Genomic DNA, 57,671 nt, shown 5'->3' with positions numbered 1-57,671 from the left:
CTCGTCGCTATATATGCTTTTCTGATATTTATTATCACTTAACAATCTTTCATCACCTCATTCGCTTACGTCAGGATATTGCAGCGCAAACGATCCGGCGTACAGGTATGACGACGTATCCGGGTCGCCACTTTTTAGACCAAGGAACGCCCATGGAACAACGCCGAATTGAAGGCAAAAGCCACTGGTATCATGAGACACAGTCCAGTACATATCCGCAAGATGTTCTACCGTTGGTGCCAGAAGCCGCACACGTCGAGGACCGATTTTTGCTGGATCTGACGATACCTGCCGTTGCGCTTTTACCCTTTCAGTCCTGGTTAGAACCTGCCCGTAAACTTGCTCACCTTCTCTTCCCAGTGCATGTTGCTCTGGACTCAATGCACACGTTCAGCGCCTATGAGCGTATGAGTACCGCCTTAACCGTCGCACAGGTTTGTGGCGTACAGCGTTTATGTAATCATTATGCTGCACGTCTGACCCCCCTTCCGGGCCCTAATTCATCCCGGGAAAGCAACCGCCGACTGGCGCAAATCACCCAATATGCTCGCCAGCTCGCCAGCTCTCCGGCCGTCATCGGCTCACGCGATCGCCAGCATCTGGAGGCGGTTGGCCTCACGACCAGCGACAGTGTTCTGATGAATCAAATCGTTGGCTTTGTCGGCTTTCAGGCCCGCGTCGTTGCGTTGATTCAGGCCTGGTTTGGCCATCCTGTGCGACGCATTCCAGGCCTTGATATTCAGCAATTTGCCGAGGCAGCCCACTTTAGTGCAGAAGAAGCACAGTGGCACACCGCCGACCTGCCGATTGAAAAACATCTTGCCCGCGCAGAAGCACATGCCAGCGATGCTCCCATTGTATTGCAAACGCTGAGGCCATTACTGCAACACTCACCTGAAGAACTGGCGTTATTTGAAGCACTCTTTACCAGCACATTACACAGCGATGTGCAATCACGGACATTTTCTCTGGCCACGCTGCTCACATCGCGGATTAACGGTAGCGTGTCCTGTTTCAATGAGTACGCCCTCTCAGCCACAGAGCTCACTGAGATTATTACCGTACTTCGCCAGGATGAGCGCCAAATACAGCGCTGGGAGCAACGACATCCGGTTGAGCGCGTCACCCTGCAGGCGGTACAATGGTTAACCCGGGCGCCCGATCGCTTTAGCGCCGCACTGCTTACCCCGATGCTAGATCAGGGTATATCTTCAGAACAGGCAATTAACGTACTGGCCTGGAGCGGATTGTGCGGATGGTTAAATCGTTTGAAGATCGCGTTGGGCGAGACGTATTAACCGATCCACTTGCTGAAAGAGCGCTTGCTGCGACTGGCAGATTCGCGTAAAACTGTCAGCCGCTCTTCAGCCACGAAAATAGACAATTATGCTTCAGGACAACCCGCTGCTAGCGCAGCTTAAACAGCAACTACATTCCCAGACGCCACGTGCTGAAGGGGTGGTAAAAGCCACGGAAAAAGGCTTTGGCTTCCTGGAAGTCGATGCACAAAAAAGCTATTTCATTCCACCGCCGCAGATGAAAAAAGTGATGCATGGCGACCGCATTGTGGCGGTTATCCATACGGAAAAAGATCGCGAATCTGCCGAACCGGAAGAACTGATCGAGCCATTCCTGACGCGCTTCGTGGGCAAAGTTCAGGGTAAGAATGACCGCCTGTCCATTGTGCCGGATCATCCTCTCCTGAAAGATGCGATTCCCTGCCGCGCCGCGCGTGGCGTTGAACATGAATTTAAAGAAGGTGACTGGGCTGTTGCAGAAATGCGCCGCCACCCGTTAAAAGGCGACCGCACCTTCTACGCCGAATTAACCCAATTTATTACCTTCGCTGACGATCACTTCGTTCCGTGGTGGGTCACACTGGCTCGCCATAATCTGGAAAAAGAAGCGCCAGATGGCGTCGCTACTGAGATGCTGGATGAAGGCCTGGTGCGTGAGGACTTAACCGCACTGAACTTCGTCACCATCGACAGCGCCAGTACGCAGGACATGGATGACGCGCTTTACGCCGAAGAACAAACAGATGGTAAATTGCAATTAACCGTCGCGATTGCCGATCCTACCGCATGGATTGCTGAAGGCAGTAAGCTGGATAACATTGCAAAAATTCGTGCATTTACTAACTACCTGCCGGGGTTCAACATCCCAATGTTGCCGCGCGAGCTTTCTGACGATCTGTGTTCTCTGCGTGCTAACGAAATTCGCCCGGTTCTGGCCTGCCGCATGAGCATCACTGCTGACGGCACGATCGAAGACAATATCACCTTCTTCGCAGCAACGATTGAATCGAAAGCGAAGCTGGCCTACGACAACGTCTCTGACTGGCTTGAAGGCACCGGTGACTGGCAGCCGGAGAATGACGCAATTGCACAGCAGATCCGCCTGCTGCATCGTATTTGTTTGAGCCGTGGCGAGTGGCGCCATAATCATGCTCTGGTATTCAAAGACCGCCCGGATTACCGTTTCGTTCTCGGTGAAAAAGGTGAAGTACTGGATATCGTGGCGGAACCGCGCCGCATCGCGAACCGCATTGTGGAAGAGTCCATGATTGCGGCGAACATTTGTGCCGCCCGCGTACTGCGCGACAAGCTGGGCTTTGGTATTTATAACGTGCATATGGGATTCGATCCGGCTAACGCAGAAGCACTGGCTGCCCTACTGAAAACCCATGGTATGCACGTTGATGCTGAAGAGGTTCTGACGCTGGAAGGCTTCTGTAAACTGCGTCGTGAACTGGATGCGCAGCCTTCCGGTTTCCTCGACAGCCGCATCCGCCGATTCCAGTCTTACGCTGAGATTAGCACCGAGCCGGGTCCGCATTTTGGCCTGGGTCTGGAAGCTTATGCCACCTGGACCTCGCCGATCCGTAAGTATGGCGACATGATCAACCATCGCCTGCTTAAGGCCATCATCAAAGGTGAGACAATTTCCCGCCCGCAGGATGATACGACTTTGCAGATGGCTGAACGTCGCCGCCTGAACCGTATGGCTGAACGTGATGTGGGTGACTGGCTGTATGCACGTTTTCTGAATGACAAAGCCGGTACCGACACCCGCTTTGCGGCCGAGATTATTGATGTCAGCCGTGGTGGTATGCGTGTACGTTTAATTGATAACGGCGCGGTAGCCTTTATTCCAGCCCCCTTCCTGCACGCAGTTCGTGATGAACTGGTGTGTAGCCAGGAAAGTGGTACGGTCCAGATCAAAGGTGAGGTGGTTTACAAAGTTACTGATGTCATTGACGTCACCATCGCCGAAGTGCGGATGGAAACCCGTAGCGTCATCGCGCGCCCTGCCATATAATACGCATTAACTCAACGACCTTTCTCTTTTGTGAAAGGTCGTTTTCTTTTTTCCCGACCAATTGCCTGCCACGCACTACACTTCTTTCATCCAGTCAGATTTATTTTTTACTATTTTCCGTTCGCCAGCTTTGCTTTTTCCTGAATCTGGATTACACATAAATATATAAATAAAACAATATGTTCAGCCATCATCACCCTTTGACTTATGGCTACCCTTACTTTTGAGGCTCTATGCGCTTTAAACGGGATAGTACACATCATGAAAGACGTTCGGGAGCTGGCTACGTTGTATAGCTATGTGGGCACCCATAACCCCTACTGGCGTTTGTCAGAGGATTGCAACATCCTGCACTTCTCTATTGACGAAGCGGCAGAAACGAACCTGAACATCGAATTATCACCTGAGCAAGCCGACCGCATTCGGGAGATGACGGTCATCACGTCAAGCCTGTTAATGACACTGTCGCTTGAAGACGACGATATCCCTGTTCACCTGGTTGGGCGGAAAATAAATAAACGCGAATGAGCCGGAAGTGCATCCGCCTGGGATGATACCCCTCCGGTTGCCCGCGATTTGGCACAAGGACTTTCTTTTGCCGAACAGGTGGTCTCTGAAGCCAACTCCGTTATTGTCATCCTTGACCGCATGGGCAACATTCAGCGTTTCAATCGCCTGTGTGAAGAATATACCGGCCTCAAAGAACGCGAAGTGATTGGTCAAAGTGTCTTCACGCTGTTTATGAGTCGACGCGAAGCCGCAGCCTCCAGACGCAACATCGATGTTTTCTTTCGCGAAGGCAACTCATATGAAGTCGAACGTTGGGTAAAGACCTGTAAAGGTCAGCGACTGTTTCTGTTTCGCAATAAATTTGTGCACAACGGTAGCGGTAAGAACGAAATATTTCTGATCTGCTCAGGTACCGATATCACCGAAGAACGGCGTGCTCAGGAACGCCTGAGAGTTCTGGCAAATACCGACTCCATTACCGGATTACCTAATCGGAATGCGATTCATGAACTGATCACTGAAGCCATTGAGAATGCAGGAGATACCCAGGTTGGTATTGTGTACCTCGATCTGGATAATTTCAAAAAAGTAAACGATGCCTACGGACATATGTTCGGCGATCAACTGCTGCAAAGCGTGTCGCTGGCAATTCTCAGCTGTCTTGATGATAACCAATTACTGGCCCGTTTTGGTGGCGATGAGTTTATTGTCCTCGCGACTCAAACATCTCAAGTGGCGCTGGAAGCCACAGCATCACGTATTTTGACCCGTTTGCGCCAGCCCTTCCGAATTGGCCTGATTGAGGTTTATACCGGTTGTTCGATTGGAATTTCCCTTGCTCCACAGCATGGACACGACTGCGAAAGCGTTATTCGCAATGCCGATACCGCCATGTATACCGCAAAGGAAGGCGGACGTGGACAATTCTGCGTTTTCTCTCCGGAAATGAACCAGCGAGTATTTGAGTATCTTTGGCTGGATACCAATTTGCGTAAGGCGCTGGAAAACGATCAACTGTTGATTCATTACCAGCCGAAAATAACATGGCGTGGTGAAGTACGTAGTCTGGAGGCGCTGGTGCGCTGGCAGTCCCCTGAACGTGGTCTCATTCCTCCGCTGGAGTTTATCTCCTACGCTGAAGAATCAGGCTTGATTGTGCCGCTGGGGCGCTGGGTTATTCTCGACGTTGTTCGTCAGGTCGCAAAGTGGCGCGATAAAGGGATTAATCTGCGAGTGGCCGTGAACGTTTCTGCTCGCCAGCTTGCCGATCAGACACTGTTTACCGACCTGAAACAGGTGCTTCACGACCTCAATTTTGAATATTGCCCTATCGATGTCGAATTGACCGAGAGCAGTTTAATTGAAAACGAACACCTGGCACTGTCCGTTATTCAGCAATTTAGCCAGCTTGGGGCACAGATCCATTTAGATGATTTTGGGACGGGTTATTCATCGTTGTCTCAACTGGCCCGCTTCCCACTTGATGCCATTAAGCTGGATCAGGCGTTCGTCAGGGATATTCATAAGCAACCCATTTCACAGTCGCTGGTGCGTGCCATTGTCGCGGTGGCGCAGGCGCTTAACCTACAGGTGATAGCTGAAGGCGTTGAAAGTACGAAAGAGGATGCTTTTTTGACCAAAAATGGCGTTAATGAACGTCAGGGTTTTTTGTTCGCCAAGCCAATGCCAGCCGCTGCGTTTGAACGTTGGTATAAACGTCATCTGAATAAAAAATTGCGCTAACGCAACAAGAAAAGTGGAAGGGATACACGTGAAAAATAGCCAAAAATGGACACTACGTGATGATCATATCTGTATGTAATCACAGAATATATAATATTCTTCAATCATTCATGTTAATACTATTTTTCCCTTCTCTTTTGGTATGAATTTCTGCATCATGAAATTCAAACCTTTTTGACATTAGGATGATGACCATGTCTGATATAGACGCACAACGTCTGGCCGAGCGCATTGATACCGTGCTGGATATTCTCGTTGCAGGCGATTACCACTCAGCTATCCACAATCTCGAAATTCTCAAGGCTGAACTGTTAGATACGGTCAAAGAAGATACAGCGTCTTTGTCAAAAAAACCGAAGGCCCCGTGGGAGATCTGATGACCTCACTCACGTTATGTCGCTGTAGCCATCAGATTTCAGATAACGCAGCTACCGTTTAATTTCCGATACGATATCGCTATAAAATTAATACTATGAATTCCCGACAACAATCTATTTTGCAGATGGTGATCGATAAAGGTCAGATGAGCGTGGCCGATCTGGCTAAAATCACCGGTGTCTCCGAAGTGACGATTCGACAGGATCTGAACACACTGGAAAAACAGAGCTACTTGCGCCGTGCGCACGGTTTTGCGGTGTCACTGAACAGTGATGATGTCGAAACGCGCATGATGACCAATTTCCCCCTTAAACGTGAACTGGCCGAATTTGCGGCGTCACTGGTTAATCCAGGTGAATCCGTCTTTATTGAAAATGGCAGCAGCAATGCGCTGCTGGCCAGAACGCTGGCGGAACAAAAAGATGTCACCATCATCACGGTCAGTAGCTACATCGCGCACCTTCTCAAAGAAACACCATGTGAAGTCATTCTCCTCGGTGGGATCTATCAGAAAAAAAGCGAGAGCATGGTCGGACCGTTGACTCGCCAATTTATTCAGCAGGTACATTTCAGTAAAGCCTTTATCGGTATTGATGGCTGGCAGGCCGACACCGGCTTCACCGGGCGTGATATGATGCGCTCTGATGTGGTTAATGCGGTTCTGGAAAAAGGCGCTGAGGTGATTGTACTCACCGATAGCTCTAAATTTGAGGCCATTCATCCCTACACGCTGGGCCCGTTGGACAGATTCAGTCGCGTAGTCACGGACTCCAGACTCAGCGCCAGTGTGCAAATGCAACTTGAACACTCGGGTTTAACCGTCAATATCATTGATGCTCACGCATAATACTTCAGCAGATGATTTGTCGGCGGGCAGATCATCTTCTCTCTGAGACTTATCCGACAGTCCAATTAAGACTTTTTACCTGTCGTTAACAGGATAAAGTCGTAGAATTAATGTTAGCGATATAACAGGAGCGAACAGTCACTTCAGGATTTGATTGTAATGCCCTGCGCTAAACGGTTTCGCGGAAATATCTTTAGTCGTCCTATTTTGGCGCTATCATTAAAGTGAACTGGATTCCGTGATTCAATAATTCAGGAGAAAGTATTATGTTAGTAACGAGCAAAAAAATGACCGCTGCCATTCTGGCGATTACACTAGCAATGTCTTTGAGTGCCTGCTCTAACTGGTCCAAACGTGACCGTAACACTGCGATAGGTGCTGGTGCTGGTGCGATAGGCGGTGCAGTCCTGACTGACGGCAGCACGCTGGGTACGCTGGGTGGTGCTGCAGTGGGTGGTATTATCGGCCACCAGGTGGGTAAATAATTTACGGTTGAACGGCTCGATATAATAATACGTTTACTTTTTCAGGTTTGTATTATTAGAAAAGCCACGGAGAGCATCCGTGGCTTTTTTATTAACCGCCAGCCAGCTTAACTTTCATTCCTTTGGCTTCCAGCAGCGATTTTATCAGGTCGCGTTTATCACCCTGAATTTCAATTACGCCGTCCTTCACTGCCCCACCACAACCACATTTTTTCTTCAGCTCTGCGGCCAATTTAACCAGTGTAGCGTCATCTTGATCAATACCGGTAATCAGGCAAACGCCCTTACCTTTACGACCGCTGGTCTGGCGCTGGATGCGAACAATGCCATCGCCCTTCGGACGCTCTGCTACCACTCTGGGTTCATCAATTCGCCCGGACTCAGTTGAATAAACCAGTCGAGAGTTTGAGTCGCTCATTTATGCACCTCGATTCAGAGAGGCGTTGATCATCTTCAGCGTTTGCGCCGGATCGTCCGACTGCGTGACTGGACGACCAATCACCATGTAATCCACGCCAGCAGCCAGCGCCTGCTGTGGCGTCATAATACGGCGCTGGTCACCCACCTCACTACCTTCAGGACGAATGCCTGGCGTCACCAGCTTAAATGTCTGTCCAAACGCCTGCTTGAACCTCACCGCTTCATGCGCCGAGCATACAACCCCGTCCAACCCACAATTCTGCGTCAAACGCGCCAACTTTTCAGCATGCTCCGCGGGTGACAACGTCACACCAAGATCGGCAAGGTCGCTGGCTTCCATACTGGTCAGGACCGTCACTGCAATTAACAGTGGCGCATCTTTACCAAAAGGCCGTAATGCCTCGCGGGCAGCGGTCATCATTCGTACCCCACCGGAAGCATGCACGTTTACCATCCAGACGCCAAGGTCAGCAGCTGCCGCGACGGCATGCGCCGTGGTGTTGGGAATATCATGAAATTTCAAATCCAGAAAGACGTCGAAGCCACGCTGTTGCAGATCCCGTACCAATTGAGGTCCAAAAAGCGTGAACATCTCTTTGCCCACTTTCAAACGACAATCTCGGGGATCAATTCTGTCGACAAACGCTAATGCCTTATCACGATTTGAGTAATCCAACGCGACAACGACGGGAGAATCAGTAGCAGCACGGAAAGAAGATGAAGCAGTAAACGTCATGACCAGACCTTCTTGATGATGGGCGCACGAGCGGCGCAAAATGGGTAAACGGCGTGCATTCTACCTGTGGTAATAGAAAATTAACAGGCGCGTTTACATTTCTGCGAAGCGATGTGGCACAGGAGCTTGAGGGCTGGTTGAAGAAAAATAAATAAGTATGTTGTAACTAAAGTGAATTTTTTTTAAAAATTAAAGCCCGTCCAGACCGCGAATTGGCTTAATGGTTGACCAGGAGCGGCACGATGGGCAGTGCCAGTACAGCGAATAAGCAGTAAACCCACACTTCTGGCAACGATAGCGCGGCTTGCTGCGCACCTGCTCACCAACCATATCACGCAGGACCATCAGACTCTCTTTTGCGCGCCCTTCTTCTGCTTCATTAAGGTGGTAATCCATCAGTTTATGGAACACACGCATCGTCGGATGACGTTGCAACTGACGGGTAATATAAACCTGTGCAGTATCAGTACCCTCGCGCGCCTCAAGAATATCAGCCAGCATCAACTCAGCGGCAGCACCGGTGTTTTCTTCGACCGCACGGCGTAAAAACTCCGCCCACTCATCGTTTTTACCCAGTTGTTGGTAGCAGCTCTGCAGCATTTCCAGCGTTTCACTGACCAACTCTTTATCCTGGGAGATCACGCGTTGCAGGCATTCAACGGCCTTCGCGTAATCACCCTTCAACATGTAAACGCGCCCCATCATAATCGAGACACGAGCACTGTTTTTGTCTGCAGCGGCTCCTTTTTTCAGCAATGCCATGGCGCGATCCATATCGTCGCTGCCCATTTGCTGCAAGGCCAGTTCACAGTAAAAATGCGCGATTTCAATACGCTGATTATCTTTGCCGAGTTTCACCAGACGTTCTGCAACATCAATGGCTTTTTGCCATTCACTGGTTGCCTGATAGATTTGCAACAGTTGTTGCAATGCCCCCACACGGAAATCCGTTTCATCAGTTAGCTGATTGAACATGTCTTCCGCACGGTCATACAACCCGGCAGCCATGTAGTCACGTCCCAACTGCTGCACAGCCAACAAACGTTGTTCATAAGTCAGCGAAGCACTTTCCATGAGGGTTTGGTGGATACGGATAGCGCGGTCGACTTCACCGCGTGAGCGGAACAGGTTTCCGAGGGTGAGATGAGCCTCAACGGTGCCTGTATCCTCTTTCAACATATCGAGGAACAGATCCACCGCTTTATCTTGTTGGTTGCTCAAGAGGAAGTTAACCCCGGCGACATAGTCGCGCGAAAGACGGTTAGCTTCATCCTGCTTTGTTTGTTGCGCACTTCTGCGACCCATATACCACCCATAGGCAGCGGCTACAGGTAAAAGCAGAAACAACAACTCCAACATAAATAATTATTCCTTCACAACCGACGAGTCGGCAGTTACCGCAACGTCGGTCGCAGGCGCAAGCTGGTTTTCCAGGCGTTTAATTTTACGTTCGGCCCGGGCAAGAGACACCCGAACCTTCAGCCAGAAGAGGCCGCAAATTAACCAACCAATCGCAAAACCTGCAGCAAACAATACAGCAAGCAGCGTGGAGATACGATACTCACCCTGAGCTAGCAGGTAATTAAACGTAACCTGTTGATCGTTTTGCGCACCCAATGTCACCGAAATAACAAAAATCGCCAACACCAGTAAGAAAATGAGTAAATATTTCACATTACTTCCCGTTATGTGGTTTGAGCGAATAAATCGTGTACAACTTACCGCATTAAGCCCTTTAAATTACCATTTTCACGACGAGTGCGAAACGGAAAAGCGCCTTACGCTGTATGATTTGAGGGCAAAATTTGAAAAATCAATCACGGTCTGCGTTATTGCTCACGCTGCGCTATTTCCTTTGTCTCCTGGGCGGGCGGTGTTAGAGGTCCACATACTCGCTGTGCAAGCCATGTTGCCAGCGTAATCAGCAACCACGAAATCAGCGTCGCAACAACCAAATCGCGCGGCCAGTGCATGCCCAGAAGCAAACGACTCCCCATTACGCCGGTCGCCCAGACCAGTAGGAACACAATCGTCAGCGTGCGTCTGCGTGGCCATAACAACCCGACCCCCAGTAACGCCCAACTGGCAGCAAACAGGGTATGCCCGGAAGGGAAAGCAAAACCGGTCTCTTTTTGCCAGTGCTTACGTAAAAAAGGTGGAATATCCTGCTGCCCGGACAACTGCTCTTTTACTAAGTGCCCGCGATCTTTACGTTTTAAAGTGTAGAACTCATCTACCGGAACATGGTGCGTTTTTTCCAGCCACAGAACAAATGGCCGGGGCTCCTGCACCCTCTCTTTAACCCAGGATTTCACACCCTGGCCAATTAAGATAGCCGCCGCCAGGATCGCAAATAGCATAACCGCAGCTTTCAGGCGAAATCGCAGGCACCACAAAAACCACGTACAGAGAACAACATGGGTGATAATCCCCCAGGGTTGCGTCACCGTTTCAGTTACCCAGTATAAGGATTTTAACCACCAGACATTCTGCCCAGGCTGCCAGCTCCAGCCAGATATCCATACGGAAACCGGCATAATCAGTAACAGTGCTGCGCCTACAGTGGTTCGCTTAGCAATAGACAGCATTGCGTCTCCTTTCGTCGATAAGTCCCACAATCATAACTGAAAAATCCGCACACCGGGAAAATTGACAATTTTGTGCCATTCGGAAATGAATGCGTTGCTGCAATTAGGTGAACACCCTTGCCTTATGGCAAAATAGTGCAATACAGAAGCCAACAGGCGACGGCACGCACAGTGCCAGCATAATCTGGAGAATTACATGCAGCTTAAACGTGTGGCAGAAGCCAAACTGCCAACCCCCTGGGGTGATTTCCTGATGGTGGGATTTGAAGAACTGGCAACCGGACACGATCATGTCGCACTGGTTTTTGGCGACATTTCAGGCCAGACGCCTGTCCTGGCACGTGTTCACTCCGAATGTCTGACCGGCGATGCGCTGTTCAGTCTGCGTTGTGATTGTGGCTTTCAGCTGGAAGCGGCGCTTACGCATATCGCTGAAGAAGGACGCGGTATTCTGCTCTACCATCGTCAGGAAGGACGTAACATCGGCCTGTTGAATAAGATCCGCGCCTATGCGTTGCAGGATCAGGGCTATGACACCGTCGAAGCCAACCATCAGTTAGGCTTTGCGGCGGACGAGCGTGACTTCACCTTGTGTGCGGATATGTTCAAATTATTGGGCGTGGATGAAGTCCGTCTGCTGACCAATAACCCGAAGAAAGTGGAAATTCTGACAGAAGCTGGGATCAATATTGTGGAGCGTGTGCCGCTAATTGTTGGCCGTAACCCGAAGAATGAACACTATCTGGATACCAAAGCCGCCAAGATGGGACATCTGTTAAGTGAGTGACATTCTCTCTTGCGGACGATACAAAAAGCCTGCTTCCGCAGGCTTTTTTATAATTTAATTCAACATGTTACGAATAACATAGTGCAAAATACCATCGTTTTGGTAATAGGTCAGCTCTGTCGCGGTATCAATACGACAGCGACACGAAATCACCTCTTTTCGCCCATCCGCGCGGACCATATTCACCGGGATAGTCGCTCCCGGTTTAATGTTTTGTAAGTCCGTAATATCAATGACCTCCTCCCCGGTTAACCCCAGGGTTTTACGTGTAACTCCCTGCGGAAATTCCAGAGGCAGGATCCCCATGCCAATCAGGTTAGAACGGTGGATTCGCTCAAAGGACTCGGCGATTACTACGCGAATACCCAACAAACGCGGGCCTTTCGCAGCCCAGTCCCGACTGGAACCCGACCCATACTCCTTACCGGCAACAATCGCCAGCGGGGCCTTCTCTTGCTGGTATTGCATGGCGGCGTCATAGATAGCCATCACTTCTGTACCCGGCAAATGACGCGTCATCCCCCCTTCCACACCCGGTACCATTTCGTTACGGATACGGATATTGGCAAACGTACCACGCATCATTACTTCGTGGTTTCCGCGACGAGAACCGTAGGAGTTAAAATCTTTACGCTCAACACCGCGGTTTTGCAAATAACGCCCGGCTGGGCTATCTGGCTTGATGCTCCCCGCAGGAGAAATATGATCGGTGGTGACGGAATCCCCCAGCATCGCCAGGATACGTGCACCATGGATATCCTGTACCGGGTCCGGCTTCGCCTGCATACCATCAAAGAACGGTGATAAACGGATGTAGGTTGAGTCCGACTGCCAGCCATAGGTATCTGCGCGATCAACATGAATCGACTTCCATTCCGGCGTGCCTTCGAACACTTCGGCATACTCTTTATGAAACATCTCGGTAGAGACCTGCTCCACGGCACGGGCAATTTCCTGCGCACTCGGCCAGATATCTTTCAGATAGATAGGATCGCCGTTTCTGTCATGACCCAGCGGATCTTTCGTCAGGTCAATATTCATATTCCCGGCCAGCGCATAAGCCACCACCAGCGGCGGAGAGGCCAGCCAGTTTGTCTTCACCAGCGGGTGGATACGCCCTTCAAAGTTACGGTTACCGGAAAGCACCGCCCCTACCGTCAGATCACCTTTTTTAATCGCCGTTTCTATAGGGTCGGGTAACGGGCCAGAGTTGCCGATACAGGTAGTACAGCCATAACCAACAAGGTTAAAACCCAACTCATCAAGGTACGGCGTCAGTTTTGCCTGCGCCAGGTAATCAGAAACGACTTTTGACCCAGGCGCCAGCGACGCTTTCACCCACGGCTGGCGCTTCAGACCAAGCGTGACCGCTTTTTTCGCCAGCAATCCAGCCGCCATCAGGACGCTGGGGTTGGAGGTGTTGGTACATGACGTAATCGCTGCAATCACCACAGCACCATCCGGTAGCTGATATTGATGACCGCTCATGACATAGTCGACCGGCTGACGATCTTTTTGCGAGCTATTCACTTCAAGTTCATTACTCGCGGCGAATGCTTTCGGCACATCACCCAATGCGACACGATCTTGTGGACGCTTTGGCCCAGCCAGGCTGGCTTCCACAGTGTCCATGTCCAACTCCAGTGAACTGGTAAACACAGGCTCATCACCTGGGTTACGCCACATCCCCTGTGCTTTAGCATAAGCACCGACTAATTCAACCTGCTCTTCACTACGCCCACTCAGACGCATGTACTCAAGAGTTACCCCGTCAATCGGGAAAAAACCGCAGGTTGCACCATATTCCGGCGACATGTTAGCAATGGTCGCCCGGTCAGCGAGCGGCAGGCTGTCCAACCCATCACCATAGAACTCAACAAATTTACCGACCACGCCGTGCTTACGCAGCATCTGGGTAACAGTCAGAACCAGATCGGTCGCGGTGATACCTTCCCGTAGTTTACCAACCAGTTTGAAGCCCACGACATCCGGAATCAGCATTGAAACCGGTTGCCCCAGCATGGCGGCCTCTGCTTCAATCCCTCCGACACCCCAGCCCAGCACACCGAGACCATTAATCATTGTCGTATGGGAATCGGTGCCAACCAGCGTATCGGGGTAAGCCACCCACTCACCGTCCTGTAATTCGCTCCAGACGGCTTTACCGAGGTATTCAAGGTTAACCTGGTGGCAAATCCCCGTCCCCGGCGGCACGACGCTAAAGCGACTAAATGCTTGTTGTCCCCATTTCAGGAACACATAACGCTCATGGTTACGCTCCATTTCCAGTCGCACGTTCTCTTCAAAAGCATCATCGTCACCAAAACGATCGACCGTAACGGAGTGATCAATAACCAGATCAACAGGTGAAAGCGGGTTCACTTTTGCTGTATCCCCGCCAAGGCGTTTAACCGCTTCGCGCATGGCAGCCAGATCGACCACTGCCGGCACGCCGGTAAAGTCCTGCATGAGAACGCGAGCGGGTCGGTAGGCAATTTCGCGATCGGCATGCGCCGTTTTCAGCCATTGCGCCAGAGCATGAATATCTTCTTCGGTAACAGAATCACCGTCCTGCCAGCGAAGCAGATTTTCCAGCAATACTTTTAGTGATTTAGGTAAACGGGTGATATCACCCAGTGATTTCGCGGCCAGCGGCAGACTGTAGTAGCGGTAGGTTTTATCTTTAACCTGCAATGTGTCCTTACTGGCTTCTCGTAGGGTAGACGACATAGCTCCTCCTTAAATGACAGGGTTGGATCCCCTGATTTTCCTCAGGGTTAGTATTAAAGATAACACAAACAAAATGTAACGCTTTGATAACAACTCAAATTGATAAACGAGGAGAACGACAAAAGGTAACAAACTATGCACGTGGCGGGGAATAAGATTGAAATACGGTAAATGAACGGACCCGATACATCGATGCAACCGACAATACGCTGTTTAGCTGGCGTACTACGATTGCGCTGTGATTATTCATACTGAATTCAATCAGCATGGTAATACTTATTATTATAAAAAACGTATTGCTTGTTATTCTTGCTTATCATCTTCAATAAACAGATCAATAAATGCCCGTTGCTCGGGTGAAAGATCCCACGAAGCGGGAATATCCTGCTTTTTGTCTACAACGGTTTCATTCTCTTGCTCATTATTATGATGAGCAGGTGTAACAGTGGACTTTTGTTCCTGTGTGGACATCAGTTACCCCCAGATTTTCCAGACCACCAGAGCAACCACGATCCAGAACACGGCGGAGCCCAGAAACACGGTGAACCATGCTGTACGTTTCATCGCGGGATCTCTGCGCGCAGGCTGGTTTCCAGAAGGCATTGCTAACCTCATACTATCGAAATCACTTATCATTTAGGCACCAAACAATCGGTACAATCAATCATCAGATAGGAGGAATCCTAATAAAAACGTCCTGAAAAAGCCAGATAATTTTCGAACCCAGCTTTATAAATAACTTAATTGTTTGATCGGTTATAAATATTTGAAAGAGATTTTGGCAGGGTTACTCATTTGAAACTACTTTGAAGAATGTTTTCCATAAATAATATAGGGATAATAGACAATTAAAAAATCATGAATACATTCAACGACCCCGCTGGTATGGCTGGAGAACCAGGATACCAACGAGGCAACTTCCGTTATTATTTCTCTGGCAATTTAATATCTTTGAACATAGCTTCAATGTCATCGTTGGAACGCAACGCCACCGCTGTATCCACCACATCGCGTGTCAGATGCGGTGCGAAACGCTGAATAAAATCATACATGTAGCTGCGTAAAAACGTGCTACGACGAAAACCAATTTTAGTGGTACTGTGACTGAAAATATCATGAGCATCAACACGCACCAGATCCGGATCAGAGATAGGATCCACTGCCATGCTGGCAATCACGCCCACGCCCAGCCCAAGTCGGACATAGGTTTTTATCACATCAGCATCGGTTGCGGTAAAAACAATACGCGGCTCAAGACCCGCGCGATTAAACGCAGTATCCAGTTCTGAGCGCCCCGTAAAACCAAAGGTGTAAGTCACCAACGGATATTGCGCCAGCTCTTCAATGGATACAGAGGCTTTGCCCGCCAACGGATGGTCTGGCGTAACAACAATCGAACGGTTCCAGTGATAGCATGGCAACATCACAAGATCATCGTACAAATGCAATGCTTCCGTCGCGATGGCAAAATCAGCATTCCCCTTCGAAACAGCCTCGGCAATTTGCGTCGGCGATCCCTGATGCATATGCAACGAAACGCGAGGATAACGCTCAATAAAACCTTTAATCACGTTGGGCAGCGCGTAACGCGCCTGGGTGTGCGTGGTGGCGATATACAACGAGCCTTTGTCGGGCCAGGTATGTTCACCAGCAACCGATTTAATGGCATCCACTTTAGACAAGACTTCGCGGGCAATACGAATAACTTCCTGCCCTGCCGGAGTCACCTGCGTCAGGTGCTTACCGCTACGGGCAAAAATCTGGATGCCAAGCTCATCTTCCAGCATACGAACTTGCTTACTGATCCCTGGCTGGGAGGTATAGAGTCCTTCGGCCGTTGAGGAGACATTAAGGTTGTGGTTTACCACCTCAACGATATAGCGAAGCTGCTGTAATTTCATGTTAAGCCATCCAGAATTGTGCCATCAGAACATCGTTTAAAAGCAGACTCACACGCGCTGCTAATACGATTTAATAATAAAAAGCCTGTCAACTATAACCACTATATCATTTATATGTTCGCTGTATAGGGATGACAAAAAATAATACGCCAGAAACAAAAAGGGCCGCTTACGCGGCCCTTTGAGGAGAAATTCAGCCAGAATGCTGTTATTTCTTCCCTTCCACCCATTTACCGTCAACGAAGAACGCGGACCAGCCGGTCGCCTTACCGTCTTTCTCAGCGGCAACGTACTGCTGCTTGGTTTTACGGCTGAAGCGAACCATGGACTTGTTGCCGTCCGGATCTGTTTGCGGAGCATCTGCCAGATAGCGCAGTTTTTCCGGTAGACGATCGCGGAAACGGTACAATTCTTCCACCAGCGGCGCACGGGTCTCACGTGATTTCGGGAACGTATTTGCCGCGAGGAAGATACCTGCAGCACCATCACGTAACACGAAATACGCGTCAGATTTCTCACACGGAAGTTCCGGCAACGGAACCGGATCTTCTTTCGGCGGAGCGACTTCACCGTTACGCAGGATCTTACGGGTATTTTTGCACTCGTCGTTGGTACACGCCATGTACTTGCCAAAACGCCCCATTTTCAGGTGCATTTCAGAGCCACATTTCTCGCACTCAACGATAGGACCGTCATAACCCTTGATGCGGAACTCGCCCTCTTCAATCTCATAGCCATCGCAGGTCGGGTTATTACCACATACATGCAGCTTGCGCTTAGGATCGATAAGGTAGCTGTCCATCGCCGTGCCGCATTTCTGGCAGCGACGTTTGGCGCGCAGAGCGTTGGTTTCCGCATCGTCGCCTTCCAGCACGTTCAGCACTTCGTTTTCCGGCACCAGATTAATGGTGGTTTTGCAACGCTCTTTCGGGGAAAGCGCGTAACCGGAACACCCAAGGAATACACCGGTGCTGGCGGTACGGATACCCATCTTGCGTCCGCATGTCGGACAATCAATGCTGGTCAGTACCATTTGGTTCGGACGCATGCCGCCTTCTTCAGGATCCTTCTCGGCTTTATCCAGTTGCTGAGTAAAATCGCTGAAGAAGTTGTCGAGCACACCTTTCCACTCGGCTTCGTGATTCGCGACCTGGTCGAGGCTGTCTTCCATCTGCGCGGTAAAATCGTAGTTCATCAGTTCGCGGAAGTTTTCTTCCAGACGATCGGTGACGATTTCACCCATTTTTTCTGCGTAGAAACGACGGTTCTCCACGCGCACATAACCGCGATCCTGAATCGTAGAAATGATCGACGCATAGGTAGATGGGCGACCAATACCACGCTTTTCAAGCTCTTTAACCAGCGACGCTTCACTGAAGCGCGCAGGCGGTTTAGTAAAGTGCTGTGCTGGCGTCAGTTCAATAAGCGTCAGCGTATCGCCTTTTTCTACCGCCGGTAAAATGCGATCTTCATCGCCCTTACGCAGCGCTGGCATTACTTTCGTCCAGCCATCGAAGCGCAGAATACGACCGCGCGCCTTCAGACGGAAATCACCCGCGCCCACGGTCAGCGTGGTGGAGTCGTATTTGGCTGGCGTCATCTGACAGGCAACAAACTGGCGCCAGATCAGTTGATACAGTTTTTGCGCATCGGCTTCCATATCTTTCAGCGATTCCGCCTGTACGGCGACATCGGAAGGACGGATAGCTTCGTGCGCTTCCTGCGAGTTCTCTTTGCTGGCGTACTGGTTCGCGCTCTCCGGCAAATATTTTTTGCCAAAATTATCGCTGATGTAATCGCGAACCATCGTCACCGCATCCTGGCTCAGGTTGGTTGAGTCAGTACGCATATAAGTGATGTAACCCGCTTCATACAAGCGCTGCGCCATCATCATGGTTTTCTTCACACCGAAGCCCAGACGCGTGCTGGCGGCCTGCTGTAGCGTGGAGGTGATGAACGGCGCGCCCGGCTTGCTGCTGGTCGGCTTATCTTCTCGTTCCAGAACGCTGTAGCGCGCTTTTTCCAACAGGCTAACGGCAGCAAGCGTTTGTTCCCGGTTGACCGGGCGGAACGGTTTATCATTCTGATGCGTCACCTCAAGCGGTAACGCGTCGCCGCCTGGCGTGGTGGTGTTGGCATCAATCTCCCAGAACTCTTCTGGAACAAATGCTTTGATTTCGCGTTCACGCTCAACCACCAGACGCACAGCAACCGACTGTACGCGGCCAGCTGACAGACCGCGCGCAATTTTTTTCCACAGCAGCGGCGACACCATATAGCCCACAACACGGTCCATAAAGCGGCGCGCCTGTTGCGCATTGACACGGTCGATGTTCAGTTCGCCAGGTTTTTCAAACGCCTGACGAATAGCATTTTTGGTAATTTCGTTAAACACCACACGGCTGTAGCGGGTGTCATCGCCGCCGATCACTTCCCGCAGGTGCCACGCAATGGCTTCCCCTTCGCGGTCAAGGTCGGTTGCGAGATAGATGTGGTCGGCTTTTTCAGCCAGTTGCTTCAGTTCAGAAACCACTTTCTCTTTACCGGGCAGCACTTCATAGCGCGCATCCCAGTTGTGCCACGGGTCAACACCCATACGATTGACGAGAGCGCCACGTTCATCCTTTTTGGGCTTTTTAGCCGTTTTGGTGGAGGTTGAGTCGGCGCTCTTTTTAGTTGCTGAGCCACTGGTCGGCAAATCACGGATATGACCGACGCTGGATTTCACCACGTAGTCATTACCCAGATACTTGTTGATCGTTTTGGCTTTTGCCGGGGACTCAACGATGACAAGAGCTTTACCCATATTCACCTTTACCTAATTTGATTCTTCCAGAATGCGTCGCACGTTGATTCACCTTCCACTGGCGACGAGACATCGATATGGTCTCTACGTCTGCGGATATCAACCCCTTAAACTGATTCGCGCTTGCAATGTAACTCTCATATAACTGAGTTAACAGGCTTTTTTGCTCACAAACGCTATAGCACGACGAAGTATTGGTCGAATGTCAAGCAAATCTGTTGCCAGATTGACGAAAGCGTCACACTGTACCTGATAAAATGCGTTACGCAACTTTATTAGCATGCAAAAACAAATCTCGCCAGTTGTAACACCGTCGTAAAACCTTCATTTATGTCAGGGAATATTTGCCCATAAGCGGGGCTCAGCGTAGACTAATGTCCTTGTTTAAGGAGTAAATCATGCATAAAGACACTCAACCCATCGATCGCGAAACACTGCTGATTGAAGCCAACAAAATCATTCGTGAGCATGAGGACACGCTGGCGGGGATTGTCGCCACCGGTGTTACGCAGCGAAATGGCGTACTGGTTTTCAGCGGAGATTACTTTTTAGACGAGCAAGGGCTACCGACGCCTAAAAGTACGGCTGTGTTTAATATGTTTAAACACCTGGCACACGTACTTTCTGAAAAGTATCACCTGATCGATTAACGCAAGAAATCATTTGCCGGATGGCGGCGCTGCCTTCTCCGGCCTACGATGCTCTGAACCTGTAGGCCGGATAAGATGCGTGAGCATCGCCATCCGGCAATTGCAATTTTACATCAGAGGTTTCTGCCCCCGCTGCCACCAGCGCATCAGCAAACGGTCAGCGCTCTCCGCCGCACTACCGGTAAAACGGTCCATCAGTTTTTTACGCTGCAGGTAACGTACGTTCAATACCTCACGGCCCTCCATCAACCCGAGGATCACCTCATCGCTGGTATTGATCTCATCCACCAACCCGTTTGCCAGCGCCTGTTGACCAAACCAGTGTTCACCCGTGGCAACCTGCTCAATGTCCAGAGTCGGACGCATGCGCTGCACAAAATCTTTAAACAGATGATGCGTTTCGTTCAGATCTTCACGGAATTTCTGCCGCCCTTCTTCCGTGTTTTCACCGAGTAAGGTCAACGTACGTTTATACTGTCCGGCGGTGTGCAGTTCGATATCAATATCTTTCCCTTTCAGGAAACGGTTAAAGTTCGGGATCTGCGCTACGACGCCAATAGAGCCGACGATAGCAAACGGCGCCGAGACAATTTTATCCGCCACGCAGGCCATCATATATCCGCCGCTGGCAGCGACTTTATCTACCGTGACGGTTAGCGGGATCTGCTTATCACGCAGGCGTTGTAACTGGGACGCAGCCAGGCCATAACCATGTACCACACCACCCGGACTTTCCAGACGAACCACCACTTGATCCTGAGGTTTAACAACCGCCAGCACAGCCGTCACCTCTTCGCGTAATGCGCTGACCTCATGGGCATCCATACTGCCTTTAAAATCAAGCACCCATACACGAGGTTTATCTGATGACGTACTGTCACCCAGTTTCGCTTTTGCCTTAGCCGCTTTCGCCTCCAGCTTATGTTTCTTTTTCTGCGCCTTGTGCCAGAGTTTTTGCTGATGCCCATCTAACAGGGCCAGCGACAGGTCTTCCTTCATCTCTTTATATTGATCGCTGAGATTAATAACCCGCAATTCTCCACGCTGACGTTTGCGTTGTGTCGCGTTCACAATCAGCATGACAATGACCGCAATAGCCACCACAACAGTGGCAATTTTTGCCAAAAACAGCACATATTCAGACAACAATTCCACAAGACCCACCTTGGTTAAACAACGCGACTTCCGCTCAGTGTACAACAGGCGTGTCACCTCGTCTTGCTTCATACATCCAGTGCTGTATCAGTAAAAAGCATGACAAAGCGTTCATTTTGCGGTGTTATTGCCTTTGGCTGATTGAAAAAGTACAGGGTTTAAGGCATAAAGCCCAAAAGTTATCGCGAACGAGATATCCAGGACGTCGCCGAGGAGTAGCCGTGCATTACCAACCTAAACAAGACCTTCTACAGGGCCGCATTATTCTTATCACCGGTGCCAGCGATGGTATCGGACGCGAAGCCGCGCAGACCTATGCGCGCTATGGCGCGACGGTTATCCTGCTTGGGCGTAACGAAGAAAAACTGCGTCAGGTTGCCCGCACTATCGCCGATGAAAACGGAACACAACCACAGTGGTTTACACTGGATCTACTGACCTGTACCTCTGAAGAATGTCACCAGCTTGCGCAGCGCATTGCTGCACATTTCCCGCGTCTGGATGGCGTACTGCATAACGCCGGATTACTCGGCGATATTTGTCCAATGAGTGAACAAAACCCGCAGGTCTGGCAGGATGTGATGCAGGTAAATGTAAATGCCACTTTTATGCTGACTCAGGCATTGCTGCCGTTGTTACTCAAATCCGATGCCGGATCGCTGGTCTTTACCTCTTCCAGTGTCGGTCGCCAGGGACGCGCCAATTGGGGAGCATATGCCACCTCAAAATTTGCGACCGAAGGGATGATGCAGGTTCTGGCTGATGAGTATCAAAACCGTCATCTGCGCGTAAACTGTATCAATCCTGGTGGGACGCGAACTGGCATGCGAGCCAGCGCATTCCCAACGGAAGATCCGCAAAAATTGAAAACTCCCGCCGATATTATGCCGCTCTACCTGTGGCTGATGGGCGATGACAGCCGCCGTAAAACCGGTATGACTTTCGATGCCCAGCCGGGCCGTAAACCAGGAATTGCCCAATGAGTGAAGAACGCTATCAACAGCGCCAGCAGCGCGTAAAAGACCGGGTTGACGCCCGTGTTGCCGCAGCGAAAGATGAGCGCGGAATTATCATCGTGTTCACTGGTAATGGTAAGGGAAAAACCACCGCCGCGTTCGGTACCGCCACGCGCGCGGTGGGTCACGGGAAAAAAGTCGGCGTGGTGCAATTTATTAAGGGCACATGGCCAAACGGCGAAAGAAACCTGCTCGAACCTCATGGTGTAGAATTTCAGGTGATGGCGACCGGGTTTACCTGGGAAACACAGAATCGTGAAGCTGACACCGCTGCCTGTCTGGCCGTGTGGGAACACGGTAAGCGGATGCTGGCCGATCCTGAGCTGGATATGGTTGTGCTGGATGAACTGACGTATATGGTGGCCTACGACTACCTACCGCTTGAAGAGGTGATCAACGCCTTAAATGCGCGCCCAGCCCAGCAAACGGTCATTATTACTGGTCGAGGATGCCATCGCGATATTCTGGAGTTAGCCGACACGGTCAGCGAGTTGCGTCCGGTCAAGCATGCTTTTGAAGCGGGCATTAAAGCCCAAATGGGGATTGATTACTAACAGCAGGCCGGATAAAGCGCTTGCGCCGCATCCGGCTCCACGCTAACGCCTGATGGCGCTTCGCTTATCAGGCCTGCTCATGATTAACTGTTGTTGCTGCGCCCACCCGGACGACGGCTGCTGCCGACCTGAGAGTGACGTTTCACCGCACGGCGGATCTGATTCGCTTTCATGCGACGACGGTCTTTCTCAACAGCGACTTTAGACGTGGTTTCCGGTTTCAACTCCACCAGTTCACGCAGATAGTTGGTCTGCGCAAGATCAAGCTCTGTCCAGCCACCACGCGGCAGGCCTTTCGGCAGTGGGATATCACCGTAACGGACACGGATAAGACGACTAACCTGCACGCCTACCGCTTCCCACAGGCGACGAACCTCGCGGTTGCGGCCTTCAGTCAGCGTGACGTTATACCACTGGTTGATCCCTTCACCACCGCTAAACTTGATGGTTTTAAACGCCGCCGGACCATCTTCCAGCTGTACGCCACGGCTCAGATCGCGCAGTTTAGCATCGTCAACCTGACCGAACACACGCACCGCGTACTCGCGTTCAACTTCACGGCTCGGGTGCATCAAACGGTTCGCCAGTTCACCATCAGTAGTAAACAGCAGCAGACCACAGGTATTGACGTCCAGACGACCAACGGCAATCCAGCGTGCATCGCGCAGTTTTGGCAGGCGATCAAATACGGTCGGACGACCTTCCGGGTCGTTACGGGTACACAGTTCACCTTCTGGCTTGTAGTAGGCCAGAACGCGGCAGATTTGTTCTGCAGATTCTTTCACCGAAATAAGATGACCGTCGATACGGATTTTCAGACCCGGTGTCACTTCAACGCGATCGCCGAGCGTGGCAATTTTGCCATCAACGCTCACGCGACCCGCGGCAATTATGGATTCAATTTCACGGCGAGAACCGTGGCCAGCGCGCGCCAGCACTTTTTGTAACTTTTCGCTCATAGAGCTTCCTTTAGATGTCGCCTTCACAGGCGTCGAACAGGAGAATCAACGGCGCCAGTCAGCGCCATTTTAAGGCCGCGTAGTATAGCGGTTCGCGCCCTTATAAGAAAGGTTTAACGTCACCAACACCTTCGCGCAATACCACCGGGGAATCGTCGGTTAAATCGATGACCGTGGTCGGCTGTTGGCCAAGATATCCACCATGGATAATCAAATCCACCTGTTTCTCCAGACGGTCTTTAATTTCTTCCGGATCTGACTCAGTAAATTCACTGCCCGGCAACATCAGTGATGTGGAGAGCATCGGCTCGCCCAGCGCTTCAAGCAGCGCCAGTGCAATCGGGTTCGAGGGTACACGCAGGCCGATGGTCTTACGTTTTTCCTGCAACAAGCGGCGCGGAACCTCTTTTGTCCCCTTCAGGATGAAGGTGTAGTTGCCCGGCGTGTTGTTTTTGATCAAACGGAAGGCCACGTTGTCGACAAACGAATAGGTCGACAATTCGGACAGGTCACGGCACATCAGCGTAAAGTTGTGCCCGTCCGGCAGGTGACGGATGCGGCAAATGCGCTCCATTGCACCTTTATCTTCAATTTTACAACCCAACGCATAGCCGGAATCGGTTGGATAGACGATCACCCCACCTTTCCGCACGATATCAACGGCCTGGTTGATCAGTCGCTGCTGCGGGTTTTCGGGATGAATATAAAAAAACTGGCTCATACTTTCCTCTCTGTGGTCTCGGGCTGTTCCCAAAGCTGCCAGACGCCTTCTACGCCTGCGGGCAGCCATAGTTTACGACCCAGTTCAATCCACGGGCAGGGTAGATGAAAATCCGACCCTTGCGATGCCCACAGTTGATGCTGACGCGCAAGCGTCGCCAGATGGGTTCGTTCATTGGGAGACTGCTGGCACTGTGCCACCTCCATCGCGTCACCGCGATGTTCAGCAAAATGCGCAACCAGTCTTTTCAGCCACTTAGCGCTAAGATCGTACCGCCCTGGATGAGCCAGAACTGCCTTACCGCCAGAATGATGAATGACATCAATAGCTTGTTCTATTGTACACCACTGTGGCGGAACGTAACCGGTTTTCCCACGGGCAAGATATTTTTTAAAGACATCCGCCATGGTTGTGGCTTTGCCACATTCCACCAGGAAACGCGCAAAATGCCCACGTGTAACCGCCCCGCCATCGGCCAGTCGCAGCGCCCCTTCCCATGCGCCGGGAATGTGCGCTTTGTCGAGCCGTTCAGCAATCAGGCGCGCGCGCTGCTGGCGACGTTCCGTCTGTTGCGCCAGAAAGTCGCGCATCACTGGATGCGCGATATCAATGTTCAGACCCACTATATGGATCTCATGATTTTCCCAGACCGTTGATATCTCAACGCCAGAGATCAAATTTAACGCTAAACCTGAACGTGAAATTTCTTCTCTTGCCGCCGCAATACCCGCCGTGGTGTCATGATCGGTGATCGCCAGTGTACCGACTCGCATCTCTACCGCACGGTGTACTAAGGCTTCTGGCGTTAATCGCCCATCAGAAGCTGTCGTATGGCTGTGCAGGTCATAAATCACTGCGTAATTCGTGTCGCTCAAGGCGGCTCCCGTTTCAATAAATGTCGTAACACGCCCATCATAGCGGTTTCGACAAATATACTGAAATCAGGTGTTGACTTTACTCCATCGAACTAGTTAACTAGTACGCAAGTTCACATGAAGAAGGTATCTGAGATGAAAACAACATTTTTCCTGCACGGTTGGTGGCGCACTTCCTGATTTCGGGCAGTGTCTTACGTCTGCAATATGCAACCAGATACCCGGCCCGCCACATGAGCGGGCTTTTTTTTGAACAAAATTAATGAGAATAACGATGCAAACTCAAAAACCGACACTCGAACTGCTTGCCTGCGATGCCGCCTACCGTGAGAACCCGACGGCGTTGTTTCATCAGGTGTGTGGCGCACGTCCGGCAACGCTGCTGTTGGAATCTGCAGATATCGACAGCAAAGACGATCTGAAGAGCCTGCTGCTGGTCGACAGCGCGTTGCGCATTACCGCCATCAGTGACACTGTCACCATCCAGGCATTATCCGCAAACGGCGCATCGCTGCTGCCCCTGCTGGATGCGGCCCTGCCAGCTGGCGTTGAGAACGAACAACAGCCCAATGGCCGTCATCTGCGGTTCCCTGCCGTCAGCCCGCTGCTGGATGAAGACGCCCGTTTATGTTCCCTTTCCGTATTTGATGCGTTCCGTTTATTGCAGGAACTGGTTAATGTTCCGGCGCACGAACGTGAAGCAATGTTCTTCGGCGGTCTGTTTTCCTACGACCTGGTGGCCGGATTTGAAGATTTACCCCAGCTTGAGGCGGGTAACCGTTGCCCGGACTACTGCTTCTATCTGGCAGAAACGCTGATGGTTATCGACCACCAGAAAAAAAGCACCCGCATTCAGGCCAGCGTTTTTACCCCAAGCGTTGCAGAAAAACAGCGTCTAAACGCCCGTCTGACGCAACTGAGCCAACAGCTTACCGAACCTGCACCGCCGCTGCCCGTTACTGAAGTCCCGCAGATGCGCTGCGAATGCAATCAGAGCGATGAAGAGTTCGGTGCCGTGGTGCGCGGCCTGCAAAAAGCGATTCGCGCAGGTGAAATTTTCCAGGTGGTTCCATCTCGTCGTTTCTCGCTGCCCTGCCCGTCGCCGCTGGCTGCCTACTATGTACTGAAGAAAAGTAACCCCAGCCCGTACATGTTTTTCATGCAGGACAACGCGTTCACGCTGTTTGGCGCTTCACCGGAAAGCTCGTTGAAATACGATGCCACCAGCCGCCAGATTGAAATCTATCCCATTGCCGGGACTCGCCCACGCGGTCGTCGGGCGGATGGTTCGCTTGACCGCGATCTCGACAGTCGTATTGAGCTGGAGATGCGTACCGATCATAAAGAGCTTTCCGAACACTTGATGCTGGTTGACCTGGCGCGTAACGATCTGGCACGCATCTGTACGCCGGGCAGTCGCTACGTTGCTGATCTCACCAAAGTGGATCGCTATTCCTTCGTGATGCACCTGGTTTCCCGCGTCGTCGGCGAGCTGCGTAGCGATTTGGATGTACTGCATGCTTACCGCGCCTGTATGAACATGGGCACGCTGAGCGGCGCGCCGAAAGTTCGCGCTATGCAGCTTATCGCCGAGGCCGAAGGTCGCCGTCGGGGCAGCTATGGCGGCGCCGTAGGTTACTTCACCGCCCATGGCGACCTTGATACCTGCATTGTGATCCGTTCCGCCCTGGTAGAAGACGGTATCGCCACCGTGCAGGCCGGTGCCGGGATTGTTCTGGATTCTGTTCCGCAGTCTGAAGCCGATGAAACCCGTAATAAAGCGCGTGCCGTTTTGCGTGCGATCGCCACCGCGCACCATGCACAGGAGACTTTCTAATGGCTGACATTCTGCTGCTCGATAACATCGACTCATTTACCTACAACCTGGCAGATCAGCTGCGCACTAACGGTCACAACGTGGTGATTTACCGCAACCATATTCCGGCCCAGACGTTGATTGACCGTTTAGCGACGATGAAAAATCCGGTGCTGATGCTTTCTCCTGGTCCTGGCGCACCAAGTGAAGCAGGCTGCATGCCAGAGCTGTTAACCCGCCTGCGCGGCAAACTGCCCATTATCGGTATTTGTCTGGGGCATCAGGCGATTGTTGAGGCCTATGGTGGATATGTGGGTCAGGCAGGGGAAATCCTGCACGGCAAAGCCTCCAGCATTGAACACGATGGCCAGGCGATGTTCGCCGGTCTGGCAAATCCGCTGCCGGTAGCGCGCTATCACTCGCTGGTCGGCAGCAACGTACCGGCCGGACTGACCATTAACGCGCATTTTAACGGTATGGTCATGGCCGTTCGTCACGATACCGATCGCGTATGCGGCTTCCAGTTCCATCCGGAATCCATTCTGACCACTCAGGGCGCGCGTCTGCTGGAGCAAACGCTGGCCTGGGCGCAACAGAAGCTTGAACAGACCAATACGCTGCAACCTATTCTGGAGAAACTGTATCAGGCGCAGACGCTGTCTCAGCAGGAAAGCCACCAGTTGTTCTCTGCCGTGGTCCGCGGTGAACTGAAGCCGGAACAGCTGGCAGCAGCGCTGGTGAGCATGAAAATTCGTGGCGAGCATCCGAATGAAATTGCCGGTGCGGCAACCGCGCTGCTGGAAAATGCAGCCCCATTCCCGCGCCCGGATTATCTGTTTGCCGACATTGTCGGAACCGGCGGTGACGGCAGTAACAGTATCAATATTTCCACCGCCAGTGCGTTTGTCGCGGCGGCTTGCGGACTGAAAGTCGCCAAACATGGTAACCGCAGCGTTTCCAGCAAATCGGGATCTTCGGATCTGCTGGCAGCATTTGGTATCAATCTGGATATGAACGCCGATAAATCCCGCCAGGCGCTTGACGATCTCGGCGTGTGCTTCCTGTTTGCGCCGAAATACCACACCGGTTTTCGCCATGCCATGCCGGTACGCCAACAGTTAAAAACCCGCACGCTGTTTAACGTGCTCGGCCCGTTGATTAACCCGGCACATCCGCCGCTGGCGCTGATCGGCGTTTACAGCCCGGAACTGGTGCTGCCAATTGCCGAAACGCTGCGCGTGCTCGGATATCAGCGAGCAGCCGTGGTGCACAGCGGCGGAATGGATGAAGTTTCACTGCATGCGCCAACCATAGTGGCAGAACTGCATGATGGCGAAATCAAGAGCTATCAACTGACGGCAGAAGACTTTGGCCTGACGCCATATCATCAGGAACAGTTGGCTGGCGGCACGCCGGAAGAAAACCGTGACATTCTGAGTCGCTTGTTACAAGGTAAAGGTGAGGCCGCACATGAAGCTGCTGTTGCCGCAAATGTCGCCATGTTAATGCGCCTGCACGGTGAAGAAGACTTAAAAGCCAACGCGCAAACCGTGATTAATGTGCTGCGCAGCGGTGCGGCTTACGACCGTGTTACTGCACTGGCAGCGAGAGGGTAAATGATGCAAACCGTTTTAGCGAAAATTGTCGCTGACAAGGCGATTTGGGTAGAAGCCCGCAAACAGCAACAACCGCTGGCCAGCTTTCAAAATGATGTTCAACCCAGCACGCGTGATTTCTACGATGCGCTGCAAGGAACACGTACCGCTTTTATTCTGGAGTGCAAAAAAGCCTCTCCGTCAAAAGGCGTGATCCGTGATGACTTCGATCCGGCACAGATTGCGGGCGTATATAAACATTATGCTTCCGCGATTTCCGTGCTGACGGACGAGAAATATTTTCAGGGTAGCTTTGATTTTCTGCCCATCGTCAGTCGCATCGCACCACAGCCGATCCTGTGTAAAGACTTTATTATCGATCCTTACCAGATTTACCTGGCGCGTTTCTACCAGGCGGACGCCTGCCTGCTGATGTTGTCGGTTTTGGATGATGAACAGTATCGTCAGCTCGCTGCCGTCGCCCACAGTCTGAAAATGGGCGTGCTGACCGAGGTCAGCAATGAAGAAGAGCTGGAGCGCGCCATTGCGCTGGGGGCAAAAGTCGTCGGTATTAACAACCGTGATTTGCGTGACCTGTCGATTGACCTCAACCGTACTCGCCAGCTTGCACCACGTTTGGGTCATGGCGTCACCGTCATCAGTGAATCCGGGATCAACACCTATGGTCAGGTTCGCGAACTCAGCCATTTCGCCAACGGATTTCTGATAGGCTCTGCGCTGATGTCCCATGATGACCTGCATACCGCCGTGCGTCGTGTTTTGCTTGGCGAAAATAAAGTCTGCGGACTGACTCGTGCACAGGATGCAAAAGCAGCGTACGAATCTGGGGCCATTTATGGCGGCGTAATTTTTGTCCCGACCTCACCACGCGCTGTCAGCGTTGAACAGGCGCGAGACGTTATGACGGGTGCGCCGTTACAGTACGTCGGCGTGTTCCGTAACACTGACATCGCAGACGTCCACGAAAAAGTCACCGCACTGTCGCTGGCCGCTGTACAACTACATGGAAGCGAAGATCAGGCCTATGTCGATGCTCTGCGCAATATACTGCCCGCGCAGGTGCAAATCTGGAAGGCACTGAGCGTTGGCGAATCACTGCCTGCTCGTCGCTATCAACATATTGATAAATACATTTTTGATAACGGCCAGGGCGGCAGCGGTAAACGCTTTGACTGGTCGCTGCTGAGCGGACAATCGCTGGATAACGTTTTACTGGCTGGCGGACTGGGCGCAGATAACTGCGTCGACGCGGCTAAAACCGGCTGTGCCGGGCTCGATTTCAATTCTGGCGTAGAGTCACAGCCGGGCATCAAAGATGCGCGTCTTCTGGCTTCAGTCTTTCAGACGCTGCGCGCATATTAAGGAAAAGGACATGACAACATTACTCAATCCGTATTTTGGTGAATTTGGCGGTATGTATGTGCCACAGATTCTGATGCCTGCGCTGCGCCAACTGGAAGAAGCGTTCGTCAGTGCACAAAAAGACCCTGAGTTTCAGGCACAGTTTACTGACCTGTTGAAAAACTATGCCGGGCGCCCTACCGCGTTGACCAAATGTCAGAACATCACTAACGGCACCAGGACGACGCTGTATCTCAAGCGTGAAGATCTGCTGCACGGCGGCGCGCACAAAACGAACCAGGTGCTGGGACAAGCGTTACTGGCGAAACGCATGGGGAAAACAGAAATCATCGCCGAAACCGGCGCGGGCCAGCACGGTGTGGCGTCTGCCCTTGCCAGCGCCTTACTGGGTTTAAAGTGCCGTATTTATATGGGTGCGAAAGACGTCGAGCGTCAGTCTCCGAACGTTTTCCGTATGCGTCTGATGGGGGCTGAGGTTATTCCGGTACACAGCGGCTCTGCCACATTGAAAGATGCCTGTAACGAAGCGTTGCGCGACTGGTCTGGCAGTTACGATACCGCGCACTATATGCTGGGTACGGCGGCAGGCCCGCATCCTTTCCCGACTATCGTACGCGAATTCCAGCGCATGATTGGTGAAGAAACAAAAGCACAAATTCTGGAAAAAGAAGGCCGTCTGCCGGATGCCGTGATCGCCTGTGTCGGCGGCGGCTCGAACGCGATCGGCATGTTCGCCGATTTTATTAATGAAACCAGCGTTGGTCTGATTGGCGTTGAGCCCGGTGGTAACGGGATCGAATCCGGCGAGCACGGGGCACCGCTGAAACATGGTCGTGTTGGGATTTACTTCGGCATGAAGTCGCCAATGATGCAGACCTCTGAAGGGCAAATTGAAGAGTCCTATTCCATTTCTGCGGGACTGGACTTCCCGTCAGTCGGGCCACAGCACGCTTATCTGAACAGTATCGGACGCGCTGACTATGTTTCGATTACCGATGATGAAGCGCTGGAAGCCTTCAAAACACTGTGTCTGCATGAGGGGATTATCCCGGCGCTGGAGTCTTCCCACGCCCTGGCACATGCGTTGAAAATGATGCGTGAAAACCCGGAGAAAGAACAATTACTGGTGGTCAACCTCTCTGGTCGCGGCGACAAAGACATTTTCACCGTACACGATATTCTGAAAGCGCGAGGGGAAATCTGATGGAACGTTATGAAAACCTGTTTGCACAACTGAAGGACCGCAAAGAAGGCGCTTTTGTCCCCTTCGTGACCCTGGGCGATCCGTCTGTTGAACAGTCACTGAAAATCATTGATACGCTGATCGAAGCGGGTGCCGATGCGCTTGAGCTGGGTATTCCGTTCTCCGACCCGCTGGCCGACGGCCCAACCATTCAGGAAGCGACATTACGTGCGTTCGCGGCAGGCGTCACGCCGTCGCAATGCTTTGAAATGTTGGCGCTGATTCGGCAAAAACACCCAACCATTCCAATTGGTTTACTGATGTATGCCAACCTGGTGTTCAGCAAGGGTATTGACGAATTTTACGCACAGTGTGAGAAGGTCGGCGTAGATTCGGTGTTAGTCGCCGATGTGCCGGTTGAAGAATCTGCGCCATTCAGAATGGCGGCATTACGTCATAATGTCGCGCCAATTTTCATTTGCCCGCCTAACGCTGACGAAGAGTTGCTGCGCCAGATTGCCGCTCATGGTCGCGGTTATACCTATTTATTGTCACGCGCAGGCGTTACGGGTGCCGAAAATCGTGCAGCGTTGCCGTTGCATCATCTGGTCGAAAAGCTGAAAGAATTCAATGCCCCACCTTCTCTACAGGGCTTTGGTATCTCTGCACCGGAGCAGGTGACAGGCGCCATTGAAGCAGGTGCTGCGGGGGCTATTTCCGGATCGGCGATTGTCAAAATCATTGAGAAAAATGTTGCAGCACCAGAGCAAATGCTGGCTGAGTTGAAAGCCTTTGTCAGTGCAATGAAAGCTGCGACCCATCAGTAAGCTGAAATAACCGCCAGAGACTTCTGGCGGTTTTACTCCCTGGCCTGCTTCATTTTGTACATGGCAGTATCCGCATTCTGGATTGCCGCATCCAGCTCACCCTTCACCTCTGCAATCCCCCACGACACTGACAAGGGAATAGTGTTGCCGTCCACCACAAATACATGGCTGGTCACCTGTCCGCTTATACGCTGCGCGATCGCGATAGCATCACTGGCCTGAGAGCGAAACAGCAGGATCATAAATTCATCTCCACCGGTGCGGATCACAAGATCGTGGCTGGTACGGGTGTTAGACAACATTCTGTTGGCGATAATTTGCAGCGCGCGGTCCCCGGCCGCGTGGCCCCAGGTATCATTGACAGCCTTAAACTTATTGCAATCCAGTAGCACTACCGAGCAATGTGACAAATCCCGGCGCTTGATGATGTCGAGAATTCGGCGATTAAAGCAGCCAGTGAGCGTATCAATATAAACTTTCAGGTCGCTTTCATTCAGCCACGACTTCAGCGAGAAACTGATCATAATAAAGAAGAATGGTGCCAGCAGTATCACAATTCCGGCGTGCGTATCGCGCGCCATAAAACGGCCTAATGCTATCGAATAGTGCAGCGCATATTTTTCTGAAAAATTGCGCACCAAATAGCTGGATTGTCCCGCACATATGCCGGATAAGCAGAGGCTCTCTTGGTTGGTTAAATTCACTAACTCCACGTTCAATCCAGGAAGGATTTGATTATCAAACGCCTCGGCCAACGCTTCCTGCAGCTCGGGTTTCGAATGATCATAGACCAGATAGGCCACGATTTGGTCTGATATCTCTTTACCCGACAGATCGTAGATATAGCTCACCACGCTGTAGGCTTTTTCACCGGTAATTTTATCGGTATAGAAGTTTGTTGAACTGAGGGCTTTATTTTTGACGTTTTTTTGCAACAACCGGGTATAGAAATCGGCGGGCGGATAGAAAAAATGCGTGATATCCATCGCCATTTCGGAGTCAGAAAAACTGAAATTGCGCGAGTCGGAAGCCATAAACCAGTAAAAATAATCTGAATGGCTGGCGATAATGTAACGGTGCGCATCGAAGCTGCCTGGATTTAGTTCATTAACCATTCCACGAATGAACTCCGCTGCAGTATACATACACAGCGCGTTATGGCTGGGTTGCTGAGCAATAATCGTCCCTGTTGCGGAATGAACCCGCTTTGGGTCGGCGTTAATTCCCCATTCATCTTTATTTCGCGGAACAAACTGCGCCATAACACCACACTGTTCGCCGGTTTTGATGTGGTAGTAACGCTCGCCAATCGCATCGGCAATCAGTTCATTATCGTTAAAAATGTCCAACATGTGAGCTTGCAGGCGGCTCACACCTTCACTGGCGGCCGCCATACGCTGTTCATAAATGATAAACAGAAACAACGAGGTAAAAACCAACGTAATGAGCCCGGATACCAGCAGAGCCTGCCTGTTTCGGAGCTTATCCTGCACAATCTTCACGAGCCCACCCCGATAGTTAACAGTATTACCAAACCGGTTACCCGTTTATGTTGTTGCATAACAGCGTTGTACGTGGATAAAAATGTTAACCATCCAGAGACTAATGAGTTGAAATAGTAATCGCACTCGTGCGCGCAAGTTACAGACTTATACAACAAAAGAACATTTTTGTTAACAAAAATGCAAACTAGTCATCCCCGGCAATCGGATAGCCGGCACGACGAATCGCTTCCCGACAGTCGCCCACACCTGCAGCATACCCAACTTCGATTTCACAAACCGGGCGGGCGCTGCAATAAGGTAGTGTGATTTGTGTGGCGATGACCTTTTCCAGGGCTTCCACCCTGCTCATGTAATTCAATAATTCGCGCGCAGCATACACGGCAAACTCTGTCGTATCATCGTCTATTGATGCTTCCATAAGGGAAATTTTTTGTTGTAGCACCTGACGCGTCAATATCATCGTCAATACCCTCAAAGCCAGTTTGCTTAAAGAGTAGCATTACATCAAAGGGGAGAAAGTCGGGAAGGGAAAAAGAGAGGAGAAAAAGCTGGCCGCGAAACGACCAGCCTTTGAGACTGGAATCACTGACTTAGAAACGATAACCCGCAGAGAACATAAACACCCACGGATCAAGGCGTACGCTGTCGCGCTGCTGGACGCCACCCATTTTATAGCTCGCGGTGGTGTCGATATCCATGTACCAGACTGACATGTTAATCAGCCAGTCGCGGTTGATCAGATAGTCCATACCGACCTGTCCTGCTGCACCCCAGGAGTCTTTCAGGCTCAGATCGGATAAACCTGCTTCTTTCCCGTTGTTGTTAAAACCTTCATCAAAGAAAGTCGTGTAGTTCACACCCACGCCAACGTAAGGACGCAGTTTGCTGCTGGAATCGCCAAAGTACCACTGCGCCATTAACGTCGGCGGTAAATGATGAACGGTGGCAATATCACCGGTTGCCCCAGTGCCGATCTTATGGCGGAACGGTGTGGCTGCCAGTAATTCAACGCCAATATTGTCGGTTGCCATATAGGTGAATGTCAGGCCCAGCTGCGTATTGTTGCTGACATCAAAGCCACCCAGGCTTCCCAGCGTACCACCCGCGCCTTCCGTCGGTCTGACGGTAGCCGATCCTGCTCGAATAAAGAACTCTCCGGCCTCATGCGCAAATGCGTTCCCAGAGAGAAGAGTTGTTAAAGCCAATGCTGCAACTGTTAATTTTTTCATGTCCGCTCCATCGTTATGGTTATAAAAGCGGAACGAATATACCCACAATGGAGTAATAAGTGATCTAACCTGGATCACATTGAGTTTGATAATTTAACATTTATTGATCCAGATTAAGTTAGAACTTGCATTCAAAATCCTGGTTAAATTAATTCAGATCAATTTTGATATATTTTCACTATGCAAGTACCTTTAGCTCCAACGCGAAGCGTTGGTTATTTGAACGTGATGTACAGAGAACAAACAACGATGTTGCAAGATGCTGAAGTCCTGGCCAAAAATTACCGGAGCTTTACAAAGATATGCCTTTCCATACATCGTACGATGCTGCCACTGTAGAGTTATCCAGGGTACAATTGCGCGCAAATGAACACCTGCAAAACTCAAGGAGAGTGCATGTCTATCACGGCGAAATCCGTTTACCGTGACACGGGAAACTTTTTCCGTAATCAATTCATTACCATCTTGCTGGTATCATTATTGTGCGCGTTTATCACAGTGGTGCTAGGGCATGCCTTTTCTCCCAGCGACGCGCAAATCGCGCAACTGAGCGAAGGGGATCAGCTAACCAGCAGTGTGGGCCTGTTCGATCTGGTACAGAATATGACGCCGGAGCAGCAGCAAATTTTGCTACGCGCTTCTGCTGCATCGACGTTTTCAGGGCTAATTGGTAATGCCATCCTTGCAGGAGGCATCATCCTGATGATTCAACTGATTTCGGCGGGTCATCGGGTTAGCGCATTACGCGCCATTGGCGCCAGCGCGCCGGTATTACCTAAATTGTTTCTTCTGATTTTTCTGACTACCCTGCTGGTACAGGTCGGTATTATGCTGGTTGTCGTGCCCGGTATTCTGCTGGCTATCTTGCTGGCTCTCGCGCCGGTGATGGTCGTGCAGGATAAAATGGGCGTCTTTGCCGCTATGCGCAACAGTATGCGTCTGGCGTGGTCTAATATGCGACTGGTAGCGCCGGCAGTAATCGGTTGGTTACTGGCAAAAACGCTGCTGTTGCTTTTTGCGCCAAGTTTTGCAGTACTAACGCCAAACGTAGGCGCGGTATTGGCGAATACGCTGAGCAATATGATCTCTGCTGTGCTGCTGATCTATTTGTTCCGTCTGTATATGCTGATTCGTCAATAAACCCTGAACGCATGCCGGGTGTGTTACCCAATGCTTTTTGATTACGGACTCGAAGAATGAAGCAGTTTCTTGATTTTTTACCGCTGGTTGTCTTTTTTGCTTTTTATAAGCTCTATGACATCTACGCGGCAACCTCGGCGCTTATTGTCGCAACAGCTGTGGTGTTGATTTACAGTTGGGTTCGCTATCGCAAAGTCGAGAAGATGGCGTTAATCACCTTTGTTCTGGTTGCTGTCTTCGGTGGCCTGACCATTTTCTTCCACAACGATGAATTCATTAAGTGGAAGGTTACGGTGATTTACGGACTGTTTGCCGGTGCACTGCTGGTTAGCCAGTGGGTGATGAAAAAGCCGTTGATTCAGCGCATGTTAGGAAAAGAGCTGACGCTGCCGCAGCCGGTATGGTCGAAGCTAAATCTGGCCTGGGCCGTCTTCTTCATCCTGTGTGGATTGGCCAATATCTACATTGCGTTTTGGCTGCCGCAGAACATTTGGGTCAACTTCAAAGTGTTCGGATTAACCGCCCTGACCTTATTCTTCACGTTGCTGAGCGGAATCTATATCTACCGCCATCTGCCGCAGGAAGATAAATCGTAATAAGTGTTCGCCAGATCTGCGGATCTGGCGAATTTTTATCCACCTGCGTTCTTCGTGGCACACAAGCTGGTTTACATCCCCTCCGCGCACTGCATCCCCTCTGTTCTCCGCTCGTAAATTCTAGTAGCATCCCGCCTGTAATCTTTCTCTACAGTCGGTTCTACAATGACAACAACGAATAACACCCCCCAGGGTGAACTGGTTTTACGCACTCTGGCCATGCCTGCCGATACCAATGCTAACGGTGATATTTTTGGCGGCTGGCTGATGTCACAGATGGATATTGGTGGCGCTATTCAGGCCAAAGAGATCGCACACGGTCGCGTGGTGACGGTGCGAGTTGAAGGAATGAGCTTTTTGCGCCCGGTTGCCGTGGGTGATGTGGTCTGTTGCTACGCACGCTGCGTAAAACGCGGGACGACGTCAATCAGCATTAATATTGAAGTCTGGGTGAAGAAAGTCGCTTCGGAACCTATTGGCCAGCGTTACAAAGCCACTGAAGCCCTGTTTATCTACGTCGCTGTAGATAAAGACGGTAAACCCCGTCCGATACCTAAACAGGTCTGATAACTGCGTTGACACCGTTATCAGACCTGCTTGCCGGAGAAGGCCTGACGCCGCCTCCGGCACGCCAGTTACTCAATCTGCGCCGTACCGTTCAGACGGAAAACGATATTCACCACCAGGCCAGATCCCGGTTTGCCCGTCTCATAACGCCATCTGCGCATCGCATTTTTCACTTCACGCTCAAACATGTTGGCAGGCTGTGCGGAAAGCACTTCAACATTCTCCACACGGCCATCTGATGTCACATCAAACTTGACCTTCACCCGACCTTCAATGCGCAGAGCCTGCGCGCGCGCCGGATACTGTGGCTGATTACGACTTAAGGCGCGTGGCCCAGAGGGTGCACTAACCGCAGGTTTACTGGTTGCTGGCGCGGTGCTGGTCGTTGCCGGACGAGCAGGCGCTGTGTTCTCAAACGGCGATGCTGGACGCGACTCAACCGGTTTCACGTCACGTTTGGGCTGCTCTTCAACCTTTTTCACCGGTTTTGGCTTCGGTTTTGGCTTAGGCTTCGGTTTCTCAATCACCACCGGCGCCTCTTTTGGCGGTTCCGGTATAGGTTCCGGTTCCGGTTCAGGCTCAACGACAGGCTCCGGCAGTGGCTGAACTGCCTGAGGTGGTTCAAGATCGGCAGGTGCGACCATCGTGATGGAGATCGGCTGCGCGGGTGCAGGCAGTTCAATAACCTGATGTACCGAGGTATACAGCAGACCCGCCACTACAGCGCCGTGAATGCCGACGGAAAGTAACGTCGGCCAGGGAAAGCGACGAGGTAAATCAAGGGTCATTGCAGTCATAATCGTTTCAGTTATAAAACCAGGCCTCGATTTTAAATGCAAATAGCAATCATATTCAATAAGCCCATGACAGTAAGCCGCATTTAAAACGCAATTTCATGTGAAAAAACCATTATCTTAATATGGCCTTAACAAAGCTATTATCTTTACGTTGCAGTTACCAGGGCTTTCCAATAACGTAAACGCGACATTTACCGATCAAGGAGCTTTACCCGTGCTGTACGTTATTTATGCTCAAGATATCGCAGATTCTCTCGAAAAACGTCTTTCCGTGCGCCCTGCTCACCTGGCCCGTCTGCAACTCCTCCAGGATGAAGGTCGTCTACTGACAGCAGGCCCCATGCCAGCGGTCGACAGTAACGATCCTGGTGCGGCGGGATTTAGCGGATCGACGGTGATTGCAGAATTTGAATCTTTAGAGGCAGCGCAGGCGTGGGCAGATGCCGACCCGTATGTGGCTGCAGGAGTTTATGCGCAGGTTTCGGTCAAACCGTACAAAAAAGTATTTTAAGAAACAGAACTGACAAGAATACATTGGGCACCATCAGTGGTGCCCTTTTTGGATCAAATGCTGTAGATCGCAAACAGCAACGAATTTCGTTGATGATTGAGAATGCATTTTCTGATGGAGTGGATACGCATGTTACGGCGCGATTGCCCTTCAAGCCAACGTGCTTTACGGCGGCTAGCCTGACGCAGCATCCGCCAGCGTCCCACTTCCGTTCTACTACGCTTCATGTTAACTACTCTTCCAGTCACAGAGCGGGCATTATACCCCCAGACTGCATGCAGACCAGTGGTTTTCCCGTGTTTTTATTTGCCAGATGAATCTTGATGCGTAAACTCTTAACAATACGCTTTCAAAAGGATTTTTAAATTTATGACAACCTTCTACACCGTGGTGAGTTGGCTGGTCATTCTGGGTTACTGGGTACTCATTGCTGGCGTAACGTTGCGCATTCTGATGAAGCGACGCGCAGTACCCTCCGCAATGGCCTGGCTTTTGATCATCTATATTCTGCCATTGGTAGGGATCATTGCTTATCTGTCCTTCGGTGAGCTCCACCTGGGTAAACGTCGCGCCGAGCGCGCCCGGGCAATGTGGCCGTCAACGGCCAAATGGCTGAACGATCTTAAAGCCTGTAAGCATATTTTTGCGCAGGAAAACAGCAGCGTCGCCTCATCCTTATTTAAGCTATGCGAGCGTCGCCAGGGAATCGCCGGTGTTAAGGGAAACCAACTGCAGTTACTCACTCGCTCAGATGACGTGATGCAGGCATTGATCCGCGATATTCAACTGGCGCGCCACAACATAGAGATGGTGTTCTACATCTGGCAGCCGGGTGGTATGGCCGATCAGGTCGCCGAGTCATTAATGGCTGCCGCCAGACGCGGGATTCACTGCCGCCTGATGCTGGACTCGGCGGGCAGCGTAGCATTCTTCCGTAGTCCGTGGGCGGCGATGATGCGCAATGCGGGTATCGAGGTGGTCGAAGCGCTGAAGGTTAACCTGATGCGTGTATTTTTACGCCGTATGGACCTGCGCCAGCATCGTAAAATGATCATGATCGACAACTACATCGCCTACACTGGTAGCATGAATATGGTCGATCCGCGTTTCTTTAAACAGGATGCCGGTGTCGGACAATGGGTTGACCTGATGGCGAGAATGGAAGGCCCGGTGGCCACTGCCATGGGGATCGTCTACTCCTGCGACTGGGAAATTGAAACCGGTAAACGTATTTTACCGCCGCCTCCCGATGTCAACATTATGCCGTTTGAGCAGGCCAGCGGGCACACCATTCACACTATTGCCTCCGGTCCAGGCTTCCCTGAAGACTTGATCCATCAGGCCTTATTGACCGCCGCATATTCTGCTCGTGAATATTTAATCATGACCACCCCCTACTTCGTTCCCAGTGACGATCTGCTGCACGCCATCTGTACGGCAGCGCAGCGTGGTGTAGATGTCAGCATCATTCTTCCACGCAAGAATGACTCGATGCTGGTTGGCTGGGCAAGCCGGGCTTTTTTCACCGAGTTGCTGGCGGCAGGCGTGAAAATCTACCAGTTCGAAGGTGGGTTGTTACATACCAAGAGCGTGCTGGTCGATGGCGAATTGAGTCTGGTCGGTACTGTTAACCTGGATATGCGCAGCCTGTGGCTGAATTTTGAGATCACACTGGTGATTGACGATGCCGGATTCGGCGGTGACCTCGCCGCGGTACAGGATGATTATATTTCGCGTTCTCGCCTGCTAGATGCACGTTTGTGGGTAAAACGACCACTCTGGCAGCGTATCGCTGAGCGACTGTTTTACTTCTTTAGCCCGTTGCTGTAAAACGTGCCCATCAGACAGTAAACAGGTAGTCATTATGGATATGGATTTGAACAACCGCCTGACCGAAGACGAAACGCTCGAGCAGGCTTATGACATTTTTCTCGAACTGGCGGCGGACAATCTCGATCCGGCCGACATTCTTCTGTTCAATTTGCAGTTTGAAGAGCGTGGCGGTGCAGAGTTATTCGACCCTGCACAAGACTGGCAGGAGCACGTTGATTTTGACCTGAATCCTGACTTCTTCGCCGAAGTGGTGATTGGTCTGGCAGACTCAGAAGACGGCGAGATTAACGATATTTTTGCGCGTGTTCTGTTATGCCGCGAAAAAGATCACAAGCTCTGCCATATTCTCTGGCGCGAATAATCAAACAAAAAAGCTGCTCTCGCAGCTTTTTTATTTTTAGTCCGGCAATTTACTTCCGCAGCGGTTACAAAACTGTGCGCTATGTTCGTGCTGCGCCTGCTGACACTGCGGACATTTGCGCTGATTTTGCCGGTGCTGAAACGCACTACTCATGTGTGTTGTTATCAATCCGGTCGGGATTGCAATAACCGAATAACCAATCAGGATCAGCACTGACGCAACCATGCGGCCAAGCGGTGTATGCGGGGTAATATCACCATAACCAACAGTTGTAACCGTAACGATTGCCCAATATACCGACGCATTCAGCGTAGTAAAACCATATTTCGGGCCTTCAATCAGGTACATCAGTGCGCCAAAGACAATCATCAAAATGGCAATAAACGAGTAAAACAGCATCAACTGATGACGGGCACTTTTAATTGCGCTCCAGAACACACGCAGCGACGGCATAAATCGCAGCAATTTGAGTATTCGCAGTACACGCAGCACGCGCATCGCTCGCCAGGCGAAAACATAACTCAGACTAATTTCCGGCCATAGCCACATCACATACAGTGGCAGAATCGTCGCGAGATCGATAATTCCCCAGAAGCTAAACACATATTTTGCAGGATTGGCCCAGCAGCACAATCTGAGCAGATATTCGAGGGTAAAGACCAGCGTAATAAAGACTTCCAGCCAGACAAAAATATGCCATTCATCATAGGTTAAATGGTATTGCGTCCCAACCCCAGACTCAATGAAGATAACAATCACGCTCAGCAATGCGAACAGTGCGCACATGCCTTCAAAACGGCGCCCCGAGCGTGTGTCTAAATCAAATAATGTACGATAGAGAGTACGGCGAACAGAAGAGACTAAGCCTGACACATTTACCTCACCAAAAAGAAGGGCTGACAGTGTGTCAGCCCTCTCGATTATAGCGGGTCTACTTTTAAGCAGGAAACCGCGTGTCGGAAACTCCCTTCAAGTACAGGACGCGTTTTCGCGCATTCTGGGCCGGCGATCGGACAACGCGTGCGGAACACACACCCCGAAGGAGGATTAATCGGGGAAGGTAACTCACCTTCCAGCAGTTGGATAACCTTGTTCCTCTCCATATCAGGATCGGGAATTGGCACCGCTGACATTAGCGCCTTGGTATAAGGATGCAGCGGATTATGGTACACCTCGTCATATGTCCCTAGCTCCACCGCATGTCCGAGATACATCACCAGCACGCGATCGGAAATATGCTTAACCACCGCCAGGTCGTGGGCAATGAAGATGAGCGATAATCCCATTTCACGCTGTAGCTGTTGCAACAGGTTAACAACCTGCGCCTGAATTGATACGTCCAGCGCGGATACGGGCTCATCACAAATTATCAGCTTCGGCTCAAGGATCAGTGCACGGGCAATCCCAATACGCTGACACTGACCACCGGAAAACTCATGTGGGTAGCGGTTAATCAGATTCGGTAGCAAGCCAACCTTCATCATCATCGCCTTCACACGGTCACGGACTTCCTGACCAGGCAGGTTCGGATGATAAGTCCGCAGCGGTTCGGCAATAATTTCACCAATGGTCATACGCGGGTTTAACGATGCCAGCGGATCCTGGAAAATCATCTGGATGTCACTGCGCACTGCCCGCCACTCATCGGGTTTCATACCCAGCAAATCTTTACCCAGCCAGGCCACCTTTCCATCGGTGGCTTTCACTAGGCCGATAATCGCACGGGCAAAGGTCGATTTCCCACAGCCTGATTCGCCGACCACGCCCAGGGTTTCGCCTTCATACAGTCGTAGGGTCACGCCATCAACCGCTTTTAGGGTCTTAGCCGGCTGCCAGAACCACTGCTTGCCGTCTTTAATGTCGAAATGGACTTTCAGATCAGCAATTTCAAGGAGCACTTTTCGTTGTTCGGTCACCGCATTCATACCAGTTCCTCCACCGGTTTAAAGCAGGCGCGCAGACGTCCCGGACTAAACTCTTCCAGTGGCGGAGCACTGTTACAGATTTCCATGGCATGCGGGCAACGGGGCTGGAACGGGCAACCTTTCGGTAAACGCAACAGGTTCGGCGGATTACCCGGGATAGTCAGCATTTCTTCCCCTTCGGCATCCAGACGCGGGACGGCATTAAGCAGGCCAATCGAATACGGATGAACCGGCTTATAAAAGACATCGCGCGCACTACCATATTCCATGGTTCGTCCGGCGTACATCACCAGAACTTTATCGCAAATACCGGCCACAACGCCAAGGTCGTGGGTGATCATGATAATCGCCGTGTTGAATTCGCTTTTCAGTTCATTCAGCAGCGTCATAATTTGCGCTTGTACCGTCACATCGAGCGCGGTAGTCGGCTCATCGGCTATCAGCAGTTTTGGCCTGCACAGAAGCGCCATGGCGATCATCACACGCTGACGCATACCGCCGGAGAATTCATGCGGATACATTTTCATACGCTTACGCGCTTCCGGCATCTTCACCGCATCCAGCATCCTGACCGACTCTTCAAAGGCTTCCGCTTTGCTCATACCTTTATGCAGCATCAGAACTTCCATCAACTGCTCGCCGACGCGCATGTACGGATTGAGAGATGTCATCGGATCCTGGAAAATCATCGAGATTTGCTCGGCGCGCAGTTTGTTGAGCTCGCGCTCCGGTAAGTTCAGGATCTCGCGACCGTTGAATGTAGCGGAACCGCCAATACGGCCATTTGCGGCCAACAGGCCCATCAAGGCAAATGCAGTCTGCGACTTACCTGAACCAGACTCACCAACAATACCCAGCGTTTCCCCGGCGCGTAGTGAAAAGTTTAAATCGTTTACTGCAGTAACATCACCATCTGGGGTGGCAAACGTCACACGCAGATCGGTAACGTTCAGCAATGCGTTAGCCTGTTGTTGCGCGAGCGGCGCGGTTGAGGTCTCAATTACGCTCATGGCGGCACTCCTTAACGGTCTTTCGGGTCGAGGGCATCACGCAGGCCATCGCCAATAAAGTTAAAACAGAATAGCGTCACCACCAGGAACCCTGCCGGAAACAGCAGTAACCATGGCGATACCTCCATCGAGTTGGCACCATCGCTGAGCAGTGCGCCCCAGCTACTTAGCGGCTCTTGTGTGCCAAGTCCCAGGAAGCTCAGGAAAGATTCAAACAGGATCATGCTGGGAACCAGCAACGAGGCGTAGACCACCACCACACCCAGTACGTTTGGCACAATGTGGCGCACAACAATTCGCACGGTAGACACCCCACCGACCTGGGCTGCTTCAATAAACTCTTTGCGCTTCAGGCTCAGCGTCTGGCCACGAACGATACGCGCCATATCAAGCCAGGACACCATCCCAATCGCCACAAAGATTAGCAGGATGTTTTGCCCAAAGAAGGTAACCAATAGAATAACGAAGAACATGAACGGGAAGGAGTTAAGGATTTCCAGCAGACGCATCATCACGGAGTCGATTTTGCCGCCGAGATAACCCGACAAAGAACCGTACAGCGTACCGACGACTACCGCCACCAGCGCTGCGGCAATGCCGACCATCAACGAGATACGTCCACCAATCGCCACCCGCACCAGCAGATCACGACCAGATGAGTCAGTGCCAAAATAGTGCCCGGACTCCGTATCAGGCGCGCTGGACATCATGCCCCAGTCAGTATCGAAGTAGGTAAACTGCGATAACATGGGTGCCAACGTCACAAACAGCGCAATAATCACCAGTACCACGAGGCTGGCTACTGCCGCTCGGTTATGCATAAAGCGTCGACGAGCATCCTGCCACAGGCTGCGGCCTTCGACCTCCAGCTTTTCACTGAAATTCTCCAGCGCTTCGCTGTTTTTCTTACTTAACATCATAGCGAGCTCCAGTATCAGTAACGGATTTTCGGGTCGATTACGGCATACAGCACATCGACAATCGCGTTAAACACGATGGTCAGCGCGCCGACCAGAATAGTCAGGCTCAGTACCAGCGAGTAATCGCGGTTTAATGCGCCATTCACGAACAACTGCCCAATACCCGGTAAACCATAGATAGTTTCAATAACCATCGAACCGGTAATGATGCCAACAAATGCGGGCCCCATATAGGACAACACCGGCAACAACGCAGGTTTTAACGCATGGCGGAAAATAATCCGTCGCATCGGCAACCCTTTAGCACGCGCGGTTCGAATAAAGTTAGAGTGCAGCACTTCAATCATTGAGCCGCGGGTAATACGCGCAATACTGGCAATATAGGCCAGGGATAGCGCCACCATGGGCAGGATCATAAATTTCAGCGCCCCACCGTTCCAACCGCCACCGGGTAGCCATTTCAGTGTGATCGCAAATATCATGACTAATAAGGGAGCAACGACAAAACTGGGGATCACCACCCCGGTCATCGCCACCCCCATGACCGTATAATCCCAACGCGTGTTTTGCTTCAACGCGGCAATTACGCCCGCACTGACGCCGATCACCACCGCCAGAATAAAGGCCGCAGCCCCCAGCTTCGCGGAAACCGGAAAGCTTGACGCGACCAGGTCATTAACGGTGTAGTCTTTATATTTAAAGGATGGCCCAAAATCACCGTGTGCCAACTGTTTCAGATAGCTAAAGTACTGCGTTGAGATCGGATCATTAAGATGGTATTTCGCTTCAATATTCGCCAGAACTTCTGGCGGTAACGCGCGCTCTCCGGTGAAAGGACTTCCCGGCGCAAGACGCATCATAAAGAATGAAATCGTAATAAGAATAAATAGCGTCGGAATCGCTTCCAGACAGCGGCGTAATATAAATTTCAACATTGCCCGTACCTTCTGGCGTGTGCCTTTATACCCGTCATACTTCACGCTGCAGGTGCGTTGGCTTTACTCGCTCACGTCAGTCACTTACTTAAGTAAGCTCCTGGCGATTCGCTGCGTTGCCGCCTTCCTGCAACGTGAATTATTTAGGGTATACCTCTCTTTGTCTAAAGAGGTATTTATAGTTCAATGAAAAAGACACTGTGGGGCAAAAATGATTGCCCCACGTCTTGCCATTAATGCTTGATAATATACAAGTCTTTAACGTGGATATTATCCATCGGGTCTTTACCGGAATATCCGCCTACCCAAGGTTTCACCAGACGGGCATTGACGTAGTAGAACACCGGTACAATTGCTGAGTCTTTATCCAGCAGCTGTTCTGCTTGCGAATACAGTTCACTGCGCTGAGCATCATCAGTTGCTTTCAGGGTATCAGCAATCAACTTGTCAAATGCAGGGCTCTTATAGTGGACGGTGTTGTTGGAGCTATCGGACAGCACCATATTCAGGAAAGACGTCGGTTCGTTATAATCCGCACACCATCCTGCGCGTGAAACATCATAGTTGCCCTGATGACGCGTATCGAGGAACGTCTTCCACTCCTGATTTTCCAGCTTCACATTCGCACCCAGATTTTTCTTCCAGATGGATGCCGCAGCGATAGCCAGCTTTTTGTGCAGATCGGAGGTGTTATACAGCAGATCAAAGGTCAACGGTTTATCCGCGGTAAAACCAGCTTCGGCCAGCAGTTTTTTCGCCTCTTCGTTACGTTTTTCCTGTGACCACTTGAACCACTCTGGCTCAACCAGTTTAGCGCCATCAGTATATGGCGGGGTAAAGCTATAGGCAGGCAGATCGCCCTGGTTTTTCACTTTGTTGACGATAATGTCACGATCCAGCGCCAGCTTCAGGGCGGTACGAACACGAACATCGTTGAACGGTGCTTTTTGGTTGTTAATTTCGTAATAATAGGTGCACAGATAAGGATCAACGTGAACTTCGTTCGGGATCTCTTTTTTCAGTTTCTGGAATAACTCAATCGGCATGTTGTTATAGGTCATGTCGATTTCACCGCTGCGATAGCGGTTCACGTCAGTCACTTCAGAAGAAATTGGCAGGTATGTGACCTGGTTAATAATGGTTTTCGCGTTGTCCCAGTAGTGGGTATTACGCTCAAGTACAATACGCTCGTTGACAACCCAGTCTTTCAGTTTATAAGAGCCGTTAGAAACGATGTTAGCGGGCTGGGTCCATTTTTCCCCGAATTTTTCCACCACGGCTTTAGGCACAGGGGAAAGAGAGGAGTGCACAAGGAGTTTGTAGAAATAAGGAACAGGTTCACTCAGAGTCACTTCAAAGGTATGGTCGTCAATCGCTTTTACACCGAGATCGGTTACTGGCTTCTTACCGGCGATGATGTCATCAATATTGACAATATGTCCGTACTGTAAATAGCTGGCGTACGGTGAAGCAGTATTAGGGTTCGCCAGACGTTGCCAGCTATAGACGAAATCTTGTGCGGTAACAGGCGTTCCATCAGACCATTTCGCATCTTTACGCAGATGGAATGTCCAGACTTTAAAATCTTTATTTTCCCATTTATCAGCCACGCCCGGCGATGGTTTGCCATCAACGTCACTGATTAATAAACCTTCAAATAAATCACGGTTAATGTTGGATTCCGGTACACCTTCGATTTTATGCGGATCGAGTGACTGAACTTCCGAACCATTATTACGCACCAGAGTCTGCTTCTCAGCCAACTGTACGCCTGCTGGTACCACTGCTGCTGTAGCAACATTTCCAGCGATTAGCGCAGTTAGGATCCCCGCAGCTACTAAACTTTTTTTAGTGATGTTAGTCATTGTGTTTGTACTCCCTCATTATTATGGCTGGTTTTATAACCAGACTGTTAATCCTGTCAGGATCCCTGTACGGCACCGGAGATTTTCTACCGTCAGGTGTTTTTTTGTTTACTGCTCGCTGTCACCGACTTTATTTATTCTGGCGATTCGTTTGATCGCCTTGCGTCGATTATCTACGTGCCTCCCCTGCCGGAAGCACGCTATTACCCTGTCGAGAGAAACTAAATGAAAATTATTCTCATCAACGTGCAATCTTCTGCTAAATACCTGGCCGGAAAGTATCAAATGCGTTTCTTCACCGCCAATACATTTTACAGATTTGTTAAGCAATTCTCTTTTATCGAAAAAAAACTGCACAACAGAAACATCAAAAAAGCGAACACTTAACAACAATATCAATTAATTCAATGCGTTGTGTGAGACACCCAGCTCATCCCCCTGTCCGGCATCGAAGAGACGTCAGAATGCACATAAATTTAACAATTGGTTATTAATTAGCACATTCATCTAAATTAGGTGCTGAAATAACTAATAACATTTCGATAATCCTTCAGCAAGCCCAAGAGTATGATGTTAATAAAATAACAGCGACACTTGGCCCCCTCAGGCGGACTGTTAAGGGTTATATTCATAAATTCAATGAATAACAAAAGAGTTAAGCATAAACATTTATTATTTTTGTTATGCTGATTTTCAACTTTAGTGAGAAGTTTTACGGATAATGAAAGGTAACGGAGCCGATAGTGGCTCCGTTGATGCAGAAGAGGGATATCAGGCAAGTAAACCCGGGAAAATGGATTTGATTCCGGTCACAATGAACTCAATCCCCAGGGCCATTAACAGCAACCCCATAATACGTGTGATGACGTTGATGCCGGTTTGTCCCAACAGGCGAACCAGCCACGGCGCCATACGAAACAATCCCCAACAGCACAGCGCAAACAGCGCAATCGCCACAAAAAAGCCAAACAGGTTAATCGCACTGTGATACCGCGTGCCCCAAACGATGGTTGAGCTTATTGCCCCCGGCCCCGCCATTAACGGCAGCGCTAACGGGACAACGCCAATGCTCTCGCGTATCGCCGTCTCCGACTTTTCCTGCTTGTTTTGCTTATCTTCCCCAAGTTTTCCGCTGATCATCGACATCGCGATAGTCACGACCAGGATACCACCGGCAATCCGGAACGAATCAATTGAGATACCAAACAGTTGCAGAATTCCATCCCCCAGAAACAGAGAGGTCCACAGAATGATAGCAACCGACAGGTTTGCCGTAAGGTTGGTTTTATTGCGTGCGGCAGCAGTCTGGTAGCTGGTCATGCTGATAAAGACAGGGATGATCCCTACCGGGTTGACCAGAGCAAATAACCCAATGAAAAATTTAAAATAGACAGGAAAATCGAATAGCGTATGGGTCACGGTTAGCTCCGAAGCGTTAGCCGGATAAAATGAGTCATAAAAATTGATGAAATCCGCGCTGAAGATACGCCTTTTGTCAGCATACTTCACCTGCTATCTGCGTATATCTACGTAAATACGCTACCATTACTCGGTGTTATTAATATGTATTAAGTATGCTAATGTTAACCACATTCATTACATCAATTTTTTAATACTTACCAAGAAACGCTAAAAGGGCCTGCTGAAAGGTGTCAGCTTTGAAGAAATTTGATCCAGATCACGCAATTACTACTCAGAAGTGAGTAATCTTGCTAACGCCACCTGGAGGTAACGCGTTAGAGTTAAATGACGCTAACGCATAAGCTCTTTTAGTAAATCAAAGTAAAGTGGACGTTAATTAACCGTTTGATTTTCAAAACGTTACACAAATTTTCGTCGATCTGTCTATACTCTCGTATCGAGCAGATGATTTACTAAAAAAGTTTAACATTATCAGGAGAGCATTATGGCTGTTACTAATGTCGCTGAACTTAACGCACTTGTAGAGCGCGTAAAAAAAGCCCAGCGTGAATATGCCAGTTTCACTCAAGAACAGGTTGACAAAATCTTCCGCGCCGCCGCTCTGGCAGCCGCAGACGCTCGAATCCCTCTCGCGAAAATGGCCGTTGCCGAATCCGGCATGGGCATCGTCGAAGATAAAGTGATTAAAAACCACTTTGCTTCTGAATACATTTACAACGCTTATAAAGATGAAAAGACCTGTGGTGTGCTGTCTGAAGACGACACTTTCGGTACTATCACCATCGCTGAACCGATTGGTATCATCTGCGGAATCGTTCCGACCACTAACCCGACATCTACTGCTATCTTCAAATCGCTGATCAGCCTGAAGACGCGTAACGCCATCATCTTCTCTCCGCATCCGCGTGCCAAAGATGCGACCAATAAAGCCGCTGATATCGTTCTGCAGGCTGCTATCGCTGCTGGTGCACCGAAAGATCTGATCGGCTGGATCGATCAACCTTCCGTTGAACTGTCTAATGCTCTGATGCATCACCCGGACATCAACCTGATCCTTGCGACCGGCGGTCCAGGCATGGTTAAAGCAGCATACAGCTCCGGTAAACCAGCAATCGGTGTAGGTGCAGGTAACACCCCTGTTGTTATTGACGAAACTGCGGATATTAAGCGCGCGGTTGCTTCTGTTCTGATGTCTAAAACCTTCGATAACGGCGTAATCTGTGCTTCTGAACAGTCCGTTGTTGTTGTTGACTCTGTATACGATGCAGTTCGTGAACGTTTCGCCAGCCACGGCGGCTACATGCTGCAGGGTAAAGAGCTGAAAGCTGTTCAGGACGTTATCCTGAAAAACGGTGCACTGAACGCCGCTATCGTTGGTCAGCCGGCATACAAAATTGCTGAACTGGCAGGCTTCTCCGTACCAGAAACCACTAAGATCCTGATCGGCGAAGTGAAGGTTGTTGACGAAAGCGAACCGTTTGCTCACGAAAAACTGTCCCCGACGCTGGCTATGTACCGTGCGAAAGACTTCGAAGACGCTGTTATTAAAGCTGAAAAACTGGTTGCGATGGGCGGTATCGGTCATACCTCTTGCCTGTACACCGACCAGGATAACCAGCCAGAACGCGTTGCTTACTTCGGTCAGATGATGAAGACCGCACGTATCCTGATTAACACCCCGGCATCTCAGGGTGGTATCGGTGACCTGTACAACTTCAAACTCGCGCCTTCCCTGACTCTGGGTTGTGGTTCCTGGGGTGGTAACTCCATCTCTGAAAACGTTGGTCCTAAGCACCTGATCAACAAGAAAACCGTTGCTAAGCGAGCTGAAAACATGTTGTGGCATAAACTTCCGAAATCTATCTACTTCCGTCGTGGCTCTCTGCCAATCGCACTGGATGAAGTGATTACTGATGGTCACAAACGTGCGCTGATCGTGACCGACCGCTTCCTGTTTAACAACGGCTATGCTGACCAGATCACTTCCGTGCTGAAAGCGGCTGGCGTTGAAACTGAAGTGTTCTTTGAAGTAGAAGCTGACCCGACTCTGACCGTTGTACGCAAAGGTGCTGAGCTGGCGAACTCCTTCAAACCAGACGTGATCATTGCGCTGGGCGGTGGTTCCCCGATGGACGCCGCGAAAATCATGTGGGTAATGTACGAACATCCGGAAACCCATTTCGAAGAGTTGGCGCTGCGCTTTATGGACATCCGTAAACGTATCTATAAGTTCCCGAAAATGGGCGTGAAAGCGAAAATGATCGCCGTCACCACCACTTCCGGTACCGGTTCTGAAGTGACCCCGTTTGCGGTTGTTACCGACGATGCAACGGGTCAGAAATATCCGCTGGCTGACTACGCGCTGACCCCAGACATGGCAATTGTCGATGCCAACCTGGTCATGGATATGCCGAAATCACTGTGTGCATTCGGTGGTCTGGATGCAGTGACTCACGCTCTGGAAGCTTACGTTTCCGTACTGGCTTCTGAATTCTCTGATGGTCAGGCTCTGCAAGCATTGAAACTGCTGAAAGAAAACCTGCCGGCGTCCTACCATGAAGGTTCTAAGAACCCGGTAGCGCGTGAGCGTGTTCACAGTGCAGCAACCATCGCCGGTATTGCGTTTGCTAACGCCTTCCTGGGTGTATGTCACTCAATGGCGCATAAGCTGGGTTCTCAGTTCCACATTCCTCACGGTCTGGCGAACGCCTTGCTGATCAGCAACGTCATTCGTTATAACGCGAACGACAACCCGACTAAACAGACTGCTTTCAGTCAGTATGATCGTCCGCAAGCTCGTCGTCGCTACGCCGAAATCGCAGACCATCTGGGTTTAAGCGCACCGGGCGACCGTACTGCGGCTAAAATCCAGAAACTGCTGGCATGGCTGGAAGAAATCAAAGCTGAACTGGGTATTCCAAAATCTATCCGTGAAGCTGGCGTTCAGGAAGCTGACTTCCTGGCACACGTCGACAAACTGTCCGAAGATGCGTTTGACGACCAGTGCACCGGTGCTAACCCGCGTTACCCGCTGATTTCTGAACTGAAACAGATCCTGCTCGATACTTACTACGGTCGTGAGTATAGCGAGGGTGAAACTGCGGCTAAAACTGAGCCAGCAGCAGCGCCTAAAACTGAGAAAAAAGCGAAAAAATCCGCTTAATGCACTCACATAAGTTTTAGTATCTTCATAAACGGCCCTTTGGGGCCGTTTTTTTTGCCATGCTCAGCGAAAATCAGACTATGCAGACGCCCGCCATCGACGGTGAAAAGGCGTAAGGGAAATAAGTGTGAGAGTGACACCAGAAGGCAATACCGCAGGGTAGCGCTTCTGGCTAAAGCAGAGACCTACCCTGCGATTTTAACTCAGCAGGAGAACAGAGGGTTAATCGTGGCTGTGACGTTCCTGAATGGCCGTCAGAGAGCCTTCAGACTGTGCTTCCTTATAATGCTTACGACACACCGATACATAGCGTTCATTTCCGCCTATAACGACCTGCTCACCTTCGTTATAAGGTCTTCCGGCCTGATCAAGGCGTAATACCATGCTGGCCTTACGGCCACAGAAACAAATAGTTTTTAATTCAACCAGCTTATCTGACCATGCAAGCAGGTATTCACTACCGCCGAATAACTCACCACGAAAATCGGTGCGCAAGCCGTAACACAACACGGGAATATCCAGCTGATCAACAACCTCTGATAATTCATAAACCTGCTGTCGCGTCAGAAACTGAGACTCATCAACCAGCACGCAATGAATTCGTTGCTGCGCGTTCTCCGCACGAATCTCCTCGAACAATGATGAATTTTGGTTAAACAATTTTGCAGGTGACGACAGGCCTATACGTGAACTTACTTTTCCCGCACCAAAACGGTCATCAATTTCCGCTGTATATACAACGGCACGCATCCCACGTTCCTGATAATTGTATGAAGATTGCAGCAATGCCGTCGACTTGCCTGCATTCATTGCAGAATAGTAAAAATAAAGCTGTGCCATTGTGTATCGGCCCTCACCGGGGGAAAATAAATATGGGCAGGATTGTATCATATTTCACAAACATGTCGGTGCAGCGTGACATCCGGGATGTATAAAAGAACGTGCGGACATCGCCCTGTTTCGTCTAAATACCCCACAGCGCGGAAGTGCCCTTGAGTACTTTCTCAAGTGTACGATAGAGTGAAAGTCCGCAGCCAAAGCACAAACAACCTGAAGTATGATGAGTATATACACATTCTTTCACAAATAGTGCTCCTGAAATTCATCAACGTCACTTATCATCACCGCGCAATAAAGAAACCCTGCCCTTATTGTTATTGCATCTAACGATAGCCACCTTGTAATAGGGGGATTCACGTAAGCAAAACTAATACAAAAGGTTGAAATCACTGCAAAGAGATACTATTTGTACACCATGAAATGTGACCTGAATCTTGAATTTCTACTCGCTGCTGCCGTGAAGCCCGCATACCAATAAGCCTTTTTTATGCCCGACATCGTCGTAAAATTAAGACAGAACAATTAATACAGACACTAAATAAAGAGCAATTTTGAATTCCTTACATTCCTGGCTATTGCACAACTGAATTTATCGCTCTATTATTAGCTCAACAAACCACCCCCAATATAAGTTTGAGATTACTACAATGAGCGAAGCACTTAAAATTCTGAACAACATCCGTACTCTTCGTGCGCAGGCGAGAGAATGTACTCTGGAAACGCTTGAAGAAATGCTGGAAAAATTAGAAGTTGTAGTTAGCGAGCGTCGCGAAGAAGAAAGCGCTGCCGCTGCTGAAGTTGAAGAGCGTACTCGTAAACTGCAACAATATCGTGAAATGTTGATTGCTGACGGTATTGATCCGAACGAACTGCTGAATAGCATGGCAGCGGTTAAGTCCGGCACCAAAGCTAAACGCGCAGCGCGTCCGGCTAAATATAGCTACGTTGACGAAAACGGTGAAACTAAAACCTGGACTGGCCAGGGTCGTACACCGGCTGTGATCAAAAAAGCGATGGAAGAACAAGGTAAACAACTGGACGATTTCCTGATCAAGGAATAATTCAGAAATAGTTTGCTTAAAATCCCGCCACTGGCGGGATTTTTTTTACCCGTACTTCGCACATCGCCCTACCCAAATTAGGTATAAAAAAACGGCGCTGGATTAGCAGCGCCGTTCTGTCCTTATAATACCGCGAGGTTACTTCTTAATACCCATCTCATCTTCAAGCCATGCTTTAAATTCAGAGCCAAGCGTATTATGGCGAATACCATATTCAACAAACGCCTGCATATAGCCCAGCTTATTACCACAGTCATGGCTTTTACCCTTCATGTGATAGGCCTCTACCGTTTCTTTTTCGATCAGCATATCGATAGCGTCGGTCAGCTGAATTTCATCACCTGCTCCCGGAGGTGTTTTTGCCAGCAGAGGCCAGATATCCGCACTGAGAACATAACGTCCCACAACGGCCAGATTCGATGGCGCAACGTCTGCTTTCGGTTTTTCTACCACGCCAACCATCGGTACGCTTTCACCAGGCGTTAATTCAACGCCCTTGCAATCAACAACACCATAAGCCGTTACGTCAGCTACAGGCTCCACCATAATCTGGCTGCTGCCTGTTTCATCAAAACGGTGGATCATTTCAGCAAGGTTGTCACGGGATAAATCAGATTCGTATTCGTCAAGAATAACGTCCGGCAGGATGACCGCAACGGGTTCATCGCCAACAACCGGATGGGCACACAATACCGCGTGCCCCAGACCTTTTGCCAGCCCCTGACGCACCTGCATAATAGTGACATGCGGAGGGCAAATAGATTGCACTTCTTCCAGAAGTTGACGTTTTACGCGCTTTTCCAGCATCGCTTCAAGTTCGAAGCTGGTATCAAAGTGGTTTTCAATTGAATTTTTAGACGAGTGAGTCACGAGTACAATTTCAGTGATGCCCGCAGCAATACATTCGTTTACGACGTACTGAATTAATGGTTTATCAACCAACGGTAGCATCTCTTTCGGGATTGCCTTCGTAGCCGGTAACATCCTGGTTCCTAATCCCGCAACCGGGATAACGGCCTTTTTGACTTTTGAATTAAGGGCAGCCATTTAAAACTCTCCTGGACTGTTCATGTATTGAACATGTTCATCAATCTGTTTCGCATCCGAGTATATCAGTACCGCAGTAAGCTTCAGGTCTGAAAAGGACGCGTGTCGGTATAATTAAGATAAATACGTAGAAATCTGGCGCTGATAGTAGCACTCGCGGCATGAAGGAGGTGAGCCAATTTGATTCCCCTACCTGTCAATTGTTCATTCCGCAGACAACATCAGGCGCAAACGACCACCTGCCCCCCAGATTTGGCATTGCCAGGACTCACTGCGCTGACTCAGTTGATTAAGATACGCATTACCTAAGGTGCCCAACGGAACACCATTACTGATTTGTACATGATGTGAACCCGTATTTAATGTCGCATTCAGCCCTGCTGATACCAAAATCAGGTTTTTTAATCCGCTGTGATAATAGCCCACCAGCAAAGGAAACTGTCCTGGTAAATTAGCCTGACGCAGTAAATGATTCACCTGCTTCAATAACGCACCGAGCTCCGGCAATCGTTGATTTTGATGTGCTAACTGTTCCTGTAGCAAACCGTTAAATAGCGCACGCAGTAGTAATGCCGCCAGAACGCCATTATCCCCTGCCCTTGTCACATCCAGACAATAAAACGCGAGGTCATGGTCTGAGAGCGGCGCAATATCCAGTACCAGCCCTGGCTGATCGGCGGCGACCAACTGGCGGTAGTTAACCCGACAATGCGAGATGACCTGCGACACTGGGGGCTGCAATTCTTGCAACAGTTTTGCAGCAGCTGCAGGATCGCCCACCATCGCATCCCAGTCACGAAACAGGCGTTCTTCTTCTTCCACACGAGAATTAAACATATTGGGATAAAGACACGCAAAAACGGTTTCTCGCAGGCGGTTAAGGTCCTTCACGGGCTTTAAAAGAACATCATCCACACCGAGTCGTAATGCTTTGGCAATATCGGCCATATTTTCCGTTGCGGAGATCACCAGAATAGGCGTCTGATCGCCACGATTACGCAGATACTCAACCAGTTTAAGGCCGTTCATTCTCGGCATTGCGAGATCGCAAATCATCAGGTCGGGGGTGAAGCGCCCCAGTAACTCCAGCGCATCAAGCCCGTCTCCCGCTACTGCTGTTGTCGCTCCCAAAGAGGAAAACCATGAATCCAGAAGCGAGCGAAATACCGGCTCATCTTCAACGATAAGAATCTGTTTTCCGACCAATGGCTGCGTCATATTCTCCCCCCTGACTGGCTTTAGTAAATAGTGGCATGCTATTGCAACTCGCGCCTGTCAGAATTTGCTTAAGTGTTGATAAAAAATGCGTTAAACGTTGGTTTTTACCAGGGGCAGAAGCTCATCCATTTTCTTCTCGACCGCTAACTGCCCGGCAGCAATTGCAGCACCGGCGCGATGGAAATCCAGCGTGGATATTTGTGGACAAAACGGCTGAATCAGAATATCAGGTGGGTCTCCAGCCATACGGTTGCGCTTGAGACGGTTTTCCAGAACCTGAATCGAGGTCGTCATGATCTCCATCGCCGTCGGTGCCGTGACTGCTCGCCGGGCCGTAATGTTGCTCAAGCGCTCTTTCAGGCGGGCATGCCATGACAGCTCATCATCATCGTTCGATTCGGTTTCACTATTGACGTTGAAGGAGAGCAGATCCTGTTGCATCAGGTGCGCATCATGTTGCAGGTCGACCGCGATAACGATGTCAGCACCCAGGGCGCGCGTCAGAGAGACGGGTACAGGGTTCACCACCGCGCCATCAACCAGCCAATAACCATTATGCGCCACAGGTGACATCAGGCCAGGAATACTGCAGGAGGCACGGACGGCAAGGTGCAAATCACCTTCGGTAAACCACAGCTCACGGCCCGTACTTAGATTGGTTGCGACAGTAGCAAAACGACGTGAGCATTGTTCGATAGATTCTACCGGCATGACATTCCGATACTGATTGAATACCCGCTCGCCGCGCAATAACCCTCCCCTGCGCCACGAGAGATCCATCAGGCGTAAAACATCCCAGTAACTGAAGGAGCAAACCCACTGTTCAAGCGCGGGGAGTTTGTTACATGCGTAGGCGGCGCCGACCAGTGAGCCAATAGAACACCCTGCCACAATATCAATATCAATGCCCATGTGTTTCAGGGCTTTGATCACACCAATATGCGACCAGCCGCGTGCTGCGCCGGAACCTAGCGCCAGCCCAATTTTTATTTTTCTCATTATACCTACAGACTTCCCCTGGCTTACAGACGTAGCAACATCGCCACGGCTCAGTTAACATAGTGCCACCCTGGCGTTTTTACGCCGTTTTTTTATTCCAGGGAGTACTTTGTGTCTCAGCTTTGTCCCTGTGGTAGCGCTGTCGAGTATAGCCTATGTTGCTACCGTTATGTGTCCGGTGCACAAGTAGCACCTACGCCGTCACATCTCATGCGTTCTCGTTACTGTGCTTTTGTGATGAAAGACGCAGATTACCTCATCAAAACCTGGCATCCAGATTGCCATGCCGCCGATTTCCGGGATGACATTATTGCAGGATTTACCCATACCGAATGGCTGGGACTGACCGTTTTTGAACAGCAGACGGCAGAAACCGACAATATCGGCTATGTCAGTTTTGTCGCACGGTTTTCTGAACAGGGAAAAACAGGCGCAATTATCGAACGCTCTCGTTTTTTAAAAGAAAACGGTCAGTGGTACTATATTGACGGTACACGCCCGCCAATTGGACGAAACGATACCTGCCCTTGTGGCTCCGGTAAAAAATTTAAAAAGTGCTGCGGCTAATCAACGCCCGACAGTATCAATTATGCAAACATTCTCAACAGGATCTCCGCTGCAAATGCATTCATTACAACGAAAAGTGCTGCGTACAATTTGCCCGGACCAAAAAGGTCTGATCGCGCGCATTACTAACATCTGTTACAAGCACGAACTGAACATCGTGCAGAACAATGAGTT

54 protein-coding genes, 2 pseudogenes and 1 other annotated feature (1 of these 57 running past the window's edge) are annotated in these 57,671 nt (G+C 50.4%); of the genes and pseudogenes, 26 read left to right on the top strand and 30 right to left on the bottom strand.

Annotated elements, in window-relative coordinates:
• The first annotated feature begins 152 nt into the window (after nucleotides 1-152).
• The 6 genes and pseudogenes from IB196_RS10385 to osmB all read left to right on the top strand — a co-directional run bounded on the left by IB196_RS10385 (nucleotide 153) and on the right by osmB (nucleotide 7,284).
• Nucleotides 153-1,298, top strand: coding sequence for a carboxymuconolactone decarboxylase family protein (locus IB196_RS10385; RefSeq protein ID WP_040233182.1), 1,146 nt, complete (start codon nucleotides 153-155; stop codon nucleotides 1,296-1,298).
• 88 nt (nucleotides 1,299-1,386) lie between these two features.
• The gene (locus IB196_RS10380; RefSeq protein ID WP_188231656.1) at nucleotides 1,387-3,321 is read left to right on the top strand and encodes an exoribonuclease II; all 1,935 of its coding nucleotides are present in this window, start codon (nucleotides 1,387-1,389) and stop codon (nucleotides 3,319-3,321) included.
• 261 nt (nucleotides 3,322-3,582) lie between these two features.
• A pseudogene (gene pdeR, locus IB196_RS10375) lies at nucleotides 3,583-5,574 on the top strand (cyclic di-GMP phosphodiesterase).
• A 194-nt stretch (nucleotides 5,575-5,768) separates the two neighbouring features.
• Complete coding sequence (locus IB196_RS10370) at nucleotides 5,769-5,951, top strand: hypothetical protein (RefSeq protein WP_040233255.1); 183 nt, start codon at nucleotides 5,769-5,771, stop codon at nucleotides 5,949-5,951.
• Nucleotides 5,952-6,046: 95 nt separating this feature from the next.
• A complete protein-coding gene (locus IB196_RS10365) occupies nucleotides 6,047-6,799 on the top strand; it encodes a DNA-binding transcriptional regulator YciT (RefSeq protein WP_005126460.1) in 753 nt (250 codons plus the stop codon).
• 266 nt (nucleotides 6,800-7,065) lie between these two features.
• Nucleotides 7,066-7,284, top strand: coding sequence for an osmotically-inducible lipoprotein OsmB (gene osmB, locus IB196_RS10360; RefSeq protein ID WP_003020583.1), 219 nt, complete (start codon nucleotides 7,066-7,068; stop codon nucleotides 7,282-7,284).
• A 91-nt stretch (nucleotides 7,285-7,375) separates the two neighbouring features.
• On the opposite strand, the gene yciH is transcribed toward osmB, so the two are convergent.
• The 5 genes from yciH to pgpB form a co-directional block, all read right to left on the bottom strand.
• Nucleotides 7,376-7,702 carry a stress response translation initiation inhibitor YciH gene (gene yciH / locus IB196_RS10355; RefSeq protein WP_149691967.1) on the bottom strand — a complete coding sequence of 109 codons (327 nt, stop codon included), beginning with the start codon at nucleotides 7,700-7,702 and terminating at the stop codon, nucleotides 7,376-7,378.
• Entirely contained in the window at nucleotides 7,703-8,440 is a 738-nt protein-coding gene (gene pyrF, locus IB196_RS10350; protein ID WP_005126456.1) for an orotidine-5'-phosphate decarboxylase, read from the bottom strand.
• Nucleotides 8,441-8,629: 189 nt separating this feature from the next.
• Nucleotides 8,630-9,799 (bottom strand): lipopolysaccharide assembly protein LapB, encoded by a 1,170-nt coding sequence (lapB, locus tag IB196_RS10345; protein ID WP_005126454.1) that lies wholly within the window; start codon nucleotides 9,797-9,799, stop codon nucleotides 8,630-8,632.
• A 6-nt stretch (nucleotides 9,800-9,805) separates the two neighbouring features.
• A complete protein-coding gene (locus IB196_RS10340; RefSeq protein ID WP_005126452.1) occupies nucleotides 9,806-10,114 on the bottom strand; it encodes a LapA family protein in 309 nt (102 codons plus the stop codon).
• 155 nt (nucleotides 10,115-10,269) lie between these two features.
• On the bottom strand, nucleotides 10,270-11,028 hold the full coding sequence (pgpB, locus tag IB196_RS10335) for a phosphatidylglycerophosphatase B (RefSeq protein WP_005126451.1): 759 nt from the start codon (nucleotides 11,026-11,028) through the stop codon (nucleotides 10,270-10,272).
• A 196-nt stretch (nucleotides 11,029-11,224) separates the two neighbouring features.
• On the opposite strand from pgpB, the gene ribA reads away from it, so the two are divergent.
• Nucleotides 11,225-11,815: a GTP cyclohydrolase II gene (gene ribA / locus IB196_RS10330; RefSeq protein ID WP_005126450.1), complete on the top strand. Its 591-nt coding sequence runs from the start codon at nucleotides 11,225-11,227 to the stop codon at nucleotides 11,813-11,815.
• Nucleotides 11,816-11,869: 54 nt separating this feature from the next.
• On the opposite strand, the gene acnA is transcribed toward ribA, so the two are convergent.
• From acnA to topA, 5 genes are all read right to left on the bottom strand, one after another.
• Nucleotides 11,870-14,545 (bottom strand): aconitate hydratase AcnA, encoded by a 2,676-nt coding sequence (gene acnA, locus IB196_RS10325; RefSeq protein ID WP_182290423.1) that lies wholly within the window; start codon nucleotides 14,543-14,545, stop codon nucleotides 11,870-11,872.
• Nucleotides 14,546-14,848: 303 nt separating this feature from the next.
• Nucleotides 14,849-15,016 (bottom strand): hypothetical protein, encoded by a 168-nt coding sequence (locus IB196_RS10320; RefSeq protein WP_188231657.1) that lies wholly within the window; start codon nucleotides 15,014-15,016, stop codon nucleotides 14,849-14,851.
• A gap of 3 nt (nucleotides 15,017-15,019) precedes the next feature.
• On the bottom strand, nucleotides 15,020-15,181 hold the full coding sequence (locus tag IB196_RS10315) for a YmiA family putative membrane protein (RefSeq protein ID WP_149691970.1): 162 nt from the start codon (nucleotides 15,179-15,181) through the stop codon (nucleotides 15,020-15,022).
• A 290-nt stretch (nucleotides 15,182-15,471) separates the two neighbouring features.
• Nucleotides 15,472-16,446, bottom strand: coding sequence for an HTH-type transcriptional regulator CysB (gene cysB / locus IB196_RS10310; RefSeq protein ID WP_005126442.1), 975 nt, complete (start codon nucleotides 16,444-16,446; stop codon nucleotides 15,472-15,474).
• A gap of 208 nt (nucleotides 16,447-16,654) precedes the next feature.
• Nucleotides 16,655-19,252: a type I DNA topoisomerase gene (topA, locus tag IB196_RS10305; protein WP_040233192.1), complete on the bottom strand. Its 2,598-nt coding sequence runs from the start codon at nucleotides 19,250-19,252 to the stop codon at nucleotides 16,655-16,657.
• Nucleotides 19,253-19,650: 398 nt separating this feature from the next.
• Between topA and IB196_RS10300 the strand changes: the two genes are divergently transcribed.
• On the top strand, nucleotides 19,651-19,902 hold the full coding sequence (locus tag IB196_RS10300) for a YciN family protein (protein WP_003020616.1): 252 nt from the start codon (nucleotides 19,651-19,653) through the stop codon (nucleotides 19,900-19,902).
• A gap of 108 nt (nucleotides 19,903-20,010) precedes the next feature.
• On the opposite strand, the gene sohB is transcribed toward IB196_RS10300, so the two are convergent.
• Entirely contained in the window at nucleotides 20,011-21,057 is a 1,047-nt protein-coding gene (gene sohB, locus IB196_RS10295) for a protease SohB (RefSeq protein WP_005126438.1), read from the bottom strand.
• Between the two features lie 221 nt (nucleotides 21,058-21,278).
• Here sohB and IB196_RS10290 point away from each other — a divergent pair, with 221 nt between their 5' ends.
• The gene (locus IB196_RS10290) at nucleotides 21,279-22,040 is read left to right on the top strand and encodes a YciK family oxidoreductase (RefSeq protein ID WP_003843987.1); all 762 of its coding nucleotides are present in this window, start codon (nucleotides 21,279-21,281) and stop codon (nucleotides 22,038-22,040) included.
• Entirely contained in the window at nucleotides 22,037-22,627 is a 591-nt protein-coding gene (cobO, locus tag IB196_RS10285; RefSeq protein WP_005126437.1) for a cob(I)yrinic acid a,c-diamide adenosyltransferase, read from the top strand. The genes IB196_RS10290 and cobO overlap by 4 nt, the downstream gene beginning before the upstream one ends.
• 83 nt (nucleotides 22,628-22,710) lie before the next feature.
• Here cobO and rluB read toward each other — a convergent pair whose 3' ends face one another.
• The 3 genes from rluB to rnm all read right to left on the bottom strand — a co-directional run bounded on the left by rluB (nucleotide 22,711) and on the right by rnm (nucleotide 25,182).
• Nucleotides 22,711-23,586, bottom strand: coding sequence for a 23S rRNA pseudouridine(2605) synthase RluB (gene rluB, locus IB196_RS10280; protein WP_005126435.1), 876 nt, complete (start codon nucleotides 23,584-23,586; stop codon nucleotides 22,711-22,713).
• A gap of 100 nt (nucleotides 23,587-23,686) precedes the next feature.
• The gene (locus IB196_RS10275; RefSeq protein ID WP_005126434.1) at nucleotides 23,687-24,307 is read right to left on the bottom strand and encodes an L-threonylcarbamoyladenylate synthase; all 621 of its coding nucleotides are present in this window, start codon (nucleotides 24,305-24,307) and stop codon (nucleotides 23,687-23,689) included.
• Nucleotides 24,304-25,182, bottom strand: a complete 879-nt coding sequence (gene rnm, locus IB196_RS10270) for an RNase AM (protein ID WP_040233197.1) — start codon at nucleotides 25,180-25,182, stop codon at nucleotides 24,304-24,306. The genes IB196_RS10275 and rnm overlap by 4 nt, the downstream gene beginning before the upstream one ends.
• A gap of 156 nt (nucleotides 25,183-25,338) precedes the next feature.
• Nucleotides 25,339-25,433 (top strand) — a sequence feature (Trp leader region).
• Nucleotides 25,434-25,456: 23 nt separating this feature from the next.
• Between rnm and IB196_RS10265 the strand changes: the two genes are divergently transcribed.
• Genes IB196_RS10265 through trpA form a run of 5 tightly spaced genes read left to right on the top strand, consistent with a single transcriptional unit; the run spans nucleotide 25,457 to nucleotide 31,986 of the window.
• Nucleotides 25,457-27,019, top strand: a complete 1,563-nt coding sequence (locus IB196_RS10265; protein ID WP_188231658.1) for an anthranilate synthase component 1 — start codon at nucleotides 25,457-25,459, stop codon at nucleotides 27,017-27,019.
• Complete coding sequence (gene trpD, locus IB196_RS10260; RefSeq protein WP_003020639.1) at nucleotides 27,019-28,614, top strand: bifunctional anthranilate synthase glutamate amidotransferase component TrpG/anthranilate phosphoribosyltransferase TrpD; 1,596 nt, start codon at nucleotides 27,019-27,021, stop codon at nucleotides 28,612-28,614. Before IB196_RS10265 ends, trpD begins: the two co-directional genes overlap by 1 nt.
• Nucleotides 28,615-28,617: 3 nt before the next feature.
• The gene (gene trpCF, locus IB196_RS10255) at nucleotides 28,618-29,976 is read left to right on the top strand and encodes a bifunctional indole-3-glycerol-phosphate synthase TrpC/phosphoribosylanthranilate isomerase TrpF (RefSeq protein ID WP_005126431.1); all 1,359 of its coding nucleotides are present in this window, start codon (nucleotides 28,618-28,620) and stop codon (nucleotides 29,974-29,976) included.
• 10 nt (nucleotides 29,977-29,986) lie between these two features.
• Nucleotides 29,987-31,180, top strand: a complete 1,194-nt coding sequence (trpB, locus tag IB196_RS10250; protein ID WP_188231659.1) for a tryptophan synthase subunit beta — start codon at nucleotides 29,987-29,989, stop codon at nucleotides 31,178-31,180.
• Nucleotides 31,180-31,986 (top strand): tryptophan synthase subunit alpha, encoded by an 807-nt coding sequence (gene trpA, locus IB196_RS10245; protein ID WP_005126426.1) that lies wholly within the window; start codon nucleotides 31,180-31,182, stop codon nucleotides 31,984-31,986. Before trpB ends, trpA begins: the two co-directional genes overlap by 1 nt.
• Nucleotides 31,987-32,018: 32 nt before the next feature.
• Here the strand turns inward: trpA and IB196_RS10240 are convergent, their stop codons facing one another.
• The 3 genes from IB196_RS10240 to ompW all read right to left on the bottom strand — a co-directional run bounded on the left by IB196_RS10240 (nucleotide 32,019) and on the right by ompW (nucleotide 34,720).
• Nucleotides 32,019-33,488 carry a diguanylate cyclase gene (locus tag IB196_RS10240; protein ID WP_188231660.1) on the bottom strand — a complete coding sequence of 490 codons (1,470 nt, stop codon included), beginning with the start codon at nucleotides 33,486-33,488 and terminating at the stop codon, nucleotides 32,019-32,021.
• 187 nt (nucleotides 33,489-33,675) lie between these two features.
• On the bottom strand, nucleotides 33,676-33,951 hold the full coding sequence (locus IB196_RS10235; RefSeq protein WP_005126424.1) for a hypothetical protein: 276 nt from the start codon (nucleotides 33,949-33,951) through the stop codon (nucleotides 33,676-33,678).
• Nucleotides 33,952-34,081: 130 nt separating this feature from the next.
• Complete coding sequence (gene ompW / locus IB196_RS10230; protein ID WP_040233206.1) at nucleotides 34,082-34,720, bottom strand: outer membrane protein OmpW; 639 nt, start codon at nucleotides 34,718-34,720, stop codon at nucleotides 34,082-34,084.
• Between the two features lie 281 nt (nucleotides 34,721-35,001).
• Here ompW and IB196_RS10225 point away from each other — a divergent pair.
• The 4 genes and pseudogenes from IB196_RS10225 to yciA form a co-directional block, all read left to right on the top strand.
• Nucleotides 35,002-35,088 (top strand): annotated as a pseudogene (locus tag IB196_RS10225) (YkgJ family cysteine cluster protein); the annotation flags it as partial.
• Nucleotides 35,089-35,116: 28 nt separating this feature from the next.
• Complete coding sequence (locus IB196_RS10220; RefSeq protein WP_005126422.1) at nucleotides 35,117-35,860, top strand: YciC family protein; 744 nt, start codon at nucleotides 35,117-35,119, stop codon at nucleotides 35,858-35,860.
• Between the two features lie 56 nt (nucleotides 35,861-35,916).
• Nucleotides 35,917-36,456 carry a septation protein A gene (locus IB196_RS10215; protein WP_005126421.1) on the top strand — a complete coding sequence of 180 codons (540 nt, stop codon included), beginning with the start codon at nucleotides 35,917-35,919 and terminating at the stop codon, nucleotides 36,454-36,456.
• Between the two features lie 165 nt (nucleotides 36,457-36,621).
• Nucleotides 36,622-37,023 carry an acyl-CoA thioester hydrolase YciA gene (yciA, locus tag IB196_RS10210; protein ID WP_005126419.1) on the top strand — a complete coding sequence of 134 codons (402 nt, stop codon included), beginning with the start codon at nucleotides 36,622-36,624 and terminating at the stop codon, nucleotides 37,021-37,023.
• Nucleotides 37,024-37,091: 68 nt separating this feature from the next.
• Here yciA and tonB read toward each other — a convergent pair whose 3' ends face one another.
• On the bottom strand, nucleotides 37,092-37,820 hold the full coding sequence (gene tonB / locus IB196_RS10205) for a TonB system transport protein TonB (RefSeq protein ID WP_223236800.1): 729 nt from the start codon (nucleotides 37,818-37,820) through the stop codon (nucleotides 37,092-37,094).
• A gap of 214 nt (nucleotides 37,821-38,034) precedes the next feature.
• Here tonB and IB196_RS10200 point away from each other — a divergent pair, with 214 nt between their 5' ends.
• The gene (locus IB196_RS10200) at nucleotides 38,035-38,331 is read left to right on the top strand and encodes a YciI family protein (protein ID WP_005126415.1); all 297 of its coding nucleotides are present in this window, start codon (nucleotides 38,035-38,037) and stop codon (nucleotides 38,329-38,331) included.
• A gap of 53 nt (nucleotides 38,332-38,384) precedes the next feature.
• Here the strand turns inward: IB196_RS10200 and IB196_RS10195 are convergent, their stop codons facing one another.
• Entirely contained in the window at nucleotides 38,385-38,558 is a 174-nt protein-coding gene (locus IB196_RS10195; protein WP_005126414.1) for a YciY family protein, read from the bottom strand.
• Between the two features lie 142 nt (nucleotides 38,559-38,700).
• Here IB196_RS10195 and cls point away from each other — a divergent pair, with 142 nt between their 5' ends.
• Nucleotides 38,701-40,161 carry a cardiolipin synthase gene (gene cls, locus IB196_RS10190; protein WP_005126413.1) on the top strand — a complete coding sequence of 487 codons (1,461 nt, stop codon included), beginning with the start codon at nucleotides 38,701-38,703 and terminating at the stop codon, nucleotides 40,159-40,161.
• 34 nt (nucleotides 40,162-40,195) lie between these two features.
• The gene (locus IB196_RS10185; protein ID WP_040233211.1) at nucleotides 40,196-40,525 is read left to right on the top strand and encodes an HI1450 family dsDNA-mimic protein; all 330 of its coding nucleotides are present in this window, start codon (nucleotides 40,196-40,198) and stop codon (nucleotides 40,523-40,525) included.
• A gap of 36 nt (nucleotides 40,526-40,561) precedes the next feature.
• Here the strand turns inward: IB196_RS10185 and IB196_RS10180 are convergent, their stop codons facing one another.
• The 7 genes from IB196_RS10180 to ychE all read right to left on the bottom strand — a co-directional run bounded on the left by IB196_RS10180 (nucleotide 40,562) and on the right by ychE (nucleotide 48,599).
• Entirely contained in the window at nucleotides 40,562-41,398 is an 837-nt protein-coding gene (locus tag IB196_RS10180) for an ion transporter (protein ID WP_188231661.1), read from the bottom strand.
• 47 nt (nucleotides 41,399-41,445) lie between these two features.
• Nucleotides 41,446-42,450, bottom strand: coding sequence for a murein tripeptide/oligopeptide ABC transporter ATP-binding protein OppF (oppF, locus tag IB196_RS10175; RefSeq protein WP_005126408.1), 1,005 nt, complete (start codon nucleotides 42,448-42,450; stop codon nucleotides 41,446-41,448).
• Nucleotides 42,447-43,460, bottom strand: coding sequence for a murein tripeptide/oligopeptide ABC transporter ATP-binding protein OppD (oppD, locus tag IB196_RS10170; protein ID WP_005126407.1), 1,014 nt, complete (start codon nucleotides 43,458-43,460; stop codon nucleotides 42,447-42,449). Before oppD ends, oppF begins: the two co-directional genes overlap by 4 nt.
• An 11-nt stretch (nucleotides 43,461-43,471) precedes the next feature.
• Nucleotides 43,472-44,380: an oligopeptide ABC transporter permease OppC gene (oppC, locus tag IB196_RS10165; protein ID WP_005126406.1), complete on the bottom strand. Its 909-nt coding sequence runs from the start codon at nucleotides 44,378-44,380 to the stop codon at nucleotides 43,472-43,474.
• A gap of 14 nt (nucleotides 44,381-44,394) precedes the next feature.
• The gene (gene oppB, locus IB196_RS10160) at nucleotides 44,395-45,315 is read right to left on the bottom strand and encodes an oligopeptide ABC transporter permease OppB (protein ID WP_005126405.1); all 921 of its coding nucleotides are present in this window, start codon (nucleotides 45,313-45,315) and stop codon (nucleotides 44,395-44,397) included.
• A 233-nt stretch (nucleotides 45,316-45,548) separates the two neighbouring features.
• Complete coding sequence (gene oppA, locus IB196_RS10155; RefSeq protein ID WP_040233217.1) at nucleotides 45,549-47,180, bottom strand: oligopeptide ABC transporter substrate-binding protein OppA; 1,632 nt, start codon at nucleotides 47,178-47,180, stop codon at nucleotides 45,549-45,551.
• A 771-nt stretch (nucleotides 47,181-47,951) separates the two neighbouring features.
• Nucleotides 47,952-48,599 carry an NAAT family transporter YchE gene (ychE, locus tag IB196_RS10150; RefSeq protein WP_005126400.1) on the bottom strand — a complete coding sequence of 216 codons (648 nt, stop codon included), beginning with the start codon at nucleotides 48,597-48,599 and terminating at the stop codon, nucleotides 47,952-47,954.
• A 487-nt stretch (nucleotides 48,600-49,086) separates the two neighbouring features.
• Between ychE and adhE the strand changes: the two genes are divergently transcribed.
• Nucleotides 49,087-51,765 carry a bifunctional acetaldehyde-CoA/alcohol dehydrogenase gene (gene adhE / locus IB196_RS10145; RefSeq protein ID WP_005126398.1) on the top strand — a complete coding sequence of 893 codons (2,679 nt, stop codon included), beginning with the start codon at nucleotides 49,087-49,089 and terminating at the stop codon, nucleotides 51,763-51,765.
• A gap of 222 nt (nucleotides 51,766-51,987) precedes the next feature.
• On the opposite strand, the gene tdk is transcribed toward adhE, so the two are convergent.
• The gene (gene tdk / locus IB196_RS10140; protein WP_005126397.1) at nucleotides 51,988-52,605 is read right to left on the bottom strand and encodes a thymidine kinase; all 618 of its coding nucleotides are present in this window, start codon (nucleotides 52,603-52,605) and stop codon (nucleotides 51,988-51,990) included.
• Between the two features lie 647 nt (nucleotides 52,606-53,252).
• Here tdk and hns point away from each other — a divergent pair.
• Nucleotides 53,253-53,666 carry a histone-like nucleoid-structuring protein H-NS gene (hns, locus tag IB196_RS10135; protein WP_003020723.1) on the top strand — a complete coding sequence of 138 codons (414 nt, stop codon included), beginning with the start codon at nucleotides 53,253-53,255 and terminating at the stop codon, nucleotides 53,664-53,666.
• Between the two features lie 138 nt (nucleotides 53,667-53,804).
• Here hns and galU read toward each other — a convergent pair whose 3' ends face one another.
• The 3 genes from galU to rssA all read right to left on the bottom strand — a co-directional run bounded on the left by galU (nucleotide 53,805) and on the right by rssA (nucleotide 56,930).
• Nucleotides 53,805-54,713 carry a UTP--glucose-1-phosphate uridylyltransferase GalU gene (gene galU, locus IB196_RS10130; protein WP_005126395.1) on the bottom strand — a complete coding sequence of 303 codons (909 nt, stop codon included), beginning with the start codon at nucleotides 54,711-54,713 and terminating at the stop codon, nucleotides 53,805-53,807.
• Nucleotides 54,714-54,917: 204 nt separating this feature from the next.
• Nucleotides 54,918-55,931, bottom strand: coding sequence for a two-component system response regulator RssB (gene rssB / locus IB196_RS10125; protein WP_005126394.1), 1,014 nt, complete (start codon nucleotides 55,929-55,931; stop codon nucleotides 54,918-54,920).
• A 90-nt stretch (nucleotides 55,932-56,021) separates the two neighbouring features.
• Complete coding sequence (rssA, locus tag IB196_RS10120; protein WP_005126393.1) at nucleotides 56,022-56,930, bottom strand: patatin-like phospholipase RssA; 909 nt, start codon at nucleotides 56,928-56,930, stop codon at nucleotides 56,022-56,024.
• 111 nt (nucleotides 56,931-57,041) lie between these two features.
• Between rssA and IB196_RS10115 the strand changes: the two genes are divergently transcribed.
• Both IB196_RS10115 and purU read left to right on the top strand, forming a co-directional pair.
• The gene (locus tag IB196_RS10115; protein WP_040233219.1) at nucleotides 57,042-57,497 is read left to right on the top strand and encodes a YchJ family protein; all 456 of its coding nucleotides are present in this window, start codon (nucleotides 57,042-57,044) and stop codon (nucleotides 57,495-57,497) included.
• Nucleotides 57,498-57,552: 55 nt separating this feature from the next.
• Nucleotides 57,553-57,671, top strand: partial view of a formyltetrahydrofolate deformylase gene (purU, locus tag IB196_RS10110; RefSeq protein ID WP_005126391.1) — the 5' end (the start) only. The gene runs 724 nt beyond the window's last position; the window shows 119 of its 843 coding nt (coding positions 1-119); the start codon lies at nucleotides 57,553-57,555; its stop codon lies off the right edge, out of view.

This window comes from Citrobacter sp. C6_1 (assembly GCF_014596835.2).
Taxonomy (GTDB): domain Bacteria; phylum Pseudomonadota; class Gammaproteobacteria; order Enterobacterales; family Enterobacteriaceae; genus Citrobacter; species Citrobacter pasteurii.
The sequence above is the reverse complement of the archived record's forward strand: the minus strand, read 5'-3'. Positions and strand labels throughout refer to the sequence as shown.

Bases quoted from the DNA above. Each gene is read 5' to 3' on its own strand.
- IB196_RS10385 (WP_040233182.1), top strand. From the start codon at position 153: ATGGAACAACGCCGAATTGAAGGCAAAAGCCACTGGTATCATGAGACA.
- IB196_RS10380 (WP_188231656.1), top strand. From the start codon at position 1,387: ATGCTTCAGGACAACCCGCTGCTAGCGCAGCTTAAACAGCAACTACAT.
- IB196_RS10370 (WP_040233255.1), top strand. From the start codon at position 5,769: ATGTCTGATATAGACGCACAACGTCTGGCCGAGCGCATTGATACCGTG.
- IB196_RS10365 (WP_005126460.1), top strand. From the start codon at position 6,047: ATGAATTCCCGACAACAATCTATTTTGCAGATGGTGATCGATAAAGGT.
- osmB (WP_003020583.1), top strand. From the start codon at position 7,066: ATGTTAGTAACGAGCAAAAAAATGACCGCTGCCATTCTGGCGATTACA.
- yciH (WP_149691967.1), bottom strand. From the start codon at position 7,702: ATGAGCGACTCAAACTCTCGACTGGTTTATTCAACTGAGTCCGGGCGA.
- pyrF (WP_005126456.1), bottom strand. From the start codon at position 8,440: ATGACGTTTACTGCTTCATCTTCTTTCCGTGCTGCTACTGATTCTCCC.
- lapB (WP_005126454.1), bottom strand. From the start codon at position 9,799: ATGTTGGAGTTGTTGTTTCTGCTTTTACCTGTAGCCGCTGCCTATGGG.
- pgpB (WP_005126451.1), bottom strand. From the start codon at position 11,028: ATGCTGTCTATTGCTAAGCGAACCACTGTAGGCGCAGCACTGTTACTG.
- ribA (WP_005126450.1), top strand. From the start codon at position 11,225: ATGCAGCTTAAACGTGTGGCAGAAGCCAAACTGCCAACCCCCTGGGGT.
- acnA (WP_182290423.1), bottom strand. From the start codon at position 14,545: ATGTCGTCTACCCTACGAGAAGCCAGTAAGGACACATTGCAGGTTAAA.
- IB196_RS10320 (WP_188231657.1), bottom strand. From the start codon at position 15,016: ATGTCCACACAGGAACAAAAGTCCACTGTTACACCTGCTCATCATAAT.
- IB196_RS10315 (WP_149691970.1), bottom strand. From the start codon at position 15,181: ATGATAAGTGATTTCGATAGTATGAGGTTAGCAATGCCTTCTGGAAAC.
- cysB (WP_005126442.1), bottom strand. From the start codon at position 16,446: ATGAAATTACAGCAGCTTCGCTATATCGTTGAGGTGGTAAACCACAAC.
- topA (WP_040233192.1), bottom strand. From the start codon at position 19,252: ATGGGTAAAGCTCTTGTCATCGTTGAGTCCCCGGCAAAAGCCAAAACG.
- IB196_RS10300 (WP_003020616.1), top strand. From the start codon at position 19,651: ATGCATAAAGACACTCAACCCATCGATCGCGAAACACTGCTGATTGAA.
- cobO (WP_005126437.1), top strand. From the start codon at position 22,037: ATGAGTGAAGAACGCTATCAACAGCGCCAGCAGCGCGTAAAAGACCGG.
- rluB (WP_005126435.1), bottom strand. From the start codon at position 23,586: ATGAGCGAAAAGTTACAAAAAGTGCTGGCGCGCGCTGGCCACGGTTCT.
- IB196_RS10275 (WP_005126434.1), bottom strand. From the start codon at position 24,307: ATGAGCCAGTTTTTTTATATTCATCCCGAAAACCCGCAGCAGCGACTG.
- IB196_RS10265 (WP_188231658.1), top strand. From the start codon at position 25,457: ATGCAAACTCAAAAACCGACACTCGAACTGCTTGCCTGCGATGCCGCC.
- trpD (WP_003020639.1), top strand. From the start codon at position 27,019: ATGGCTGACATTCTGCTGCTCGATAACATCGACTCATTTACCTACAAC.
- trpCF (WP_005126431.1), top strand. From the start codon at position 28,618: ATGCAAACCGTTTTAGCGAAAATTGTCGCTGACAAGGCGATTTGGGTA.
- trpB (WP_188231659.1), top strand. From the start codon at position 29,987: ATGACAACATTACTCAATCCGTATTTTGGTGAATTTGGCGGTATGTAT.
- trpA (WP_005126426.1), top strand. From the start codon at position 31,180: ATGGAACGTTATGAAAACCTGTTTGCACAACTGAAGGACCGCAAAGAA.
- IB196_RS10235 (WP_005126424.1), bottom strand. From the start codon at position 33,951: ATGATATTGACGCGTCAGGTGCTACAACAAAAAATTTCCCTTATGGAA.
- ompW (WP_040233206.1), bottom strand. From the start codon at position 34,720: ATGAAAAAATTAACAGTTGCAGCATTGGCTTTAACAACTCTTCTCTCT.
- IB196_RS10220 (WP_005126422.1), top strand. From the start codon at position 35,117: ATGTCTATCACGGCGAAATCCGTTTACCGTGACACGGGAAACTTTTTC.
- IB196_RS10215 (WP_005126421.1), top strand. From the start codon at position 35,917: ATGAAGCAGTTTCTTGATTTTTTACCGCTGGTTGTCTTTTTTGCTTTT.
- yciA (WP_005126419.1), top strand. From the start codon at position 36,622: ATGACAACAACGAATAACACCCCCCAGGGTGAACTGGTTTTACGCACT.
- tonB (WP_223236800.1), bottom strand. From the start codon at position 37,820: ATGACTGCAATGACCCTTGATTTACCTCGTCGCTTTCCCTGGCCGACG.
- IB196_RS10195 (WP_005126414.1), bottom strand. From the start codon at position 38,558: ATGAAGCGTAGTAGAACGGAAGTGGGACGCTGGCGGATGCTGCGTCAG.
- cls (WP_005126413.1), top strand. From the start codon at position 38,701: ATGACAACCTTCTACACCGTGGTGAGTTGGCTGGTCATTCTGGGTTAC.
- IB196_RS10185 (WP_040233211.1), top strand. From the start codon at position 40,196: ATGGATATGGATTTGAACAACCGCCTGACCGAAGACGAAACGCTCGAG.
- oppF (WP_005126408.1), bottom strand. From the start codon at position 42,450: ATGAATGCGGTGACCGAACAACGAAAAGTGCTCCTTGAAATTGCTGAT.
- oppD (WP_005126407.1), bottom strand. From the start codon at position 43,460: ATGAGCGTAATTGAGACCTCAACCGCGCCGCTCGCGCAACAACAGGCT.
- oppC (WP_005126406.1), bottom strand. From the start codon at position 44,380: ATGATGTTAAGTAAGAAAAACAGCGAAGCGCTGGAGAATTTCAGTGAA.
- oppB (WP_005126405.1), bottom strand. From the start codon at position 45,315: ATGTTGAAATTTATATTACGCCGCTGTCTGGAAGCGATTCCGACGCTA.
- oppA (WP_040233217.1), bottom strand. From the start codon at position 47,180: ATGACTAACATCACTAAAAAAAGTTTAGTAGCTGCGGGGATCCTAACT.
- adhE (WP_005126398.1), top strand. From the start codon at position 49,087: ATGGCTGTTACTAATGTCGCTGAACTTAACGCACTTGTAGAGCGCGTA.
- tdk (WP_005126397.1), bottom strand. From the start codon at position 52,605: ATGGCACAGCTTTATTTTTACTATTCTGCAATGAATGCAGGCAAGTCG.
- hns (WP_003020723.1), top strand. From the start codon at position 53,253: ATGAGCGAAGCACTTAAAATTCTGAACAACATCCGTACTCTTCGTGCG.
- galU (WP_005126395.1), bottom strand. From the start codon at position 54,713: ATGGCTGCCCTTAATTCAAAAGTCAAAAAGGCCGTTATCCCGGTTGCG.
- rssB (WP_005126394.1), bottom strand. From the start codon at position 55,931: ATGACGCAGCCATTGGTCGGAAAACAGATTCTTATCGTTGAAGATGAG.
- rssA (WP_005126393.1), bottom strand. From the start codon at position 56,930: ATGAGAAAAATAAAAATTGGGCTGGCGCTAGGTTCCGGCGCAGCACGC.